At 28.9% G+C, this 57,671-nt stretch carries 47 protein-coding genes and 1 riboswitch (1 of these 48 only partly in view); of the genes, 8 read left to right on the top strand and 39 right to left on the bottom strand.

The window, feature by feature from the left end; all coding sequences use genetic code 11:
• From rapZ to uvrA, 7 genes are all read right to left on the bottom strand, one after another.
• Positions 1-789 carry the 5' portion of an RNase adapter RapZ gene (rapZ, locus tag ACYUCG_RS11005; RefSeq protein WP_060796201.1) on the bottom strand. It extends 96 nt beyond the left edge of the window, so only the first 789 of its 885 coding nucleotides appear in the window; it begins with the start codon at positions 787-789; its stop codon lies beyond the left edge, outside the window.
• 239 nt (positions 790-1,028) lie between these two features.
• On the bottom strand, positions 1,029-1,943 hold the full coding sequence (murB, locus tag ACYUCG_RS11000) for a UDP-N-acetylmuramate dehydrogenase (RefSeq protein WP_060796202.1): 915 nt from the start codon (positions 1,941-1,943) through the stop codon (positions 1,029-1,031).
• A gap of 149 nt (positions 1,944-2,092) precedes the next feature.
• On the bottom strand, positions 2,093-3,955 hold the full coding sequence (gene uvrC, locus ACYUCG_RS10995; protein ID WP_460268645.1) for an excinuclease ABC subunit UvrC: 1,863 nt from the start codon (positions 3,953-3,955) through the stop codon (positions 2,093-2,095).
• Positions 3,956-4,111: 156 nt separating this feature from the next.
• Positions 4,112-5,575, bottom strand: a complete 1,464-nt coding sequence (locus ACYUCG_RS10990; protein WP_139932689.1) for a peptidoglycan D,D-transpeptidase FtsI family protein — start codon at positions 5,573-5,575, stop codon at positions 4,112-4,114.
• A complete protein-coding gene (locus ACYUCG_RS10985) occupies positions 5,576-6,805 on the bottom strand; it encodes an FtsW/RodA/SpoVE family cell cycle protein (RefSeq protein WP_283703892.1) in 1,230 nt (409 codons plus the stop codon). It lies immediately after the preceding gene.
• A gap of 13 nt (positions 6,806-6,818) precedes the next feature.
• The gene (locus ACYUCG_RS10980) at positions 6,819-7,253 is read right to left on the bottom strand and encodes an FHA domain-containing protein (protein ID WP_003473867.1); all 435 of its coding nucleotides are present in this window, start codon (positions 7,251-7,253) and stop codon (positions 6,819-6,821) included.
• A gap of 352 nt (positions 7,254-7,605) precedes the next feature.
• Positions 7,606-10,425, bottom strand: a complete 2,820-nt coding sequence (gene uvrA, locus ACYUCG_RS10975; RefSeq protein ID WP_460268620.1) for an excinuclease ABC subunit UvrA — start codon at positions 10,423-10,425, stop codon at positions 7,606-7,608.
• 747 nt (positions 10,426-11,172) lie between these two features.
• Between uvrA and ACYUCG_RS10970 the strand changes: the two genes are divergently transcribed.
• Positions 11,173-11,568 carry a hypothetical protein gene (locus ACYUCG_RS10970; protein WP_283680464.1) on the top strand — a complete coding sequence of 132 codons (396 nt, stop codon included), beginning with the start codon at positions 11,173-11,175 and terminating at the stop codon, positions 11,566-11,568.
• Positions 11,569-11,765: 197 nt separating this feature from the next.
• Entirely contained in the window at positions 11,766-12,437 is a 672-nt protein-coding gene (locus ACYUCG_RS10965) for a cyclic nucleotide-binding domain-containing protein (protein WP_460268619.1), read from the top strand.
• A gap of 75 nt (positions 12,438-12,512) precedes the next feature.
• Here ACYUCG_RS10965 and ACYUCG_RS10960 read toward each other — a convergent pair whose 3' ends face one another.
• From ACYUCG_RS10960 to ACYUCG_RS10925, 8 genes are all read right to left on the bottom strand, one after another.
• Positions 12,513-12,884 (bottom strand): phage holin family protein, encoded by a 372-nt coding sequence (locus tag ACYUCG_RS10960; protein WP_333959878.1) that lies wholly within the window; start codon positions 12,882-12,884, stop codon positions 12,513-12,515.
• 8 nt (positions 12,885-12,892) lie between these two features.
• Complete coding sequence (locus ACYUCG_RS10955; RefSeq protein ID WP_139932683.1) at positions 12,893-13,177, bottom strand: hypothetical protein; 285 nt, start codon at positions 13,175-13,177, stop codon at positions 12,893-12,895.
• The gene (locus tag ACYUCG_RS10950; RefSeq protein WP_003458015.1) at positions 13,167-13,571 is read right to left on the bottom strand and encodes an SHOCT-like domain-containing protein; all 405 of its coding nucleotides are present in this window, start codon (positions 13,569-13,571) and stop codon (positions 13,167-13,169) included. The genes ACYUCG_RS10955 and ACYUCG_RS10950 overlap by 11 nt, the downstream gene beginning before the upstream one ends.
• A 15-nt stretch (positions 13,572-13,586) precedes the next feature.
• Positions 13,587-13,973: a DUF2089 domain-containing protein gene (locus tag ACYUCG_RS10945; RefSeq protein ID WP_003458031.1), complete on the bottom strand. Its 387-nt coding sequence runs from the start codon at positions 13,971-13,973 to the stop codon at positions 13,587-13,589.
• 144 nt (positions 13,974-14,117) lie between these two features.
• Positions 14,118-14,867, bottom strand: a complete 750-nt coding sequence (locus ACYUCG_RS10940) for a MerR family transcriptional regulator (RefSeq protein ID WP_460268618.1) — start codon at positions 14,865-14,867, stop codon at positions 14,118-14,120.
• Positions 14,868-15,032: 165 nt separating this feature from the next.
• The gene (locus ACYUCG_RS10935) at positions 15,033-16,490 is read right to left on the bottom strand and encodes an MATE family efflux transporter (RefSeq protein WP_460268617.1); all 1,458 of its coding nucleotides are present in this window, start codon (positions 16,488-16,490) and stop codon (positions 15,033-15,035) included.
• Between the two features lie 129 nt (positions 16,491-16,619).
• Positions 16,620-17,417 carry a dimethylarginine dimethylaminohydrolase family protein gene (locus ACYUCG_RS10930; protein WP_460268616.1) on the bottom strand — a complete coding sequence of 266 codons (798 nt, stop codon included), beginning with the start codon at positions 17,415-17,417 and terminating at the stop codon, positions 16,620-16,622.
• 138 nt (positions 17,418-17,555) lie between these two features.
• Complete coding sequence (locus tag ACYUCG_RS10925) at positions 17,556-18,500, bottom strand: DMT family transporter (protein ID WP_460268615.1); 945 nt, start codon at positions 18,498-18,500, stop codon at positions 17,556-17,558.
• Positions 18,501-18,646: 146 nt separating this feature from the next.
• Between ACYUCG_RS10925 and ACYUCG_RS10920 the strand changes: the two genes are divergently transcribed.
• On the top strand, positions 18,647-19,201 hold the full coding sequence (locus ACYUCG_RS10920) for a helix-turn-helix domain-containing protein (protein ID WP_060796213.1): 555 nt from the start codon (positions 18,647-18,649) through the stop codon (positions 19,199-19,201).
• Positions 19,202-19,253: 52 nt separating this feature from the next.
• Here the strand turns inward: ACYUCG_RS10920 and recQ are convergent, their stop codons facing one another.
• The 5 genes from recQ to ACYUCG_RS10895 form a co-directional block, all read right to left on the bottom strand.
• Positions 19,254-21,428, bottom strand: a complete 2,175-nt coding sequence (gene recQ, locus ACYUCG_RS10915) for a DNA helicase RecQ (RefSeq protein ID WP_460268614.1) — start codon at positions 21,426-21,428, stop codon at positions 19,254-19,256.
• A gap of 48 nt (positions 21,429-21,476) precedes the next feature.
• Entirely contained in the window at positions 21,477-21,953 is a 477-nt protein-coding gene (locus ACYUCG_RS10910) for a methylated-DNA--[protein]-cysteine S-methyltransferase (RefSeq protein ID WP_460268613.1), read from the bottom strand.
• A 318-nt stretch (positions 21,954-22,271) separates the two neighbouring features.
• Positions 22,272-23,858, bottom strand: coding sequence for a bifunctional aspartate transaminase/aspartate 4-decarboxylase (locus ACYUCG_RS10905; RefSeq protein ID WP_460268612.1), 1,587 nt, complete (start codon positions 23,856-23,858; stop codon positions 22,272-22,274).
• Between the two features lie 310 nt (positions 23,859-24,168).
• The gene (locus tag ACYUCG_RS10900; RefSeq protein WP_460268611.1) at positions 24,169-25,518 is read right to left on the bottom strand and encodes a TldD/PmbA family protein; all 1,350 of its coding nucleotides are present in this window, start codon (positions 25,516-25,518) and stop codon (positions 24,169-24,171) included.
• Positions 25,519-25,533: 15 nt separating this feature from the next.
• Positions 25,534-26,919, bottom strand: coding sequence for a TldD/PmbA family protein (locus ACYUCG_RS10895; RefSeq protein ID WP_460268610.1), 1,386 nt, complete (start codon positions 26,917-26,919; stop codon positions 25,534-25,536).
• 271 nt (positions 26,920-27,190) lie between these two features.
• Here ACYUCG_RS10895 and ACYUCG_RS10890 point away from each other — a divergent pair, with 271 nt between their 5' ends.
• A complete protein-coding gene (locus tag ACYUCG_RS10890) occupies positions 27,191-28,495 on the top strand; it encodes a TIGR00341 family protein (RefSeq protein ID WP_415319474.1) in 1,305 nt (434 codons plus the stop codon).
• Positions 28,496-28,843: 348 nt separating this feature from the next.
• On the opposite strand, the gene ACYUCG_RS10885 is transcribed toward ACYUCG_RS10890, so the two are convergent.
• From ACYUCG_RS10885 to ACYUCG_RS10870, 4 genes are all read right to left on the bottom strand, one after another.
• Positions 28,844-30,226: an APC family permease gene (locus ACYUCG_RS10885; protein ID WP_460268609.1), complete on the bottom strand. Its 1,383-nt coding sequence runs from the start codon at positions 30,224-30,226 to the stop codon at positions 28,844-28,846.
• Positions 30,227-30,407: 181 nt separating this feature from the next.
• Positions 30,408-31,349: a DMT family transporter gene (locus ACYUCG_RS10880; protein ID WP_060796221.1), complete on the bottom strand. Its 942-nt coding sequence runs from the start codon at positions 31,347-31,349 to the stop codon at positions 30,408-30,410.
• A gap of 485 nt (positions 31,350-31,834) precedes the next feature.
• Positions 31,835-32,407, bottom strand: a complete 573-nt coding sequence (locus tag ACYUCG_RS10875; RefSeq protein WP_003458080.1) for a xanthine phosphoribosyltransferase — start codon at positions 32,405-32,407, stop codon at positions 31,835-31,837.
• 237 nt (positions 32,408-32,644) lie between these two features.
• A riboswitch (purine riboswitch) is annotated at positions 32,645-32,746 on the bottom strand.
• Between the two features lie 204 nt (positions 32,747-32,950).
• Entirely contained in the window at positions 32,951-33,748 is a 798-nt protein-coding gene (locus ACYUCG_RS10870) for a TIGR00266 family protein (protein WP_460268608.1), read from the bottom strand.
• A 532-nt stretch (positions 33,749-34,280) separates the two neighbouring features.
• On the opposite strand from ACYUCG_RS10870, the gene ACYUCG_RS10865 reads away from it, so the two are divergent.
• Both ACYUCG_RS10865 and ACYUCG_RS10860 read left to right on the top strand, forming a co-directional pair.
• Positions 34,281-36,938 carry a calcium-translocating P-type ATPase, PMCA-type gene (locus ACYUCG_RS10865; protein WP_139932669.1) on the top strand — a complete coding sequence of 886 codons (2,658 nt, stop codon included), beginning with the start codon at positions 34,281-34,283 and terminating at the stop codon, positions 36,936-36,938.
• A gap of 96 nt (positions 36,939-37,034) precedes the next feature.
• Positions 37,035-37,658 (top strand): DedA family protein, encoded by a 624-nt coding sequence (locus tag ACYUCG_RS10860; protein ID WP_208375782.1) that lies wholly within the window; start codon positions 37,035-37,037, stop codon positions 37,656-37,658.
• A gap of 192 nt (positions 37,659-37,850) precedes the next feature.
• On the opposite strand, the gene ACYUCG_RS10855 is transcribed toward ACYUCG_RS10860, so the two are convergent.
• Positions 37,851-38,525 carry a DUF975 family protein gene (locus tag ACYUCG_RS10855; protein WP_060794811.1) on the bottom strand — a complete coding sequence of 225 codons (675 nt, stop codon included), beginning with the start codon at positions 38,523-38,525 and terminating at the stop codon, positions 37,851-37,853.
• A gap of 317 nt (positions 38,526-38,842) precedes the next feature.
• Here ACYUCG_RS10855 and ACYUCG_RS10850 point away from each other — a divergent pair, with 317 nt between their 5' ends.
• Entirely contained in the window at positions 38,843-39,223 is a 381-nt protein-coding gene (locus ACYUCG_RS10850; RefSeq protein WP_283680342.1) for a ribosomal maturation YjgA family protein, read from the top strand.
• A 114-nt stretch (positions 39,224-39,337) separates the two neighbouring features.
• Here the strand turns inward: ACYUCG_RS10850 and ACYUCG_RS10845 are convergent, their stop codons facing one another.
• Positions 39,338-41,437, bottom strand: a complete 2,100-nt coding sequence (locus ACYUCG_RS10845; RefSeq protein ID WP_415342164.1) for a sodium-translocating pyrophosphatase — start codon at positions 41,435-41,437, stop codon at positions 39,338-39,340.
• A gap of 379 nt (positions 41,438-41,816) precedes the next feature.
• On the opposite strand from ACYUCG_RS10845, the gene ACYUCG_RS10840 reads away from it, so the two are divergent.
• Positions 41,817-42,788: a phosphotransferase gene (locus ACYUCG_RS10840; protein ID WP_460268607.1), complete on the top strand. Its 972-nt coding sequence runs from the start codon at positions 41,817-41,819 to the stop codon at positions 42,786-42,788.
• A 203-nt stretch (positions 42,789-42,991) separates the two neighbouring features.
• Here ACYUCG_RS10840 and ACYUCG_RS10835 read toward each other — a convergent pair whose 3' ends face one another.
• From ACYUCG_RS10835 to ACYUCG_RS10775, 13 genes are all read right to left on the bottom strand, one after another.
• Positions 42,992-45,379, bottom strand: coding sequence for a glycoside hydrolase family 98 domain-containing protein (locus tag ACYUCG_RS10835; RefSeq protein ID WP_460268606.1), 2,388 nt, complete (start codon positions 45,377-45,379; stop codon positions 42,992-42,994).
• A gap of 238 nt (positions 45,380-45,617) precedes the next feature.
• Complete coding sequence (locus tag ACYUCG_RS10830) at positions 45,618-46,550, bottom strand: tagatose-6-phosphate kinase (protein ID WP_415319481.1); 933 nt, start codon at positions 46,548-46,550, stop codon at positions 45,618-45,620.
• A 16-nt stretch (positions 46,551-46,566) separates the two neighbouring features.
• A complete protein-coding gene (gene lacB / locus ACYUCG_RS10825; RefSeq protein ID WP_415319482.1) occupies positions 46,567-47,082 on the bottom strand; it encodes a galactose-6-phosphate isomerase subunit LacB in 516 nt (171 codons plus the stop codon).
• A gap of 35 nt (positions 47,083-47,117) precedes the next feature.
• Complete coding sequence (gene lacA / locus ACYUCG_RS10820; protein ID WP_415319483.1) at positions 47,118-47,546, bottom strand: galactose-6-phosphate isomerase subunit LacA; 429 nt, start codon at positions 47,544-47,546, stop codon at positions 47,118-47,120.
• A 252-nt stretch (positions 47,547-47,798) separates the two neighbouring features.
• On the bottom strand, positions 47,799-49,688 hold the full coding sequence (locus ACYUCG_RS10815; RefSeq protein WP_460268605.1) for an alpha-amylase family protein: 1,890 nt from the start codon (positions 49,686-49,688) through the stop codon (positions 47,799-47,801).
• A 17-nt stretch (positions 49,689-49,705) separates the two neighbouring features.
• Complete coding sequence (locus ACYUCG_RS10810) at positions 49,706-51,022, bottom strand: alpha-L-fucosidase (protein WP_415319485.1); 1,317 nt, start codon at positions 51,020-51,022, stop codon at positions 49,706-49,708.
• 137 nt (positions 51,023-51,159) lie between these two features.
• Positions 51,160-51,963 (bottom strand): PTS system mannose/fructose/sorbose family transporter subunit IID, encoded by an 804-nt coding sequence (locus ACYUCG_RS10805; RefSeq protein ID WP_011009739.1) that lies wholly within the window; start codon positions 51,961-51,963, stop codon positions 51,160-51,162.
• The gene (locus tag ACYUCG_RS10800) at positions 51,960-52,736 is read right to left on the bottom strand and encodes a PTS mannose/fructose/sorbose/N-acetylgalactosamine transporter subunit IIC (RefSeq protein ID WP_460268604.1); all 777 of its coding nucleotides are present in this window, start codon (positions 52,734-52,736) and stop codon (positions 51,960-51,962) included. Before ACYUCG_RS10800 ends, ACYUCG_RS10805 begins: the two co-directional genes overlap by 4 nt.
• A 16-nt stretch (positions 52,737-52,752) precedes the next feature.
• Positions 52,753-53,226, bottom strand: a complete 474-nt coding sequence (locus tag ACYUCG_RS10795) for a PTS sugar transporter subunit IIB (RefSeq protein WP_415319487.1) — start codon at positions 53,224-53,226, stop codon at positions 52,753-52,755.
• Positions 53,217-53,654, bottom strand: a complete 438-nt coding sequence (locus ACYUCG_RS10790; RefSeq protein WP_415319488.1) for a PTS sugar transporter subunit IIA — start codon at positions 53,652-53,654, stop codon at positions 53,217-53,219. The genes ACYUCG_RS10795 and ACYUCG_RS10790 overlap by 10 nt, the downstream gene beginning before the upstream one ends.
• A gap of 4 nt (positions 53,655-53,658) precedes the next feature.
• Positions 53,659-54,315, bottom strand: a complete 657-nt coding sequence (locus tag ACYUCG_RS10785; RefSeq protein WP_415319489.1) for an L-fuculose-phosphate aldolase — start codon at positions 54,313-54,315, stop codon at positions 53,659-53,661.
• Between the two features lie 29 nt (positions 54,316-54,344).
• Positions 54,345-56,174 (bottom strand): L-fucose isomerase, encoded by a 1,830-nt coding sequence (locus tag ACYUCG_RS10780; protein WP_460268603.1) that lies wholly within the window; start codon positions 56,172-56,174, stop codon positions 54,345-54,347.
• Between the two features lie 34 nt (positions 56,175-56,208).
• Positions 56,209-57,612, bottom strand: a complete 1,404-nt coding sequence (locus ACYUCG_RS10775; protein ID WP_460268602.1) for a rhamnulokinase — start codon at positions 57,610-57,612, stop codon at positions 56,209-56,211.
• Positions 57,613-57,671: the final 59 nt, after the last annotated feature.

Genomic DNA, 57,671 nt, shown 5'->3' with positions numbered 1-57,671 from the left:
GTTAGCTATAGCTACTGATCTATGTCTTCCCCCTGTACATCCAATAGAGATAATAAGTTGTCTCTTTCCTTCTTTTATATAATTAGGGATTAAGAATTCTGCCATATCTGAAAGTCTTGATAAAAATCCTTTTGTTTCTTCTTGAGCAAGAACATAATTTTTAACTGGTTCATCTTCACCTGAAAATGGCTTTAACTCTGGAATATAAAATGGATTTGGTATAAATCTAACATCAAAAACTAAATCTGAATCTGATGGAATACCATACTTAAATCCGAAAGATAAAACAGTTATTGAAAGATTTTGCTCAACTGGCTTACCATCTCCATATAAAAGATTTATTTTTTCTCTTAAATTTCTTATAGGATAATTTGAAGTGTCTATTATATTATCAGCTCTATCCTTAAGTTCTCTAAGTCTCATTCTTTCTTCACTTATACCAGTTATTATTCTTCCATCTGGTGAAAGCGGATGACTTCTTCTTGTTTCTTTGAATCTCTTAACTAAAACCTCATCAGAAGCCTCTAAGAATAAAATTTCGTAATTAAAATTATTAGCCTTTAAATACTCTATGCTTTCAAATAAATCATCAAAGAATATTCCGCCTCTTATATCTATTACTAATGCTATTTTATCTATTTTACCTTCACTTTGAACACAGGCCTCTGCAAACTTAGGTATTAACTTTGGAGGTAAGTTATCTACGCAAAAGTATCCTAAATCTTCTAAACTTCTTGTTGCTTCTGTTTTTCCAGCCCCTGAAAGTCCAGTAACTATTACAAATCTCATATTATCATCTCCTATAAATCTATAATCTGTTTAATAACTTCAAAACATAAGAAATGCTTTAATCACTTAGTAATTAAAGCAAACAAACTAATTTCTTAAATAGATTATAACATAAAATAAGTCAATTATTACTTATTTTATAAACCTCTAATTTTATATATTTTTCTATTTTTTAAGTAAAGAATTTTTATATTATTATACGGCTAAAAAAAGAGTATGCATATGCATACTCCTTCTTACTAATCTCTACCAATTATTCTAACTTCAGTATGAAGTTCAACATCAAAATTTTCTTTAACTGTTTTTTGAACATGAGCTATAACATCTAAGACATCCTTAGCTGTAGCTCCACCTTTGTTTATTACAAAACCTGAATGCTTTTCTGAAACAGCTGCTCCTCCAATTGAGAAACCTTTTAATCCTGAATCTTGAATAAGTTTTCCAGCAAAATATCCTTCTGGTCTCTTAAATGTACTACCAGCTGATGGATATTCTAAAGGTTGTTTACTCTCTCTTTTATTTGTAAGATCATCAATCTTATCTTTTATACTAGCATACTCTCCGCTTTCTAGTTCAACTGTAGCCTCTATAACTACATATCCCTTTTTCATAACTATTGAACTTCTGTAACCAAGTTCTAATTCCTCTTTAGTTAAATTTTTAATATTACAATTTTCATCAATTACTCTAGCTGATTTTATTACATGTGCCATTTCTCCATCATAAGCTCCAGCATTCATAAATACTGCGCCTCCAATGCTTCCTGGTATTCCACATGCAAATTCAAAGCCTCTTAAGTTATTTTCTAAAGCAGCCTTTGATACATCTTTTAATAAAGCTCCACTCTGAGCTGTTACGCAATTTCCCTCTGTTGTAATCTTGTTTAACTTGTTAAATTTAATTACAACTCCAGAAATGCCTCCATCTTTAACTAAAATATTAGAACCGTTACCTAATATAAAATAAGGTACATTATATTCCCTACAAAGTTTTAAAGTATTAACTACTTGTTCTTCATTAACAGGAGTTACTAGTATATCTGCTGGTCCTCCTACTCTAAAATAAATATGTTCGCTCATTGGAGAATCCACAGTAATATCTTCTTCATTATAAAATTCACCTAATAATTTATAAAACTCCATGTATTGATTCATACCCAAACTCCTCAATTTTAAATTTAATATCCTAATTTAATAGTATAAATTAATTCTTGACATATTTTCAATATTTAGTACAAAATTTTTTTATTTTCCTATGCCATAATATTATATATATTATTCTAAGTCAATTTCTGTTAATAAAATTAACTTGAAAAATATTGTTTTATACTTTCTGCTGCTTTTCTGTCTATCCCTGGTGTATCTAATAACTCTTCCATAGATGCCTTTTTAATGTTATCTATACTTCCAAACTTCATAAGAAGATTTCTTCTTCTCTTTTCACCAATTCTAGGTATATCTTCTAATATGGAATGTAATGTTCTTTTATCCCTTAAACTCCTGTGATATGTTATGGCATATCTATGAACCTCATCCTGAACTCTAGTTATTAGATTCATAAGCCCTGATCCTCTTCTAATAAGGATTTCCTCGTTATTAAATATAATTCCTCTAGTTCTATGCTTATCGTCTTTGACAAGGCCACAGACAGGAATTTCTATACCAAAGTCCTTTAGAACCTCTAGGGCTATATTCACTTGCCCTTTTCCACCATCTATCATTATCAAATCTGGAAAAATACAAAACTTACCCTTTGAGTATTCCAAATTTCTCTCTTTTATTTTATTTACTTCCTCTAATCCATGTGCAAATCTTCTACTTAATATTTCTCTCATACTTTCATAATCATTAGGCCCTTTAACACTTTTTATCTTAAATCTCCTATAATCTGAATTTTTTGCTTTTCCATTTTCAAAGACTACCATGGTCCCTACTGAGTCTACACCCTGTATATTGGATATATCATAAGCCTCTATTCTAGCCGGCAAAGAATTTAATCCTAAAACATCTGCCAGTTCAGTTAAGGCAGACTTATTTAACTCTTTTTCCTCAACCATTTTTTCTTTAAATTGGTCAAGCATTATCTTAGCATTATTTCTAACCATATCTAAAAGATTCTTTTTATCCCCCTTCTTAGGGACTTTTATCCAAACCTTAGATCCTCTTTTTTCTGTAAGAAACTTTTCTATTAATTCTTGATCCTCTATTTCCTCTGGCACATAGATAGTCTTAGGTATTTGTGCAGTTCCTCCATAAAAGGATGCTATGAACGAACTTATTACCTCTTTAACTGGATCATCACTAATATTTTCAATCATAAAGTGCTCTCTCCCTGTAACTTTTCCCTCTCTAACAAAGAAAACTTGAGCACATCCATCCTTTTCGTCAGTATATAAGTCTATAAAGTCTTCGTCTCCTTCTTTTGCAGTGAACATTTTTTGTTTTTCGCTAATCAATTCTATGGCCAAAATTCTATCTCTAATTTTAGCTGCTTTTTCAAACTCTAATTCTTCTGCAGCTTTTTCCATCTCTAGTTTTAACTTTTTTATTATGGATGTGTCTGTACCATTTAAAATGTTTATAATTTCATCTATCATTTCCCAGTACTCAGCCTTAGATATATAGCCAGCACAAGGAGCTTTACAAAGGTTAATATGATAATTTAAACATGCTCTCGTAGGCTCTCCACCTTCCACAATGGCCTTTTTACAGGTTCTTAAGGGGAATAACTTTTTAATAAGCCCCATAACCTCATAAACAGCTGTACCATTAGTATATGGTCCAAAATATCTATTTCCATCCTTAGCAAAATTCCTTGTAACATAAACCCTTGGAAAATCCTCATTAGTGGTTATTTTTATAAAGGGATAAAACTTATCATCCTTTAAGGCTATATTATATCTTGGACTGTATTTCTTAATAAGATTACATTCTAAAATTAATGCTTCCATTTCAGAATCAGTAACTATGTACTCAAATTCAGCTATATTCTTAACCATAGCTCTAACTTTTTCAGAGTGATTCTTAGAGTTTTGAAAATATTGCCTTACTCTATTTTTTAATATCTTTGCTTTTCCTACATAAATAACTTCTCCAAGAGAATTTTTCATTATATAAACTCCTGGTTTATCAGGCAATATCTTCAATTGGTGTTGAAAATCAAACATCATTATCACCTCGCATCTTTTATTATAAAACTTATTTTTATAAATTAAATAACATTTATGTAAAATCACTATAAATTAATACGCCCTAACATACTATTTTTTATAGTAATATTAGGGCGATTATTTTTTTATTAATTATTTAGTTATCTTCTATAATTATTTATTAAAATATGCTTGCATTACTCTAGCTGTAACAGGGGCTGCCACCTTTGAACCTGAACCACCATTTTCAACTATTGTTGCAACAGCTATTTTAGGGTCATCCGCTGGAGCAAAAGCTATTAACCATGCATGAGAATTTCCATCAGGAACCTGTGCTGTACCAGTCTTAGCTGCTACATTCATTCCTTTAAAATATCCCCAGTTATCATTTATTCTATCTTTTGCAACACCTTGCATATATTCATTTATTATTTGAGCTTGTTCTTTGCTCATAACTGTATCTTTTTTAGTTGAGTTAAACTCTTTTACAGTATCCCCATCTTTATCAACGACTTTACTAACTATATAAGGTTCCATTCTAACTCCATTATTAGCCACTGTTGCCGCAACCATAGCCATTTCAATTGGACTTGCTAAAACTTCCCCTTGACCTATAGCATCATAAGCTATCAGACCTTTATCAACTGTTTTTCTATTAGGGAAACTTCCTGAATAAGCTTTAAGATTTCCTAAATATAAATCTTTATTAAATCCATATTTTTCTGCTGTCTCTCTTAGATTTTTATTTCCAAGTTCTTCTCCAAGAATTCCTCCAAATACTACGTTACTTGAAACTGATAAAGCTTTTCTTAAACTTATGTTTCCATAAGCAGTTCCATTTTCATTTGGTAAATCTTTTGTACCAACATTTATAGAACCAGTATCATTGAAAGTTCTTTGAGTTATACCTGAAAGATTTTCTAAAGCAGATGTTAAAGTTACAACCTTAAATGTAGACCCTGGAGGATATTGACCATTTAAAGCTCTATCAACTAATATGGCATCCTTAGAATTTCCATTAGGATTGTTAGCAATTTCATATGTTTCTTTCATATTGTTAGGATTAAATCCTGGCTTTGAAACGCTTGCTAACACCGCTCCAGTCTTAGGGTCTAATGCAACTACAGCTCCTCTATTAGCTCCTAAAGCCGCGTATGCTGCCTTCTGTAAATCAGTATCTAAAGTTGTTACAATACTATTTCCTACCTTTTTATCACTTTCATTTCTTTCTTTAAAATCTTTTTTGAAATTAAATGATTTTAAGAAAGATTTTAATGATACATTTTCATAAGTAGTTAACTCTTTTGAATATGCTCCTTCTAAACCTGCATTTCCATATATTCCACTAGCATATCCAATTGGATGAGAATATATTTCTCCATAAGGATATTCTCTTTTTTGAGTTAAATCACCACTTTTAGTACTTTTAGCTAGAACATTTCCATTTCTATCTTTTATCTCTCCTCTTATAACCTCATTTTGAGCGGCCATAACAGCAGAGTTACTATCCATCTCAGCTATCTTTGGAACTTTTATTAATTGGAAGTAAGCTATGTAACTTATAAGACCTACTAATAGCACTAAATAGACTAACATAACTTTTTTTATACTTCCTGATAAATCTTTTTTCTTTGCCATCTATCTTAGTCCCTCCTCTGAAATTTTCTGAAGTATTCCTAAGGCAACGAACACTGTAAGCATAGATGTTCCACCATAACTAACTAAAGGTAAAGTTATACCTGTTAATGGAATTACTGCAAATACTCCTCCTATAATTACTAAAACTTGAGCAACTATAAGTGTACTAAATCCAACAGCATTTAATTGTGAAAATGGATCATCTGTATTTAGTGCCGCTCTTATTCCTCTATAGAATAATAGGAAATATAATAATAATAATCCTATACCAAAAACAAGACCTAACTCTTGTGCTATTAAGGTAAATATAAAGTCAGTGGATCTAAATGGTACTAATTTAGGATAACCATTATAAAGTCCAACTCCAAACATACCCCCTAAAGACATAGCATAAAACCCTTGAACTATCTGATAACTCTCCTTATTAGCATACTTCCAAACATCTTTCCAAATCTTTATTCTGTTTCTGACATGGCCAAACAAGAAATAACTTACTGTTCCTCCTATTGCAAACAAGCCTAGTCCAGTAGTAACATACTTCCAGTTACAAGTAGCTATGTACAGCATAGTTATAGATACAAAGAAGAACATTAAAGCTGAGCCTAAGTCTTTTTGTAAAACCATAAATCCTAAAGAGTACATTACAACTAATGCAGGCTCTAGAAGCTGTTTAAACTCATATTTTATATTATCTTTCTTTTCATAATTCATTAAAGCAGATGCTAAGTAAAGTATTAAAAATATTTTACCTATTTCAGAAGGTTGGAAACCAAAACTACCTATGTAAACCCAGTTTTTTGCTCCATTTATAGTCTTACCAATAACCATAGCCATAGCCATAAAAACTAAAGTACCACCCATATAAATATACTTATACTTAGCAAAACTTTTTAAATCTGGCATAACTATTACAATACCCATATAAAGGGCTATTCCTAAACTAAACCAAACTAATTGCTTAATTGCTAATTTAGGATCTAGTCTATAAAGAACCGCTATTCCAACTACAGCTAAAACCGATGCAAAGATAAGCATATATTTATCTCCATCTGGATAGAATTTTCTTATTATAAAATGTGAAAAACCAATAATAATTATTAATATACCCGCTATTATAAAAGCCATTTTGTCTATAGGAGTCTGCTTAACAGCTATATTAGTAAATAAGGCTAAGCATAAAAGATAGACTAATAGCAACATCCTTTTTTCATACTTTAAAGTAGTATTCATATTCTCACCTCTTCTATCCTATAACCTTAAATACTGTACTTCCCATTCTTATTTGATCATTTACTTTTAATCTCACTCTTCCCTCTACTTTTGAGTCATTTATAAATGTACCATTTGTACTTGCTAAATCTTCTAAATAAAAATCATTGTTTTTAACATAAATTTTAGCATGATATGATGATACAAACTGATCATTTAGCACAATTGAATTATCTTCTCTTCTCCCAATAGATATAGTGCTCGTCACTGGTATAACCGAGCCAATGCCTAGAGTTCCATTAGAGATTGTCTTTAAGACTTCTAATCCATGTGCTTTCTTTCCAGGGGCTTTCTTCTTTTTCCCGCCTTTAACATCTTTATACATTATCTTTAATGCATAATAAATTATGGAATATAGTATTACTATAAATATTATTCCAAAAACCCATGTCATTAGTTTCGAAAACATCACTTCACCTCTACATATTTTATATTTCTTTTATATTTTACTTTATTTAATAACTTGATTATACAATAAAAGATTACAATTTCATAATCATAATTAAAATCCCTAATTATTATATCATCTAAAAAAGGGAAATTTATGATATTTATATTTTTATTTTACTTCCTTTTATATTTTTCTAACATTATTTTAATTTTATAACCATTTAACTTACTAACTTAATATAATATCTATCAATAAAAGATAGCTATCAATAAAAGATAGCTATCAGAATTTATAGCCATAAATTCTGGTAGCTACTTAAAATAATCTATTCTTAAATAATATATTTACTTTTTAAAATTATATTCCTTTATTAAAGATATTTCTTTAAATATTTACCTGTATAGGATTCTTCAACCCCAGCTATTTTCTCAGGAGTTCCTGTGGCAACAATAGTTCCACCTTTATCTCCGCCTTCTGGCCCTAAATCAACTATATAATCTGCACATTTAATCATATCTAAATTATGCTCTATTACTATTACTGTATTTCCTCCATCAACTAATCTTTGAAGTATTTTTACAAGTCTATTTACGTCGTGTATATGAAGGCCTGTTGTAGGTTCATCTAAGATATATAATGTTTTTCCTGTACTTCTCTTAGATAATTCATAGGCTAATTTAATTCTTTGAGCTTCTCCACCTGATAATTGAGTTGAAGGTTGACCTAATCTTATATATCCTAAGCCAACATCCATTAAGGTTTGAAGCTTATTTTTTATTCTTGGAATATTTTCAAAAAACTCTAAAGCCTCCTCAACAGTCATGTTTAATACATCAGCTATATTTTTCCCTTTGTACTTAACTTCTAAGGTCTCTCTATTATATCTTTTTCCCTTACAAACTTCACATGGAACATAAACATCAGATAAAAACTGCATTTCTATCTTTATTATTCCATCTCCGCTACAAGCTTCACATCTTCCACCTTTTACATTGAAAGAAAATCTTCCTGGTTTATATCCTCTCATTTTAGCTTCTTGAGTTTGTGAGAACAGCTCTCTTATTATATCAAAGGTTCCAGTATATGTAGCTGGGTTACTTCTTGGAGTTCTTCCTATTGGACTTTGATCTATATCAATAATCTTATCAATATTTTCATATCCTGTTATTTCTTTAAACTTTCCTGGTAAATCCTTAGCTTTATTTACGATTTTATTTAATCCCTTATAAAGAATTTCATTAACTAAGGTACTCTTTCCAGATCCTGAGACTCCAGTAACCATAGTTAGAGTTCCTAAAGGAAATTTAGCAGTAACATTTTTTAAGTTATTTTCCTTAGCACCCTTAACTGTTATGAAATTTCCATTGCCTTTTCTTCTTTCCTCTGGAAGCTCAACCTTTTTAGCGCCAGTTAAATACTTACCAGTTAAGGAATTTTCATTTGACATTATTTCATCTAAAGTTCCTGAGGCAACTATCTCTCCGCCATGTTCTCCTGCTCCTGGCCCTATATCAACTATGTAATCTGCTTCTCTCATAGTATCTTCATCATGTTCTACTACTATAAGGGTATTTCCCACATCTCTAAGTTGTTTTAACGTAGATATAAGTCTATCATTATCCCTTTGATGTAATCCTATTGAAGGCTCATCTAATATATATAATACTCCCATAAGTTGAGATCCTATTTGAGTAGCCAGTCTTATTCTCTGAGCTTCTCCCCCAGATAAAGTTCCTGCTTTTCTAGCTAAGTCTAAGTAATCTAAGCCAACATTTATTAAGAAACTTAATCTAGATTGAATTTCCTTTATAATTTGACTACTTATTATCTTATCTTTTTCTGAGAAATTTATTGAGTTTATAAAATCCAACTCTTCTCTTATAGCCATGCTTGTGAATTCAAATATATTTTTTCCTCCCACTGTAACTGCTAAAGCTTCTGGTTTAAGCCTTGCACCCTTACATTTAGGACAAGGATTATCACTCATATATTTTTCTATTTCAGCCTTCATGGTATCTGAGTTAGTTTCCATATATCTTCTTCTTAAATTGTTTATTTCTCCCTCAAAGGAATGATTATATACAGCTGTTACATTTTCTTTTGTATATGTAACCTTTAATTTTTCTGGATCTCCATACATTAAAACCTCTTGAACCTTCTTAGGTAAATCCTTATATGGAGTATCTAAATCAAAGTTATATTTTTCCATTAAAGCTTTAAGGACACAATAAGTCCAAGATTCTTCCTTCATTCTTGAGTCTCCCCAAGTAGAAATAGCTCCTCCTCTTATGCTTAAATCCTTATTAGGAACCACTAAATCCTCATCAATTTCCATTAAAGTTCCTAATCCATCACATCTTTCACATTTTCCAAAGGGTGAGTTAAAGGAGAACATTCTTGGTGCAAGTTCATCTATACTTATACCACAGTCAGCACAAGCAAAATGCTCACTATAAAGTCTATCTTCCTCCCCTATTATATTAACTAAAACTAACCCTTCAGCCATTTTAAGAGATGTTTCTATAGAATCCGTTAATCTTCCTTCTATTCCGTCCTTAACAATTATTCTGTCAACTACAGCTTCTATATTATGCTTTATATTCTTTTCAAGTTTTATCTCATCTTCTGTTAAATCATAAATTTCTCCATCTATTCTAGCTCTAACAAAACCTTGCTTCTTTATATTTTCAAGAACTTTTTCATGAGTTCCTTTTCTTCCTCTTATTATTGGAGCCAAGATCATTATTTTACTTCTCTCTGGCAATTCCATAATTTGATCTACTATTTGATCCACAGATTGCTGAGTGATTTCTTTTCCACACTTAGGACAATGTGGCACTCCCACTCTTGCATATAATAATCTTAAATAATCATATATTTCCGTTACTGTACCTACAGTGGATCTTGGATTCCTAGAAGTTGTCTTTTGGTCAATAGATATAGCAGGTGAAAGTCCTTCTATTGACTCAACATCTGGTTTATCCATCTGTCCTAAGAATTGTCTTGCATAAGATGATAAAGATTCTACATATCTTCTTTGTCCTTCTGCATAGATTGTATCGAAAGCTAGAGAACTTTTACCTGAACCTGAAAGTCCTGTAAAAACAATAAGCTTATCTCTAGGAATTTCTAAACTTACATTTTTTAAATTATGTACTTTTGCACCTTTTACTATTATCTTATCCTTCATAAAACTCTGCTACTCAAAATATGACCCAAAATATCCATATTGAAAAATCATTTTCTCTATAATAAATTGTTATATTAATTAATCTTTCATAAAAAGTTTGTCTTTTCACTACTTCCTTTTGAATATTTTGACTAGTAGCTTCTCCCTTCTATTTTATTTTTAAATTTCATATTTCCTTGAAAGTTTGTCTATTGTATTTAATATCAATCTGCCCTTTGGTTTAATGTGTCACCTATAAATATTGAGTTTTAAATCTGTTTGAATAATTCATCATTTTTTCCAACTGTCTATACCGCTTATAAATGTTCAGTTTATAGTAATAAGATTACGCAAATCTAACTAACTTCATATATTATTATGCCTATAAAATTAGTGTATTATCTAAGAAAGTACACTTAACTTTTCCCTTAAAGTTATTTAAGTGATTTCACTGTATTATTACCATATTAGCCTCTTTTAAACCAAACATAAGTTCGCATAATAATATTTTAATTCTCTCTCATTTATATGTCAAATTCTTTTTTTATAATAATTATTATCCTTAAATTATTTTCTAAATTTTCAGATAATTCAAAATATTTTTCTGTATTTTTTCATATTATATAGTAATAAAACCTTTAAAAGCCATCTCATTTAGGCATTAATATTAAATTTTATTTTGTTTTAATAAGATACTCCTCCAAAACAAAAAGTATTAATGCCTAAATTAATATGAAACCACTTATATATCTTTGTAGGAGGATTATTATGAGGAAATCTGGTGAATGTATGATTAAGGTTTGTACAATAAATGATGATTTTTTAAGTTGTAATTCTATAAAATCTAATATACCTTTTAATATAAGTGAAAAATTGATTGAACTTTATTTAGATTGGAATTGCAAGAAAGAATCTCTTTATTACTTTCTTAAAAATCAATGTGACTTATATCCTTTTATTACTCCTTATGTTGAGAATTATTTTGAAGATATAATAGAATTGTTTAAAATCAAGAATATTCAAACTCCTACGAACATCTATTATGATTTTTTAGACAACCCTAGCTCTAAAATTCCATGTGAAAATATTGTTGATATAGCTGAATGGAATACTTCATATTATTCATATATTTTTAAGGAAGATGATGATTTATTTTTGAAATAAGTACTATAAAAAACAAAGAGTGGTGAGCAAATTTATGCTAACCACTCTTTTATAGAATTTAAAGTATTAAGGCAATTTTATTGTTAATTCAGTAAACATTTTACTTACACCTATTAACAAATTTATTTTATCATGTATACTATATGTATAGTTATGACATATGTCTTATAATATTTGCTTTTATAGGAGGTAGTCCATTGATATTGGTAAAAAATCAAGGAAAGCTACTTGAATTAATAAATAAATACAAACTTAACTCTATATTTTCACAAGAAATTATGCCCTTTTTAGAACTTCATATGTTTAAAAAAAATGAGCATATATGCTTTATGAATGAAGAACTTAACTACCTTTACTTTTTTGTTGATGGCAAAGCAAAAGTATACAAAACCTTACCTAACGGGAAGTCTTTACTTTTGGAATTTTATGAACCTGTCCAATTAATAGGTGATTTAGAATTAATATCTAAGATAAAGGCAAACTGTAATGTTAAAGCATTAAAATCTAGTCTTTGTATAGCTATTCCTATACAAGCTGTAAATTCAATAGCTCTTAAAGACCTTAATTTTCTTATGTACATAACTAAAAACCTTTCAAACAAACTTGCAAAATGCTCTGTAACAAGCTCCATAACTATTACTTACCCACTTGAAACCAAACTTGCTAGTTATCTTTTAGCAATGAATAGTAATAATATAATTATGATTGATAATTATTCAAACTTGGCTGATTTGTTGGGTACAAGCTATCGTCATCTAAATAGAGTTTTAAATAAATTAGTTGAAAAAGGAATAATAATAAAAGATAAAAATGAAATAAAAATTCTTAATAAGGAAGAGTTAGAAAATATTTGCGTAGACTTAAATTAACTATAATAAAATCAAAAGAACCCATTTATATTTTGATAATAACTATTTATCAAAATATAAATGGGTTCTTCTTTTTTATACTGTTTTATTAATTTTTTCAATTTTAATTTTTAATCTATACTTATTAACCATAAAACTTACTATAAATAATACTATTGACACTATTAGATTATTTAAAAATCCACATATATTAAATCCAATAGTAAATATATCGGCTATATATACTATAAATGCATTTACTAGAAAAAGAAATATTCCAAAAGTAAGAACTGTAATTGGCAAAGATATAATTTGAAGAATTGGTCTTAAAGTAAACCCTAGTATAGTAAAAATCGCTGAAAATATAACTATATTTAGCACACTTTTTGCTTCTCCAAGATTAAAAAGGTAAATTAATATCAATACCACCACTAGATTAATAAAAAAATTACTAATTATCCTCTTCATTTTTCCTCCTATACTAGTTTAATCTTTATACTTATATTTTCTTTTCCTAAACTTAAATCAAGAATTTCACTTTCTTCACACTCTCTAAATTCCTTTAATGCTTCTAAACCACCATATAGATAATTAATATAATTTTCTAATTTTCTTAATCTAAAGATCCACTTTAGAAAACTTAATAAATCTATAATATCATTTAAGATAAGATTAATCACAGCAATAGGAAGGCTAATTCTTAACCAGTTAATACTAGGTAAAGTTATTTTTATATAAACAAAATTTTTCTTAGTCAACATAAATTTTTACTATAACTTTTCCATCATCTTTATTGTTTATATCAACATCACAGATAGTTGGATCATCTAATTCACCATTTTCAATTTCTTCAATTACTTTTTTAAAGTCAATATCCTTTAAATTAACTCCACCTTTTTCAATATTATTCATAGCATCTTCTGGTATAAATTTAGTAAATCCACTAGCAACCTTTATTAAACTTAGAGGAATACTTAAATTAACTTTTACTTCCTCATTTTCAACTTCAACTTTAACTTTAAGTGTTTTGTATATCTTTTTCTTTATAACAAACTCTTCTTTATTTTCCCCTAAGGCATTTAATAATTTCATTCCCTCTTCTGGACTAATCTTACCTTCACTTATCATCTCTAATATTTTTTTCTTTTCATCCATAAAAATTCTCCCCTTTTATTTTAATTTCTCTAATTCCTTTAAAGCTTCACTAGATGTTATTTCTCCTCTATCTAGCTTTCCAAGTATAATCTCTCTCTCCCTTTTTTTATCCTTTTTTTCATCTTCTAATTCTTTATCTTCAAACCCTAAGGCTGTTATTAATTGATTTAATCTACTCTTTACAGTTGGATAGGATATATCTAGTTCTTTTTCTATTTCTTTTATACTTCCTTTGCACTTAACAAATATCTTTAGAAAATATTGCTCTTCTGGAGTTAAATTACAAAAATCACAGCCCTTAAATTCACCTTCAATTTTAGTTTTACATTTTTCACATTCTAATTTAACTATTTTTAGTTCACTATTACACACTGGACATTTGCTTGGTCTTACGTATCTCAAAAAAGCACCTCCTTTTATATACATTATACTATCTTAAATTAATAAAAATCAATATATAAATTAATTTTATTAATTTATATATTGATTTATTTAATATAAATATTAATTATTTTAAGTTTTGTTTTTGTTTGTTTAAAATAAACATTAATTTTCATTGCAATAATAATTCATTGCCTCACTTAAAAAGTTAGTAAATCCTTCTCCATATTTATCTATATTCTTAGTAAACCTTTCATCATAAATATACATATCTGCAAGCCCTTTAAATATCTCAATACTACATTGGTAGAAATTTTTACTTATAAGCATTCTCCACTGATGAACTAAGCTCTGAACCTCTTCATCTGAAACATCTCTATCCATGAGTTCTGCTAAATTTTTATATAAATCATCTATTTCTCCCATTATATTATTCCAGTCTTCTTTTGAATATTTGCTTGTTTTTTTCTTTGACTCCTTATAAGCATCACTTTTTCCATACTTATTTTCTACTTCTTCCTCATAAAGTTTATTGTGTTTTTCTATATCAAATCCTTCAAACATACCTTTTTTGTTCATTATAAATTCCCCTTCCATATCTTTAATTGTGTTTTCTATGGTCTCAACTATTTTATTTAATCTATTTCTCTTATCTATTATCAATTGTTTTTGTGTTCTTAAAGTTTCCTTTAAGTCTAAATTTTCATTACTTAAAATCTCTTTTATTTCTTTTAAAGAAAAATCCAATTCACGGTAAATTAATATCTGTTGAATAAGCTTTAGATCATTGTCATTATATAATCTATATCCAGATTCACTTATAGCTGTAGGTCTTAAAAGTCCTATTTTATCATAATGATGTAGCATTCTAACTGATATTCCTGTTAATTCTGAAACTTCCTTAACTCTATACATATAACCACCTCCTGGAATTTATATTACTCCCTAACACAATGTTAGAGTCAAGGAGAAAATATTAATATTACTAATAAATATATCCTAAAATAAAAAGGTTACACTCACTTAATATGAATGTAACCTCTTAACTAAATTAATATACTTTCTATTTTTTAAATATTATTACCCACTTATTTCTATGTCTTTAGTTAAATTAACTACCCAAACCTTTGATAGAACTCTAGGCAATCCAAAGATGGCTTTAACTATTTCTTCTGAATAAGTAAATAATACTAACATATATATTGAAAAGCCATTTATTGCTCCAAAGAATGTTAATGGTATTGATACAAGCCACATACAGCCAAATTCTAGTGCAAAGGCATACTTTGTATCGCCTCCACTTCTTAATATTCCTACAATGACAAGAATATTAAATGATTTTAAGCCCATTAGAACTCCCATTATTACAAAAATTTTGCTTAAATCTCCAGCCATAGTTGAAGATGTACTATAAACTTTAAGTAATATTGGAATACTTAATATTAACATTCCTCCTAAAATACTTCCCACAACAAAAACTATCTTAGAAAACTTATTAGCATAATCTATAGCTCTATCAGTATTATCTGCACCAAGCTCATTTCCAAGCATAATAGCTGCTCCAGTAGCTATACACATAGCTAACATTATAAATAGATTAGCTGTGCTAGTTGCAATCTGACTTGCTGCTATTGCTGATGTACCAACCATTGCATAGGCTACAGAATATGAAACTGATCCAATAGCCCAAGCGAAGTCATTTATAAATATAGGCATTCCCTTAGACATATAAACTTTGAAAAAGTCTTTATTTATTCCTTTAATATCATTTATATTAAACTTAATTATATAATCTTTATCTTTTAAAATAACATATCCAACTAATAATAAACATTCTATTATTCTGGCAAATACAGTAGATATAGCTGCTCCCTTAACACCTAACTCTGGGAATATACCTATTCCAAATATTAAGCAATAATTAAATATAATATTTATAATAAGAGAAGCTCCACTACAAAACATTCCTAGTTTAGGATTTCTCACAGCCCTAGCCCCTGCACTTATTACCATACTCAATGCTGTTAAAGGATATGAAATAGCAATAACAACTAAATAACTCTTACAAAGTTCAACTACTTTTGGGTCAGTAGAAAAGATTCCTATTATAAGTTCTGGAAAGAAAAATGCTAAAACAAAGAATATAAAACTAAATCCTAAACATAGGATAGTACTTAGTCCCATAACTTTCTTTATACTTTTTCTATCATTGCTCCCATAAAATTGAGATATAAAAAGTCCTGTAGCTCCTGTTAATCCTATTAATCCCATATTAAATAAGAAAAACACCTGATTAGCCACACCAACAGCTGCTATAGATTCCTCACCTAAACTACTTATCATAACTGTATCAATTACATTTACAGAAGTTGATATAAAGTTTTGAACTATTATTGGAATACATAAAACTAATAATACCTTATAAAATTCTCTATCTTTACCCACTAGCTTCTTTTTTATAAATAAAGTTACTCCTAATATAATCAAAGCTGTCACAAAGAAATAGACTCCAAAATACATTGGTGAAAGTCCAAACAAAAAATCTCCCCCTAATTCATATATTTTATTTTAAAAATTTATCTAATGACTAAAGAAATCATTAGATATAAACACTATTTAATAATAACATCATTTTTAATAAGAAATAAGTCTTAATAAATATAAAAATTATTCAATATAAAAATATAAAGTGCTACATGTAAACCCTCCACCAGCTTTTAAAATCTCTGAATAATCTAAGTAAAACACTTCAAAATCAGCCTTTTTTAACATATCAACCACTGTTTTATTTGAAGTGACTATTCTCCCTTCACCTAAGGCTACTATATTAGCTCCTAGTTCTTCAGATGTCTTTTTATCAATGTTATAACAAGTTTTTATTCTCTTTTTAATTTTATCTTTATCATATAAATAATCACTAATTATGCATTGATCCTTACCTAATATATTAAAAACACAATCTAGATGAAGCATCTTTTCCTTATTAAAATTTACTTCTATAATTTCATATCCCATATTATATTCATTTATATATTCTTTTAGTTCCTTAATTGCTTCTAAGCTAGTTCTTTCGCTTAATCCTACAAAGATGTAATTTTCATATACTACTACATCTCCACCTTCTATTTTATTCTCCATTCTATATACTTTTAAGTTATGATTTTTTATGTACTTTTCTAAAGCTTTAGTTTCTTCTATTCTCTCTTTATTACTCATCTTAGAAATAAACAGTGTATCCCCCATAACAAAGCCTACATCCCTTGTGAAAACTTGATTTTCTCCATATATAGGTTCTAAAAGTTGAACTTTAACCCCTTCTCTGCTAATTAAATTTATAAAGTTATTGTATTGCTCATACATTAAGGGATAATTTATTTTCATCTTCCCTTTAACTTTAAAACTACAAGGATAACATACTATTACAGTTTTAAGTTTTCCATATCCCTTATTATTTCTTATTTCCATACTTTCACCTCATTTTATACAAAATACTTATTACTTATTATTTGAAAATTATTATTCATATATCCTAATAATTTATCTTTTGTTTATTAAATATTTTGTAATAAATCTAGGTTAGTATATTTCTGTAATAGTTTATATTTAATTAGAGTTTTCTCTACTAAGACTGTTTAAAATCATTCCAAAAACAACTAATAATATTCCAATTACTCCAAACACCCCTGGTACTCTATCATTAAGTATAAAAATCCCACCTAAGGCCGTAAATATTACTTCTCCAGACTGAGTTGATTCTATTACTGCAAGTTTATGTGCATCTTTGCTTACAATATCAGTTGCCTTAAAAAATAATATTGTAGCAATAACCCCTGAAAAAATAGCTACTAAAAATGTTTGAAAAATTTGTTGTGTACTAGGAAAACCAACTGATGATATTCCATATATGGATAATATAATCCAAAAAGGCATACTACATAAAGTCATTCCAAAAACTCTTTGAATAGTATTAAGATTCTCACTACAAAATTCCATCATTTTACGATTTCCAAGTGGATAAGAAAATGCTGCTATAATGACAGGTATTATTACTAAAAAACTTTGTAAGAAAGAAATATGTTTTGCTTCTCCAAAAAGCATTAGAAATATTCCTATTAAAATTATTGAAGATATTATTAAAGTTTTTTTGGGGATTTTATTTCTTACTTTAACTATTCCACTTTCAGTTTTTATGTATTTAAAAAATAACGGAGACATAAGTGCTCCTGCAATTATAGTTATTTGCCAAGTTCCTGCGACAAGCCAAGAGGCACCATATTCTGATGCAAAACTTAATGGTGCATAAAATAATCCAAATCCTACTGTGCTCCAAAGAATCCATTTAATAGGACTATTTATTATACTTTTTAAAACATCAATTAATTGATTCTTTGTAAGTACAATAAAGAATAAAATAGGCAACATAAAAATATAACGTAAAGATGAACTCCAAATCCAGCTCCCTCCTGAAATATTCATACTTCTATTTAATATAAAAGTGAATGAAAAAAAGAACGCCGATCCTATTCCATATGTAAGTGCTTTTTTCAAAATTACTCCTCCTAACAAAATATTGTACAATATAACATATATAATATGCTATATTGTACACTGTATAATTTACAAAAGCAACATAATATTATAGAATTATATATATTAATGAAAGATATAAGCCTTAAAATACAAGGAGTTTTGTAATGGAAGATTTGAATTTAATTATAGGAAATAGGCTAAAAACTATAAGAAATAATAGAAATTTAAGTTTAAGTGAAGTTTCTGAAATAACAGGTGTTAGTAAGGCCATGTTAGGTCAAATAGAGAGAGGGCAATCAAACCCAACAGTTTCAACCTTATGGAAAATTGCTAATGGATTAAAAGTATCTTTTTCAATGTTTATTGACGAAAATAAAGAAGATTTAAAAGTAATATATCAGAGAGATATTACTCCAATAATAGAAGATGATAATAAAATGAAATTATATCCTATTTTCCCCTTTGATCCTAAAGAAGGATTTGAAGTCTTTACTATAGAACTAGAACCTGGATGTAACCACATATCAAAACCTCATAATGATGGTGTTGAAGAATATATCATAGTTACAGAAGGAGAAATTGAAATAGAAATAGATACTGAGACTTTTGTTCTTAAAAATGAACATTCAATTAGATTTATGGCTAATAAAAACCATGTCTATAAAAATACAAGTAAAAACAAAGCTGTGTTTCAAAATATAATACTTTATAATAAATAAGGAACTATAAAAAATATATAGTTCCTCTTAATTTTGCTTAATCCTATTAACACTATTCTTTCCTTAAATTATTTATAGTTAATTTAGTCACTATAAATCTTATTTTTTCATAGGAAACATCCTCTTCTAGATTTTCCTTAATAGGCTTTAACTTGCTATACCCAACCTTCTCTATGGCATCTAAAACCAATTGTTCTTCCCTTTTTGAAAATAAGGAATCAAAATCTATTTCAAAGTCTATCTTATTTCCCTCTTCTAAATATTGCTGAATATGAAAAAGCACTGTAGTAATAGAAAGTTCTCTTTCCTTTTCAATAGTATGGAACTTCTCCCCTTCTCTAAGCATATCTATAGTAATTTCAAAGGACTTTTTCTTTCCATCTTTACCATTACCTTTTTTAAACTTTTCTTCTAGCTCATCCTTATTAATTTTTAATCCAGATTCCCATTGAACCTCAATATTGTTCACTTTAACATATTCCTTTATTACATTTAAGAACTGCTCTCCATACTTAAGTATTTTCTTTTCACCAACACCACTTATTTCTGAAAGTTGGCTCTCATTTATTGGTATCCTTACACTCATCTCTTTAAGTGTATTATCACCAAATACTATATATGGAGGTACCCCTTCTTCTGAAGCAATTTCTCTTCTTAAACTTCTTAATAAATCAAATAATTCATTATTTTTAGATACTCTATGTGCTTTTCTCTTTTCCTTAAACATAACTTTTTCATTACCCTTAAGAATATCTATTGAACTTTGATTAAGTCTAACTACAGGATACTCCCCTATATAATCTATATATCTATGTGAAATTAGAGTGTTTATAAAGTCCTTAAGCCCTTCTTTAGAATAATCCTTCATTATTCCATAGGTACTTAACTGATCTAAGCCTAATTCAATTATCTTTTTGTTTTTTGAGGCTCTTAAAACATCTATTATTACTCCTATTCCAAAGGGTCTTTTCATCCTATAAACACAGGAAATAACTTTTTGAGCATCTATTGTTTTATCAACTAATTCCCCTTCCATTTCACAATTGCTACAATTATGACAATCTTCCTCTAAGTCTTCTCCAAAATAATTAAGTATAAATCTTCTATAACACCCATTAGAATAAACTAAATCCATCATTGTTTGTAGCTTACTTAATTCATTTATCTTTCTTTCAGGATTTAAGGCTCCAGTTTCTATTATATATTTCTGTGTCTGAACATCTCCTGGTGAAAAAATAAGGATACACTCTGATTTCTCTCCATCTCTTCCCGCTCTTCCTATTTCCTGATAATATCCTTCTATATTTTTAGGCATATTATTGTGAATTACATATCTTATATTTGGCTTATCTATACCCATTCCAAAGGCATTAGTAGCAACCATTACATTGACCTTATCGAAAACAAAATCCTCTTGATTTTTCTTTCTTTCATCATCTGAAAGTCCAGCATGATATTTTGTGCACCCTATTCCTCTTGAATTTATAAGCTCACATAAGGAATCTACCTCTTTTCTAGTAGCACAATAAATAATTCCTGAAACATCCTTATTTTCTTTTAAATAATCTAATATATAGTGAGCCTTGTTAACTCCCTTTTCTATTATTATTTTTAGATTATCCCTATCAAATCCAGAAACAAAAACCTTTGGATTATTAAGCTCAAGTAATTTTACAATATCTTTTCTAACTTCCTCTGTTGCAGTTGCTGTAAAGGCTGAAACTACAGGTCTTTTTCTTAAAAGATTTATAAACCTTCCAATAAATTTATAACTACTTCTAAAATCATGTCCCCATTGAGAAGCACAGTGTGCCTCATCAACAGCCACTTGTGAAATATCTATATTGGAAACTAAATTTAAAAACTCCATAGATTCAAGTCTTTCAGGTGCTACATATAATATTTTTATATGTCCATCTTTAACACTTTGAAATATATTATTTATCTCTTCATTACTAAGAGTTGAATTTATATATGCTGACTCTATTCCCATACTATTTATGGCATCAACTTGGTCTTTCATAAGAGAAATAAGTGGTGAAATTACAACTGTAACCCCTTCTAAAATCAATGCAGGAATTTGATAACAAATTGATTTTCCTCCACCAGTTGGCATTATAGCTACAACATCGTTTCCACTTATAATCTCATTTATTATATTTTCTTGCCCTTTTCTAAACTCACTATATCCGTAAAAACTTTTTAAAATCTCTTTCGCTCTATTCAATATTTCTCTCCTTCCAATTTATAAACCAACAAAATTATTTACTAAACACTACTTATTTTCATGCTCTAAATTAAGTAAACATTCCTTTTTACTTAATCCACCACCATATCCTGTTAATGATCCATCTTTTCCTATAACTCTATGACAAGGAATTATTATAGGAATAGGATTTTTGTTATTTGCTCCTCCTACAGCCCTAACAGCCTTTGGATTTCCTATTTTCTCAGCTATTTCTTTATATGAAACTGTCTCTCCATAGGGAATATCTCTTAAAGCATTCCATACCTTTTTTTGAAATTCAGTTCCCTTTGCTAAATCAACCTTTACTGAAAACTCACTTCTTCTACCATTAAAATACTCTTCTAATTCTATTTTACACTTTGCTATCTCTTCACTAATAACCTCTTCTAAACACTTATCATCTTCTACAAAGTTAATCTCTACTATATATCCACCTGACTCTATTATCTCTAAAATTCCTATAGGAGAATTGTAATATCCCTTTTTTATTAAACTTTCCTTCATAAACATCATCTCCTTTTTAATTATTTACACATATTACACTAAAATTAACATTATCAATATTTAAACATGCATTTATTATCTCTAGATCAATAGTATTTGACTAAATACATAAATTAATTATACTATATATTTTTCATATAAAATTTTATATATTCTACTAATAATAATTGTTATAAACATAACTCTAATTGCTTTTAACTAAAACTTCTAAAATATAAAAATAAGGCAAATAATATCTAATATTACTTACCTTACTTTTATTATTTACCTACTATTAATTTTTAAGCTTGTCTTTTTTTCTATATAACTTATTCTATACTAATTTTGTGATTTATATTGATTATAATATTCAGATAACAATTCTAAAACTTGTTTTCCTATTTTCTTATATGCCTCATCTGGCAAGTTAGCTTCAGAAACACGCAATATTCCTGGTGCTGCTCCAAAGCCTACTCCCTCCATTAAGACTACTCCATTTATCTCTGCTAAACGTAATAAGAAATCAATAGGTTCAAAATTTTCCTTTAGATATTCCTTAAACTTATCATCATACAAATCTCCAGCTAACTCGTAAATATCTATTAATGAATAGTATTTAGCATTTTCTCTACTATCATCTTCTTTAATTCCTAGGGTATGACATAAATCATGATATCTCTCTCTCACTAATTTTTTAGAGCTTTCTATATATGGATCTCTGCCCTTAGTAATCAATGAAGTTAAAGCAAATAAAGCCATTTGAATTTGTTGAGGTGTTGATAAGCCTGAAGTGTGATAAAGGCCAACTGAACGGCTATCTGCAACAATCCTCTCAATAAATTTAAACTTTCTTGGTTCAAAAGTTACAAGGCCATATCTTTTATCTAAATCCTGTAATTTTTCCTCTGGTACTTTACTTATTAACTCATCAAAAACATTGTTTTCATTAGCAGCTATTAATCCTAATCTCCACCCTGTTACACCATATAATTTAGAGAATGAATAAACTAATAAGGTATTATGAGGTGCTACGGAATATATAGTCTTAAAGTTTTCAACAAAGGTTCCATAAACATCATCAGTTATTATCATTAAATCCTTACGTTCTTTAACTATATCAGCTATGTGATTTAAAGCCTCTTCACTTAAAGCCTTAGAAGCTGGATTTGAAGGATTTACAAAAAATAAGGCTTTAATCTCCTTATCTCTTAACTTGTCTAATTCTGAATCCTCTATAACCCAATTATTTTCTTCCTTTGAAATTAAATCTACTTCAACCATCTCATAATCTTTTAATTCTGGTATTTGTAAGTAAGGTGTAAATATTGGAGTGTTTATAGCAATCTTATCTCCAGCTTTTATTAGTCCATTTTCTTTTAATGAATTAAATATATAGCATATAGCTGCTGTTCCCCCTTCTGTTGGGAATACATTGGTTTCCTTAGCTAATTTTACTCCTCCAAAAAGTTCTTTTTCTAAATACAATTTTAAAATTTTTTCTGTATTCACCAAGCATCTATTTGGAACTGGATAATCATTTCCAATTGCTCCATCTACAAATTCCTTAACTAATTCATCTTTATTAACACTTAAAGTTTTAATGCTATAATCTATGGCATCACGTAAAAATTTATCTACTTCATGACCACCATCTAAGAAATCCATTAATCTTTCATATATACCATCTAAATTGGTATATCCAGCTAAATTTCCATCATGTATAGTTCTTCTTGATTCAAAAACACCAAATTCCACTATTCTACTTAAGGCTAGTCTTCCTTCAGTATTTATCCAGTTAGGATTTCCTCTTCCTGCATTCAAAAATTTATTGTGCTTTTCATTGTTTTTAGCTAACTTTAACATCTTGCTACTGATTTCAAAAGCTCCTAATCCTTCTAGCTTTTTTTCAAGATCTTTTGTTATCATGAATAACCACTCCTTATAGTAAATTATCCCCAAATAGTTTATACCTTTATTTTAACACTTTGTTAACTTTTATGGTTAAATTCCCACATTATTTAAGCATAATTTTCCTATAAAGATACAAAGGCAGACCCCTTTAATAATTACTATATTCCACTAAGATTTTAGAATTATTACTCTAAACATCCTTATGAAAATTATATAGATATTCTCTTTATACTATTTGTAAGTTTTATAAAAAGTTATTTTGATACACGCCCTTACCCTTTATTTTTGATATAGTCCATATAGTACAAACTATTAATAAAAAATATTATTCTCCAGCTACAGAAAGTTCCTTAATAAGAATACTTGGACTACCGTATCCAGAAGTTACTCCACTTTCCTCTAAATCATTTCCTACCTCTTCAATATTATTTAGTAAATCAAAGAAGTTTCCTGCAATAGTTATATGTTTTATTGCCCCTTTTAAAACTCCATTTTCTATTTTTATCCCCTCAGCAGCTAAGGAAAAGTCTCCTGTTACTGCATTTGCTCCTGAATGAAGACCTGCTAAGTCTATTATATAAATTCCATTTTCCACAGAACTTAAAAGCTCCTCTAAGGATTTATCTCCCTCTTTTATATAAAGATTAGTAGGACTTGCTTTTACTGTAGATTTAAATCCTGCTTTAAACCCATTCCCAGTTGGATTAACCTTTGACTTCTTCGCAGTTTTTAAACTGTGTAAAAATCCTTTAAAAACTCCATTTTCAATTATATTTTTAACTCTTGTAGGTACCCCCTCATCATCAAAGGAACAAGTTGAAATTCCCCCCTCTAAGAAAGGATCATCCACAAGAGTAACTTTATTAGACGCAACCTTCTCTCCAATTTTATCCTTTAAAAGTGTTTTATTTTCTTGAGCTATATGACCTAAGAAATTATCTTCCATAGTTCTTATTAAGGAAGCCATAACTTCTCCATCTATAATAACTTTATATTTACCTGATTTTATGGAAGTAGCTCCTTTTTTTCTTAAAGTATTATTTATTGCTTTCTTCATTAATTCATCTATATTAACATCATTTAACTTAGTTGAAACCCTAGAAACTCCATCTACAATCATATTTTCTCCATCTTTAGCTATAGGAGAAATTGTAGCTTGCACAATAGTTTTTTCTTCTTTTAAATCAATTTCCTCTGAATTAACTATTACTCTCTCTAACTTAGCTGTATTAAATTTAGTGTACTCACTTTTTATTATTTCAGAATTTATCTTTGATGGCTCAGTACTTAACTTTAAAGCCTTTTCTATTTGCTCCTTTGGAGTTAAGCTAATAATATTTTCATCATAGGAATTCACTTCTACATACTTAGCTTTATCCCCAAATATAAACTCCTCATCTTCGCTTTCTACAAGTTCAGCACATTCCATTGCTTTTAAAAGTAAGATTTCTATTGATTCCTCATCTAATTTCTCTGTATATGAGTATCCCATTTTTCCACTATATATACCTCTAAAAGAAACTCCTATAGATGTACTTAAACCGTATCTTTCAACCTCTCCATTAGATGAAGTAATATTTAAAGCTTCACTTTTACCATAATATAATTCATATTTTTCAAAATTAAGTTCCTTAGCTCTATTAAATAATCTTTCTTTAAAATCCTTAAATTCCATAATAACAAATACCTCCTATCTTCCCCCAACTGTGATTTCTTTAACTCTTAAAAGTGGCTGACCTACGTTAGTTGGTACTGCTCCACTTAAGGAACCACAAACTCCTTGCCCATGATCTAAGTTTTTTCCAACCATATCTATGTTCATTAAGATATCAGCACCATTTCCTATTAAACTAGCTCCTCTTACAGCTCTATCAATCACTCCATTTTTAACTAGGTATCCTTCAAGAACGTTAAAATTAAAATCACCAGTTATAGGATTTACTGATCCTCCACCCATTTGCTTAGCATATAATCCATTTTCTATAGATTTTATTATTTCCTCATTATCATCTTCACCATTTGCTATAAAGGTATTTGTCATTCTTGAAGTAGGAGCATATTTATAAGATTCTCTTCTTCCACTTCCTGTAGAAGGCATACCCATTCTTCTTTCATTAAACTTATCAATCATATATGACTTAAGTATTCCATTTTCTATTAAAACTTTTCTTCTAGTTGGTTCTCCCTCATCATCTATATTTAATGATCCCCATGCATTAGCTATAGTTCCATCATCTATTGCAGTAACCTTTTTAGAAGCTATTTGCATGCCAAGTTTATCACAGAATATAGAATTTCCTTTAGCAACAGCAGTTGCCTCAAGAGAATGACCACAAGCTTCATGGAATATAACCCCACCAAAGGAATTTTCAATAGCTACAGTCATCTTACCTGCTGGACAATAATCTGCATGAAGCATTGTTATTGCTGACTTAGAGGCTTCTTTTCCTAGATTGCTTAAATCTATGGTATTAAAAAATTCAAATCCCATAGATGCCCCTGGAGATCTTGTTCCAGCTTGATTATCTACTCCATTTGAAGCTATGGAACTTATGGCTATTCTTGATCTTATTCTTCTATCTTCAGTAAATAATCCTTCACTATTAGCAATTAAAACCCTTTGATCCTCATCCTTCATAGTAACTGTAACTTGAGCTATCTCATCACTATATCCCTTTGCTCCCTTGTAAGCTTCCTTCATTTTCTCAATTTTCTTATCTGAACTTATAGATGAAGGAACATATAAAATAGGATGAATGTTGGTATTTATTCTTTCAACTAAATTTAAATTAACTGTATGTCCATCTATAACATCCCCTAAAGCTAAAGCAGCCTTTTTAGCAGTATTAACTAAACTCATAAGGTAATCATCATTGGTATATGCATATATGCACTTTAGTCCTTTAAAAATTCTTATACCAATTCCATAATCTTTTCCTGAAATAATATCCTTAACCGCCCCTGAAGTTAATACAATATTATTATTTAACTTTTCTTCTACAAAAACTTCTGCAAAATCTCCTCCTGTACTAAGAGCTACAGAAAGTACTTTTTTAATAGTATCTTTACTTAACATAAAATCACTCCCCAAATTAATAAACAATTATCTTTAATAAGATTATGCCTTGTTTTAAATATTTAATTCTATTTTAATTGTATAAACATGAAAATTATATAATTAAAAGAAATATTATCATTATAAAAAATTTTAGATTAATTAGCTTTTTCAATCCATCTTAAAGTTATCATCTATTTACATAAGATTTGAAAAGTGACATACTATGCTAATTAGCTTAAAATATAGGTTATTGAACTTATTTTTAAATTAAAGGAAAAGAGGAATTAATGTGAGTATTACTAAGGAAAGATTCTTTAATGAATTTAAGAAAGATCAAGCTACATATGATGAAATTCATGAAAATATATTAGATGGGGTTAATATAGGTGGGGCTAATTTTATCATATTAATGTGTGCCATAATAATAGCCTCTGTTGGTTTAAATATGAATGCTACTGCTGTTATTATAGGTGCAATGCTTATTTCTCCACTTATGGGGCCAATAATAGCCATAGGATATTCCGTAGGAATTTATAATTTAAAACTTTTAAAAAAATCTGCAATTATACTAATAATAGAAATATTCATAAGTATAACTACTGCCACTATTTATTTTTCTTTAAGTCCAATATCCAGTGCAGGAAGTGAGATTTTATCTAGAACCTCCCCTAATATATGGGATGTAATAATAGCTTTTACTGGAGGAATTGCAGGAATAATAGGTATAACTCGTAAAAAATCAGGAAACATTTTACCTGGAGTTGCCATAGCAACTGCCTTAATGCCTCCACTTTGTACAAGCGGTTATGGTTTAGCCACTAAAAACATTCATATATTCTTAGGTGCAGGTTACTTATTTTTTATAAACTCATTTTTCATAGCACTTTCAACTTTACTTGTTGTGAAATTTATGAAAATACCAACTAGAAATACTTTGTCAGAAGTAAAACAAAAGAAACTAAAAAAAATGATCATAGTTTCAACTATTTTAGTTACTATACCAAGTTTAATGTCAGCAGCAACTATGGTTAATAGCTTCTTAAATAATACTAATCTTAGTAACTTTATTGAAAATGAAATGCCTTCTGAATATATTCTTAACAAGGAAATAAACACAAAGAATAAAACAATAGACTTAGTTATAATAGGTAACACCATAGATAATTCAGAGGAAGAAAAATTACAAGACACATTAAAATATTATAATTTCAGTGGATATAAACTTATAATTCAACAATCAACTGATAATTTCCCTGAATTAAAAATGTATTTAGATAAAATCAAAGAGCAAGATTCTGGTTTTATAGGTGATTTAGAAATAAATAAAGGAAAAAATAACTCTAATAGCAATAATAATGTTACATCAGCATTAAACTCAGTTACTTCCTCCTTACCAGGAAAGTTTGATGACATAACTAAAGTTTACAGTGGAGTTTTAGATAATGAATTGCCTGTGTTTATTATAAATCACTCTAAAGATTACATTGATAAAGATGCTATTAATGCTTATATTCTATCTAATCCTGAATTAAAAAATGCTAAGATTTACTTTGAAAAAGAAGATCCAAATAAGGAAAATACAAAACCTCAATAGCTTTTACATTAAGAAACTTCTAAAAAGTAAATTTTAAAAAAGCAATTTAAAAAAAATGATTCTAAAAGAAAATAGGAAATTTTAAACTTCATAATATAAAATACAAATAAAGAGCTACAAAAGATTTTAAAATAATTTATGAGTTCTAATGGTTTATAATACCCTTTAAAAAACTTATAAATTTAAAAAATAACTTTTATAGCTCTTTTTATTTATATAACTTAAAAGACTTTATTTCATTTTAAATATAATCAAACTACAGAATAATTTAAAACATACTTTTAATATAATAACTTTATAAATTTATAACTCTATTAATTTAATTAATTCTAAAATAAAATCCCTATATTAATTATCATTGTTTTTATTGATTAATGAATGCTTTCTTCCATAAATTAAGTAACTTGTGATTAATAAAACTAAAACCACAATAAATATTTTCCATGTTTCTTCTGATAAATTGCCCATTAAAAATAAGCAACTAAATGCCCCTAGTAAAGGAATAAATGGCACCAATGGAGTTTTAAATCCTCTTTTTACATGAGGATATTTTTTTCTAAAGGCTATTAAAGATATACAAACTAAAGTATATGTTAATAAAAAGGCTATATTAGCAAAGTTAGCTAACTGTCCTAGATTAAAAAATCCTGCTAATAAGGCACCTATTATACCAACAGTCCATAATGCTGTATATGGTACATCTTTTTTATCAACTTTACTAAAGAATTTTGGTAATAATCCATCTCTACTCATAGCTAAAAGTATGTGTGATGTTGTAAAGTTACCTGCAAATATTACGGCAAGGATTCCTATTACAGTTCCTAAGGATACTACAAAGGCAACTCCCCTTTGTCCTACTAATTTTAAAGCATAGGATAATGCATCACCAACATTTAAATTAGTATATGAGGTTACTCCCGTTAAGACTAAGGAAACAGCTATGTATATAATTGTGCATATTACTAAAGAACTTATAAGACCTAATGGTAAAGATTTTTGTGGATTTTTAACCTCTTCAGCAGCAGAGGCCGTTGCATCAAATCCACAATAAGCAAAGAATAAAGAAGCTGTTCCAGTAACTATGCCCTTAACTCCAAAGGGAGCAAATGGATGCCAATTACTAGTATTTACATGAAAAGCTCCAACTCCTATGAATAAAGCAATAACTGCAATCTTTATAAATACCATAATATCATTAACCTTCTTACTCTCTTTAGTACCTAAAGATATTACAAAAACTATAAATAAAATTGATATCACTGCTGGTAAATTTACTATTCCCCCTTCACTTGGAATAGCTGTAAATGTCTTTGGTAATTTTATTCCTAGAATATCTAAAAGACTTAAAAGATAAGATCCCCATCCCGATGCTACTGTGGCTGTAGATAAGGTATATCCAATAACAATGCATAATCCTGATATATATGCAATAATCTCACCTAAGGAGACATAAGTAAATGAATAAGACCCTCCAGCACTTGGAATACTTGAACTAAATTCTGCATAGCATAAAACTATTATAGCCGCCGCAATTCCTCCTCCAATAAATGCTATGGAGGTAGCTGGTCCAGACTGTTTAGCTGCAACAATCCCAGTTAAAACCATAACTCCAGTACCAATTACTGACCCAACACTCATTAGTGTTAAATCCAAAGCACTTAGGGTTCTTTCCTTATTTTCATTTGCTTCGCTAAGTATTCTTTTTAAGCTTTGCTTTTTAAAAATCTCCATAAATTAATCACCCTTTTAAATTTAGTAAATTTCGCTTTATAAATTATATGTTAACACTTTATTCATCATTAAGAAATATTTTATTACATAAAAAAGACTGCATCCAAATGGATACAGCCCAATCAATAATTTATAATATTCATTTTAAGTCAGGGAATTTTAAAATTTATATTATAACTTATTAGCTAATTAATTTTGATTTTATAAATTTCAACTTAAATACATTGTTTATTCTTTCTTTATCTAATTTCAACTCTAATATTATGGCAGCTATAATTATTAATATAGCACCTACTATCTGCTTACCATTTAATACTTCTCCAAAAATAAAAAAAGCAAATATACTTGATAGTACTGGTTCCATAGAAGCTAATATACTAGTAACACTAGCCTCTATGTATTCAGTTGATTTTATATAGAATGTATTAGATATAAATGTACTTAAAATACCTATAGATAATATATTTAATATGACCATCCCAATATTAGATGCATTTGCAATTATATTAAATGACTCTTTAAAGTCTGTAAATAAACCTATAAATATACTTGCAAATATATAGCCATAAATAAGCAATGTGTCTTTCCTATAATCACTAAAAAATTTAGGAAATATTATTTGAAAAGCGAATAAAAATCCTGTTCCTAATCCAGCAGCTATTCCTATTGCGCTCATATTAAAGTGTCCTAAAGACATATTTGAAACCATTATACATCCTACTAAAGTTAATAGGATAACAGATCCCTTTTTCATATTGAACTTTTCACCAAAGAATAATACCCCAAAGATTGTTACCCATATTGAGTTAGTAAACATCAATACTGTGGCTACAGATATAGGTATATATTCTACGGACAAGTTATATCCAATAAAACATAAGGCAAAAGTTCCTATTCCATATAATGCTGAAATAGCTAAACCTCTTGGATCTATCTTTAAAATTTTTCTATCAGTTATCATTATCCAAATAAAAAAGCAAATAGAAGATAAAAAACTTCTACTAAAAGCTATAAACATTGTACTTAATCCCGCTTCATATAGGATTCTACTGCTTATGCCCATTATGCCCCAAAAAACTGTCGCTATTAAAACTAGACTTATTCCCTTCTGCTTATTGTTCATTATAATTCCTCTTTTTCTAAGTTTTTAACACAAATTCTATTATATACTTATTAAGAAAATTTAAAAGCTCCAAAAATGACATTTTACTTTTATTAACTTTCATTTTCTGCCCTATTATATAATTTTAATTGTTATATCTTAAAATTGCTCAAATTAGCTTATAATGTGGTTTTGGATTACAATTAAAAACTTTTTACTCTCTTGAAAGTTGTCAGTTTTATATTGTTTTTGAAAGAAAATCTTAATAATTATTCAATACTAAGTTTATAAAATTAATTTTTTTAACACTTTCATAAAAAAAATTAAATCCCTATATTTTTATAAACAAAAAGAAGCTGCATCAAAACTAACAAATAAAACTTATGAATATATAAAACTTCATATTATTTTTAAGCTTTATTTACATGTTATTTTGATACAACCTCTTTAAACAATATCTTTATATTTATTATGTAACTAACTTATATACTAAAAGTTTCTATAAATTATTTAAAGTAAACTTTATTATCTTCTAATTTATCTATTATTGCAAGAGATTCAACTCTTACTCCTAAATCTTCTAAAACTTTTCTTCCATCTTGAAATCCTTTTTCTATAACTATTCCTATTCCCACTAACTCAGCACCAGCTTGCTCAACTAAGTCTATCATTCCTTTAGTTGCACATCCTTGAGCTAAGAAGTCATCAATTATTAAAACTCTTTCACCTTTATTTAAGAATTGCTTTCCAACTCTAACTTTGTAATCTTTTTTCTTTGTGAATGAATGTACATTTGATTCATAAACATCTTTATCTAAATTTAAACTTTCAGTCTTTTTAGCAAAAACTACTGGAACATAATCAAAGTATTGAGATGCGATCCCTGCAATAGCTATTCCTGAAGCTTCTATTGTAAGTATTTTATCTACCTTTTCACCTTCAAATCTTTTTCTAAACTCCTTACCAACTTCATTAAGGAATTTTATATCCATTTGGTGATTTAAGAAACAATCAACTTTAAGTATGTTTCCCTCTCTAACTTTTCCTTCTTTTAAGATCTTTTCTTTTAATGCTTCCATCTTCCTTTTCCCCCTGCTATAAAAATTATTTCATTATAATAAATAACTCTGTTTATAATTTTCTTATTGAATTTATTAAAGCTCTATGCAGAGACCTACTTTACTACAAAGATAATTTCTATAAAGCATGTTAAAAAGAAAGCTTAATTAAAGCTTTTACATAATAATTTTATATAAATCAAAAAAATTCCTAAGCCTAAAGGCCTAGGAATATATAATAATCTCACAAAAAAATATAGAAATCACCTATATATTCGTAGTTAGGATGTTTACGGCCTCCTAGTAGAAACACTCAACCCATATCGTCGAGCATATACGATATACTTATATAAGTACATATTAAGTTATTAAGTAGTATTATAACTACTTATTCTTTCAATGTAAAGTTTTATCACTAAAAAAATTTTAATGAACCTATAAAAGGTCAAAACCTATTAAGTTTATGCTAACTTTGAAATTAAAGATCACCAAACTTACATTTTCTAACAACGAAAACTTTAAAACTCACTATGATAATTGTAAAATAAGTATATTATCTAAAATCTAATCTTGGAATAATCGTCCAAACTCTCCTAATACGCTACCTTCGCCAACGTCTCTAGATCCTGGCACTTGTGGTGCAGACGAAACAACCTTAGATGCAAGTCTACTAAATGGTAAACTTTGAATCCAAACTTCTCCTGGTCCTACTAAACTTGCAAAGAAAATCCCTTCTCCTCCAAAGACAGCATTCTTTATTCCCTTAACATACTCTATATCATAATTTACATCCTTTGTCATAGCAACTAAGCATCCTGTATCCACTTTTAATTTTTGTCCTGGTAGAAGTCTCTTTCTAACAATAGTACCACCAGCATGAATAAAAGCCATACCATCCCCCTCAAGTTTTTGAAGTATAAATCCTTCTCCCCCAAAGAACCCAGTTCCTAATTTCCTTCTAAAATCAATTCCTATGCTTACTCCCTTAGCTGCACATAAAAAGGCATCCTTTTGGCATATAAGTTTACCTCCATAATTTCTTAAATCTACTGGGATTATCTTTCCTGGATATGGTGAAGCAAAGGCAACCTTTTCTCTTCCTACTCCCATATTGGTAAATGCAGTCATGAATAAGCTTTCTCCTGTTAAAACCCTTTTAGCAGCTCCTCCTAACTTTCCAAAAAAGCCACCTGAGCCACTATTACTTCCATCACCAAAAATAGTTTCCATTCCTATGCTGCTATCCATCATCATCATTGCTCCAGCCTCAGCAACAACAGTTTCTCTTGGATCTAATTCAATCTCTACAAATTGCATATCATCTCCAAAAAGTTCAAAGTCAATTTCATGTGAATTCATCATATACACATCCTCCAATAAATCTATTCCAATACTAACTCATAATTTTATTTTACATACTATCATAGAATATATAACTTCTACAATAAAAATATTCCAAAAAATAAAGCTCTTATTATTCTTTTCGTAATTACTAAAGCTTTTATTCACACATCTTTATATAAGCTCATAGTATTTATTAAGAGGGTTTTCAAAATCTTAATAAAATCATAGTATTTTCGTAATAAAAACTTATTGACAGACAACTCAAAGAGATATAATATGATATTAAACTTAATAATATTTAATATCTATTGTGTTAAGAGGGAGTAGTTGCAAGCTATAATATCAACATCGCGGTTAACGAAAAGTTACCTGGTATTATACACCAATTTGGTTACAAGACTTTTAATATAATCTAAGGAATTTAAGGTATTTTATGTACTATTCCTTAGATTATATTAGGAGTCTTATTTTTTTGCCTCCTATACATAGATATTATTTGTTAGAAATTATCCTTAATCAATAATTTATATTAAAGAAAGGAGACAATAATATGAAGAAAGTTTATTCAAAATCAAAAGAAGAACTTTTTAAAGAACTCGGTGTAAACAAGGACGGTTTAAATGACACTGAAGTTAAAAGCATGGAAGAAAAATATGGTAAAAATGAATTAGTTGAAGGTAAGAAAAAATCTACTTTCCAAGTATTTCTTGATCAATTTAAGGACATGCTAATAATAATTCTTATATGTGCTGCCGCTATTTCAATGTTTTTAGGAGATATTGAAAGTGCCGCTGTTATCATATTCGTATTAATAGTAAATGCTACTCTTGGAACTATTCAGCATCTTAAAGCTGAACAATCTTTAAGTAGCTTAAAGGCTCTCTCCTCACCTTCTACTAAGGTGCTTAGAAATGGTGAAAGAATAGAAATAGACTCAAAGGATGTAGTTGTTGGAGATATTATCTTTCTTGAAGCTGGAGACTATGTTCCTGCTGATGGTAGAATTCTTGAAAACTATAGCTTACAAGTTAATGAAAGCTCATTAACTGGAGAATCTGAAAGCATAGTTAAAATGTCTGAAATAATAAAAGGAGAAGAAATTCCTATTGGTGATAGAAAAAATATGGTCTTCTCTGGAAGCTTAGTAACTTATGGTAGAGCTACTATTTTAGCAACAGCCGTTGGTATGAATACTGAAATAGGTAAAATAGCTCAGTTATTAAATGACACTAAAGAAAAGAAAACTCCTCTTCAAGCTAACTTAGATAACTTTGGTAAAAAGCTTGCAATTGGAATACTTGTTATCTGTGCAATAGTATTTGCTCTTAGTCTTTATAGGGGTGAAGCTATTATAGATGCATTCATGTTTGCAGTTGCCTTAGCCGTAGCTGCTATCCCAGAAGCTTTAAGTTCTATAGTAACAATAGTTCTTTCTTTAGGAACTCAAAAAATGGCTAAAGAAAATGCCATCATAAGAAAATTACAAGCAGTTGAAGGTTTAGGTAGTGTATCTATTATATGTTCAGATAAGACTGGTACATTAACTCAAAATAAAATGACTGTTAAAAAGATTTTTGTTGATGGAAAAGTAATAGATTCAAATGAATTAAACTTAGAAAAGAAAATAGATAATGATTTATTAACTATGAGTTTACTTTGTAATGATGCAATTACAGATTGTGAAAAAGAAATAGGCGATCCAACTGAGGTTGCCCTTGTAAACTTAGGTGATTTATACGGAGTAGATGAACTTGTTCAAAGGGATAAATTTAAGAGACTTGGTGAAATTCCTTTTGATTCAGATAGAAAACTTATGAGTGTTGTTTATAACATTCATGGTGAAAATATTATAGCTACTAAGGGAGCTGTTGATGTTCTTCTTAAGAGATCTACTAAGATTGAAACTTCTGAAGGGGTTAGACCTATAACTAAAGAAGATATAGCTAAAATAGAAGAAATTAACCAAGAATTCTCAAAAACAGGTCTTAGAGTTTTATCTTTTGCATATAGAAATATTGAAAGTAGAACAGATATAAAACTTGATGATGAAAATGACTTAACCTTCATAGGTCTTATATCAATGATGGATCCACCAAGAGAAGAATCTGCTGAAGCCGTAAGAGCTTGTATAGAAGCTGGAATTAAACCTGTAATGATAACTGGTGACCATAAAATAACAGCTTCTGCCATAGCAAAACAAATAGGTATATTAAAAGATGAAAGTGAAGCTATTGAAGGTTCTGCTTTAGATAAAGTTAGTGACGAAGAACTTAAGAATATGGTAGAACACATTTCAGTATATGCTAGGGTTTCTCCAGAGCATAAAATAAGAATAGTTAGAGCATGGCAAGAAAAAGGCAATGTAGTTGCCATGACTGGTGATGGTGTCAATGACGCCCCTGCTTTAAAACAAGCTGATATAGGTGTTGCAATGGGTATTACAGGATCTGAAGTTGCTAAAGATGCCGCTTCTATGGTCTTAACAGATGATAACTTTGCAACCATAGTAAAAGCTATTGAAAATGGTAGAAATATTTACTCAAATATAAAGAATGCTATTAAATTCTTATTATCTGGTAATACTGCTGGTATATTATCAGTATTATATGCTTCCATATTAGCATTACCAGTTCCATTTGCTGCGGTACACTTATTATTTATAAACCTTTTAACTGATAGTTTACCTGCAATTGCTTTAGGTCTTGAACCTCATAAAAAAGAAGTTATGAAGGAAAAACCAAGAAAAGCTAATGCTTCTATATTGACAAAAGACTTCATTACAGATGTATTATTTGAAGGTGTAGTTATTACTATTGTTACTATGCTAGCCTTCCATATTGGACTAAACCAAGGTGGCCCTCTATTAGCAAGTACAATGGCCTTTGCTACTTTATGTTTATCAAGACTTGTTCATGGATTTAACAGTAAATCTAAAAAACACGTATTATCAAAAGAATTATTCTCTAATAAATATTTGTGGGCTGCTTTTGGTATAGGATTTGTACTATTAAACATTGTTCTTTTAGTACCTATATTTGAAGGATTATTCCAAGTTGCTCCACTTACACTTAATAACTTATTAACTATATATGGATTATCATTATGTACTTTCATAGTTGTTCAAGTTGTTAAATTTATAAGAGAAAAACTTACTGAAAATAAAATAAACACTGCTCAAGAGTCAAATAAAGAAAATAGAGCAGCTTAATTGTAAATTTCTATAGACCATGCCAATGGTATATTAGCATGGTCTATATTTATATCTAATAATACCAATTAAGAATATACAGGAGGATTATTTTGCATGGAGTTTTTAGGATCTCTATTAACATTTTTAATTGATATTGTAGGTTCCTTTGGATACTTTGGAATCTTATTAATAGTTGGGTTAGAATATGCTTGTTTCCCACTACCTAGTGAAGTTGTTTTAACCTTCTTTGGTCTTAGTGCATCTCAAGGAGAATTTTCACTTATTGGAGTTATAGTATTTAGTATTATAGGTGGATTATTAGGTTCATTAATCTGTTACGCCATTGGCTATTATGGTGGTGTCCCTCTTCAAGAATGGTTAGGACGTAAATTTCCAAGCAGTCAAAAAAGTATGCTAGCATTAAATAAATGGTTTAAAAAATATGGAAAACCTGCTGTATTGCTAGCTAGGATAGTTCCACTTACTCGTACATATGTATCTTTATTAGCTGGCGCTGAGAAATTCAGCTTAAAATATTTCATCTTATACTCTTCTTTAGGTATAAGTATTTGGAACATTTTTTTAGTTTCATTAGGATATTTTATAGGTGATAATTTACCTCTTATAAATTCAATAATGGAGAAATACACCTTTGTCACTTTAGCTATTTTAATTATTGCTGTGATTATTTTCATTTATCTTAAATTTTTCAAAAAAGAAAAAAACACATCAAAATAATTATAATTAAAAAGACTATGCTAAAATCTTATTTCTTAGTTTTAGCACAGTCTTTTTTTAATTAAATAACAATCTCAACTTTTATTCTAAATTATCTATTTCACTATTTATTATTCATTTAATCTTTCTTTAATTAAATAATAGTTTTATCAATTGTGATAAAATTTATTTTTATTCCTTTATATATTTTTATTAAATAGTAGTGTTAGCACTTCTTATTCCTTTATAGAAAAGATAGTAAGTTAACATCATATATGGTTGTAACCAAAGCATACCTATTCCAAAAGTAAGGAAAGATAATATCATCCATCCTATAAAGCTTAAGTTCATAACTATATACTTCCATCTATATCCCTTAGTTATATTAAAGCTCATTTCTATAGCTTCCATTACTCCAACGCCCTCATCTTCTGTTAATATCATAGGTACAGGGAATAATATTGCCTCTATAAAAAATCCTAAAGCAACTAAAATAATAAGAGCTACAATAATTACTACTATGCTTTGACTAGCTATAGAAGCAACTGAAAATATCATTGTAAATATAACCCCACCTATTCCTACAACTAATCCAATTAAAATATCGCACAATAAAATTTTAAGAGTAGTCTTAAAACTTATTAAACATTCTAAGTATTTTACTTTTCCCTCTGTTTCATTTAGCTTAATACAATACTTTATAAAGCTTCCAGTTAAAAATGAAGAAATCAGTGCAATTATAATCCACCCGAATATAGGTATTGGCGATAATAAAAAACTTAATAAAAATGTTGAAACAAAAAATAACAAACATGCTCCTACAGCATTTTCCCATCTTCCTCTTAACAATTCTTTAGCTTTTAGCTTACATTCTACTCTATCAGTCACTAGATAGCGCCTCCTAAAAATTGATCACTTAGTTAAATACATCTAATTACTTTTATATTATTCATATCCTTTAAGAATTAACACAAAAATTTAAGGAATATATTAAAATATAAATTTCATTTTATTATCTGATATAATTTAAACAATAGGATTCATATTTAACTATGATTTAAGTAATAAATCTTTTAAATCTATGACTAATTATAAAGTTTACCTATTTATTAAACCATGATTTAAAAGAACTTAATTAAACTAATATTAATAAAAATTTCTATAAAATTTTTATTAAAATATAATTTAATGAAAGGTATAAATTTATGAGAAAAAAATATTTTATATTAACTATTTTAACTATGATTCTTGGACTTTTATCTAGAAAGTTCATGTCCTATATGCCTAGTTTAATATCACCCTATTTAGGAGATATACTTTGGGCAACTATGGTTTATTTTGGCTTTAGATTTCTATTTCCAAAACTAAATACTAATACTTCTTTTTTAATCGCTATTATTTTCTCCTTTGGAATAGAATTTAGCCAAATATATCAAGCTCAGTGGATTAATAATATTAGAGCTACAACTCTTGGCGGCTTAGTTCTTGGACATGGCTTCCTTTGGAGTGATTTACTTTGTTACACAATAGGGATATTAATTGGATCTTTTATAGACAAACTTGCTTTTATTAAAAAAAAGCTCTAAGGTAAGCAAAAACCTTAGAGCGCAGAAGAGGTATCTACAATAGCAACCACTATGTGATAAATAGCTTTAAGTTTCTATCTTTAAGCTATTTATTATCTTATATTCAAATTTTTCTTAAAATATTCCTATTGCAAGTATTAATGATGCAAATACAATAGAAATCATAGACATTAATTTTATTAATATATCAATGGATGGACCTGTAGTATCTTTAAATGGATCTCCTACAGTATCTCCAACTACAGCTGCCTTATGACAATCTGAGCCTTTTCCGCCTAATACTCCACCTTCAATATATTTCTTAGCATTATCCCAAGCTCCACCTGAATTAGCCATCATTATAGCTAATACAAAACCAGTTACAGTAGAACCTGCTAAAAGTCCAGCTACTCCATTTGGCCCTAGTAATAAACCAGTAATTATAGGAGTTAAAATAGCTACTAAGGCTATAGGAATTAATTCTCTTTGAGATGATTTTGTACATATATCTACACACTTTTCAAAATCAGCCTCTGCCTTTCCTTCCATTAATCCCTTTATTTCTTTAAATTGTCTCCTAACCTCAACAACTATTTGAGAAGCTGCTCTTCCCACAGCATCCATTGTTAGAGCTGAAAATACAAACGTAACCATTCCTCCAATAAATAATCCTATTAAAACTTGAGGATTTATTATAGAAAGATTAAATGTAAAATCTAACCCTTGTGATTTAACTATATTCTCTACAGAATCCTTATATGCAGCTATAAATGCTAATGCAGTTAAAGCAGCTGAGCCTATAGCAAAGCCTTTTCCTGTAGCTGCCGTAGTATTTCCCAGGGAATCTAAGGCATCAGTTCTCTTTCTAACTTCTGGATCTTGTTCCGTCATCTCAGCTATTCCACCAGCATTGTCTGCCACTGGCCCATAGGCATCTGTAGCAAGTGTTATTCCTAATGTTGAAAGCATTCCTACCGCTGAGATAGCAATACCATAAAGGCCAAGACTAAAATCCTTTGAACCCCCTGATACTAAAAAGCTAATTATTATAGATATAGAAATTATAATTACTGGAATGGCAGTGGAAATCATACCTAAGGACAATCCACCTATTATTGTTGTAGCTGAACCAGTCTTAGTCATATCAGCTAAATTTCTAGTAGGTTTATAATTATCACTTGTATAGTACTCAGTAAAATATCCAATTAAAATACCAGCAATTAATCCAGATAAAATACTAAAATATATTCCTAAATTATTTTCTCCAAGTACTAATCTAACTATAAAAAAAGCTGAAATAGCTACTAGTACTGAAGCTATATATGTCCCTCTTCTTAAAGCTCCAAGAAGTGCCTTTTGACTTGCATCTTCCTTTGCTTTTACAAAAAATGTTCCTATTATACATGCAATTGCTCCTACAGAGGCAATAGTTAATGGAAGCATAACCCCATCTAATCCTAATCCTGCTGATACTGCTAAAGCACAAGCTGAAACTAATGACCCAACATATGATTCATATAAATCTGCTCCAAGTCCTGCTACATCTCCCACATTATCACCAACATTGTCTGCTATAACTGCCGGGTTCCTATGATCATCCTCTGGAATACCAGCCTCAACTTTTCCTACCAAATCTGCCCCTACATCAGCTGCCTTTGTAAAAATCCCTCCTCCTACTCTAGCAAAAAGAGCCATAGATGAAGCTCCCATACCAAAGGTAAGCATTGCAGAAGTTATTTGTCCTATTTTTTCAACTTCTGGCAAAGCTGCGTAATACCAATCTAAAATATAATACCAAACTCCTAAATGAAGAAGTGCTAATCCAACAACTACTAATCCCATTATTGCTCCACTAGAAAAAGCTATTCTTAAAGCTCCATTTAAACTTTTTTTAGCCGCCGTAGTTGTCCTTGAATTTGCATTTGTAGCAGTCTTCATTCCAAGATAGCCACTTAAACCAGAGAATAACCCTCCAGTAATAAAGGCAAAAGGAACAAAGATAGATAAGTATCCCCTAAGACTTAGAATCATTAAGATAATAAATATACCTAAAAAGAATAAAGAAACTCCTTTATATTGTCTAATTAAAAATGCATTTGATCCTCTCTTGATTTTCTCTGCAACAGCCTTTATCTCGCTATCACCCTCATCACATTTCATTATTTTTCTTCCTAAGTAAGCAGCAAATAGAAGTGCTATGATTGAACATATTGGTACTAAAAGCATAAGGTCCATTTTTTTCTCCCCCTATTTTATTTATCTTTTATCAATAAGCTTATTAAATTAATAAATGCTAATTTATAGAGATTACTAAACAAAATTTAAATGAAAAACATCTTACCTAAGTCTAAATATATTTTTAAAAGTCTAATATTCACTTATTTTTTAGCCTTTTATATCTCATAAAAACCTATTTTATTAGAGTTTAATAATTTTGACTCTATTTTTAATATATTTATTTAATTTATGAAATGTTACAAGTTAATCTTAAATAAATACTCTATCTACAACTTATTATTAATATTAAAATCTAATCATAAATTCTATTATCTTATATGTTTTAAACACTTTTTAAAACACAATCTAATATTTTTATTATTGAGAGGATTAATTAATGAATAAAGATTCAAACCTTTTTAAAGAGTTAACAGACTTTGAGCTTAGAAAAATAATTACAAATCATTTTGGTGATAATACTAAATTCAAAGCAAACCTAATAAATGGTGGGTTGTTCAATACAACATACCTTATTAAATTATTAAATACTAAAGAAAAATTCATACTAAGGGTTGGTCCTGTAAACACTAACCTACTTCTACCATTTGAACTTAATCTAATGAAAGGAGAAGAATATGTATATTCTCTTTGTGAAGATAGAAATATTCCTAGTTCAAAAGTTTTAAAATGTGATGTAAGTAAAAACTTAATTTCTAGAGATTATATGATCATTGAATATATAGATAGCAAACCACTTTGTGAATTAAAACTTGATAAAGAAATTGAAAATTCTCTATACAAAGAAACTGGTAAATATACTGGTAAGTTACATCAGATAACAGCTAATCAATTTGGAAAAGTTTATGATGTTTTAAATGGCAATGGATTCAATTCATGGAGCGAATTCATGCTTAATGAATTTCAAAAGATAAGGATTAAACTTCATGAATATAAAGTTTTCACTACAGAAGAACTAAATTGTTTTGAATCCATAATAAGTGATAACTCTCAAGTATTGGATGAAATTAAAGAAGCTCATCTTGTTCATTGTGATTTATGGACAGGCAATATATTAGTTAAAGATTATAATTCAAAAAATCCTAAGGTGGCAGCAATAATTGATATAGATAGAGCCTTATTTGGTGATATAGATTTTGATTTTGCAAACCCTTGGATTATAAATGAATCCTTTTTAAAAGGATATGGTATTGAATTAAAAGATTCTCCTGAAAAGATTATTAGAAAAAATATTTATAGATTAATATATCACTTAATTGAATCTTATGTATGGAAAGTTCAATATAATAATCCTGATATATCAGACAAAGAAAAAATTAAGGCTTTAAAATTAATTAGATATTTTAAATAGCTAAATAAAACTTTATAGTATTCTAATTCAAATTCATAAACAAAATATAATAACTAATTTAGTTTTTATAAAACTATTTAACCTTAACAAAAAACAAGGAATTAGTCTCTTATATAAGTGAAAACTAATTCCTTGTTTTATAAATTTTTATTTTAAATAAAAATATTAGATTTTTAAAAACAAATTAATCAAAAGCATTTAAATTACTTAATTACAATATCAAAGGCAATATTTCCATTGTTTTTAATTGTAATTTCTGCAATTCTTGTTTCACTATTATATTTTACTGTTGGAATATCATAACTTCCTTCTATTCCATTAACATTTGTAATAGTTGGAGCTTTATCAATATTCATCAATTTAATTATGCTAGTTCTCTTTTCACCATTATTAGTATTTTTTATATAACTATCATATACCCAATTAAGTGCATCTACCTTGCTCATTCCTGGTAATTTTTTAGCTTCATCAGCATTTTTAGCACCTTCCCAAAGAGAATCTTTATTGGTTCTATAGTTATTTAATTTAATATTAATTGATTGATTATTATCTTCCATAATTAAATAAGTATGAGGTTCTAATGTAACTTCTGATTTAATATTAGCAATATCAAATGATCCTTTTTGATTAATATTTTCATTATACTTATAGTTATAAATAAACCAACGATTATCTAATTTTTGAACAAATATATTACCATTATATTCTTCTTTATATAATTTATTAAAATATTCTTTTCTATTTGTAATATTAGATAGTTCTGATGAATTCATATCTATTAATTTAATCTGACTTCCAGATAAACGACTCTCTATTTTATTGCGTTCAATAGAAGATGGAACTGCTGGAATATTTCCATAACGTCCAGTTGTATACGCAGGAGATTGACTCATCTCTGTATTAAGCCCTACGAAATAATTACCGTTTCCGTTTTGTGTGAAATTACCATATAATAAAGATTTAGTTTTTGCACGCATTTCATTTTTTGAAGGACTAGGATTCTTAATAACATATCTGAAAAACTCTTTAATCACATTTGAGAACAATGGTGATTCTTCATTTCTAACTCCATAGGTATATGCTGGATGTTCAAAATTATATACACATCCTCCATTTAAATAAATATTCATTGCTTCAATACCTAATAAAGCTTCTGGTTCAGTAAGCCATTGTCTATTTCCTTGAGTTTTACCTATATTTCCACTTTCAAACAACTTCCACTTGCCAGTTTCATACCATTTCCATGTATCCATTAATCCTCCCCACTGATATGCATAGTCAGTAAGCCAAAGACCAGTCATATAACTACTTGTTGGCGCATCATTTCCTTCAGCTTGTGGAGTATTCTTATACATAAATATAAAGTTTTCCCAATACTTTTCTACAGCTTCCTTAAATACAGTTTTTCCATTAGATCCAAATGCTTTTTCTATAGATCCTCCATTATTTTGCTCTGACCAAATAAAATAACCACCATATTTTGCAGAAAGTTTTAAGTATTCTGCTGCGTTACTTTCTACATTATCTGTCCAAACCCAATAATTTTCTGTACTAAATACCCCTTGTAAAGCGCTGTACTTTGAATACATCTCTTCTATCCACTCAGTTGTTAACCAATGAGCAGCTGTATATCCTGGAACATTTCCTGCTGTATAAACTGTTAATACAATAGGTATTGGCTCATTCTTATTTGTTTTTGGATTAACATAACTTTGTGCCTCATTAAGCATATGTTCATAAAAATCTGCTGCTACTCCATCTCTTTTTGGTAAATCATCTGGATGTAATTGTATTACTGTATACGGTTTCAAATCATCTGGAACCTCTTTCCACTTCCCAACTAATGTGTCATCACCCCAAAAAGCATAATCTCCTTTTTCATATTTAGATCCATTAGCATATAATGGCATCATTAGCAATGGCTTCTCATTTGAAATTTCTCTTCTTTTTTCAGCAGGAATCCAATCATTTGGATTCACAAAATCACCCTTAGCTGTAAATTTAGCATCTGCATAAACTACTTCATCTCCCCAAGTTTTTTCTCCAGCATAGCTCTTCAGTTGAAGTCTTTTTGCATTTTCAGGGATATTAAGCTCTACCTTAATAGCAGGTGTTTCATATGTTAATCCATTTGGAAACTGATTAATTGTAGAATATATTACCTTACCATCTACAACAACTTCTATTTTATCAACCTTTGCATACTGCTCATTAATAGGATTTGCACTTCTATCTATTCCTAGATAAGAAACGAATTTAGTTACTCCAGCACCTGAAATATCATATGTTATAGTAGAAGGACTTCCTGCAATAGTTCCTAAACCTTTTTCAAATTCACGAATACTTCCATCCTCCATTTTTAAAGAAATTTTTGTTGATTGATTATTATTACCAGGAGTGAAAGGATGATTTTTTTGTACAATTTTACTTTTTGTATCATCTCCATGGGTAGCATTTAACCAATCTAAATCAGATAAATAAACATCTCTGCTTTCTTCCAAAGCATAAACTTCCATACCATTTACCCCTACAAAAAATACTAATATTACACTTAAAATATATTTGATATATTTTTTCAGATTATTTTTCATAGTTACTCCTCCCATTTATCATTAATATATTAAGTTTAATAAATTTTCCCCCTTAAAATTTTAAATTCCCCCTCTCATTTCTATTATTAAATTTATAATTATATTATAAAAAACATTGCTTTATTCAAAGCTTAAGAAGATAATGAGATTGCTAAGAACATTAAGTCCTTAAAAATAGAAGAAAGCAATGATTAAAACTGCATTTAGAAAACCTATTATTTATTAATCTTAATTAAATTTAAACTTCCACAACTTTAATTTTTTCAAATAAGTTTTTATAATTATCCATATTTACATAACCTGTTATATGCTCTTGTGCATTAAGCATTCCTAAAGTATTAGCGATTTTCAAAACATTTTCATCTGTTTCTCCATCATTTAATCCCTTAGTTAATCCTGCAATTGTTGAATCTCCAGATCCAACGGGATTAACAACTTGTATTTTAGGTATTATCACCCTATAAAATTTATCATTATGCTTAGCAAATGAACCTTTCGCTCCCATAGATATAACTACCCATTCTATGCCATTAAACATAGGGGTATTTAATATAAATTTTAGATCCTCTATACTATCTTTTACTTTTACACATAATAAATCTGATAATTCATCTATATTAGGCTTTATTGCAAATGGCTTTGAATCATTTTTTAATACTTGTCTTAATTCTTCTCCAGAACAATCTAAAACAACTCTTTTCTTTTTTTTATTACAAATTGAAAGCATTTTAACATAAAAGTCTTTAGGTATTCCCAAAGGCAAACTACCTGAAATAGATATAATATTTGCTTTATCTACTAAAAGTTCAAAGTGCTTTAAAAAGTTATTTGCTTCTTTCTCAGAAATATTTGGACCTGATTCAAGTATTTCTGTTTGATTCCCCTCATGAAGAATAGCAATACAATTACGAGTCTCACCACTTATATCTGAAAAAGAATGTTTTATAGCATTAATATTTAAATCATTTTTTATAAAACCACCAAAAAAACCACCTAATAAACCACTTGCCAAAACATCAGCATCTAACTGCTTTAATACCCTAGTAACATTTAACCCCTTACCTCCAGCAGTTTTTGTTACCTTAGTCACACGATTTACTGAATCTAAATTTAAAACATCCAATGGATAGCTAATATCAATTGAAGGATTCATTGTAATTGTTAAAATCATTTTTTCCCTCCCATAACTAATCTTTATATTCTCCACGATTCCACCTCTCTAAAAATTCATCAAAGAAATGTATGTCATTTTGTTCAGGTTTATTCTCTTCAAGACTATTAATTTTATTGATTATTTTTTTATTTTCTTCATTTTCTATATAATCAGCCTTAATAAAAGCTTCTATAATATCACACATTAAAAATTCTCCTGTTATTTTTCCACCAAATCCAATAACATTAGCATTTAACTGTTCTTTAGCATAAATAGCAGTTGTCATATCACGAACAAGAGCACTTCTAATTCCAGGAACTTTATTCACTGCATTGTTAATTCCTACTCCTGTTCCACAAATACAAACTCCTAAATCAGCCTCTCCATTAGCTACAGCTTCCCCAACCTTTTTACCAAAAATAGGGTAATGAGTTCTGGTAAAATCGTATGTTCCTAAATCAAGAACTTCATATCCTTTTGCCTTTAAAAAATCAGATACTGCAATTTTTGTATCAGTAACAATATGATCACAACCTATAGCAATTTTCATTAATTAATCCTCCCTAATAATTGAACCTAAATAATTTAAGCCATTTTATTCAACATATCTACACGGATTTGATGTCTTCCACCATCATAAGAAGCTTCTAAAAATTCTTTAACAATATTTAAAGCTAATTCACTACCAACAATTTTTGCTCCTATAGTAATTATGCTAGAATTGTTGTGTTCTCTTGTCATATAAGCTGACCTCTCATCAGATACTTCTGCTGCTATAATTCCTTTAATCTTTGTGGCAACCATAAAACTACCTGCCCCATATCCATCAAAGGCAATCCCTAAACTTCCTTTGTTATCTAAAACATCTTTAGCAATAGCAACTGTTGATTCAACAAAATCTTCAGATTCCTTCTCACTTTTATCAATTACCTCAAAATTATTTTCTAAAAGATAACATTTAATCATATTTTTTAATTCCATTCCTTCTTTGTCAGATCCAATTACTACCCTCATAGTTCAATCCTTCCTTCTACTTTAGAAATATCTTTATTTGGTATAAATAAAACCACCCGATTTGCGGGTGATTTTAGATAATATTTAATTTATATCTTAAATTAACTTTAAGCCTAACTTTCTTATAATCTTAATTAGAAAATTTATTATTTCTCACATATTAAATCCTTAATTTCTATAAAAGTTTTAATCTAATGCCCTAAATTCTATTAACATTTTCTAATTATATTTACATATAAATTAGAAAGTCTTTTATTTACTCTTAAGTATAATAATTTCTTTAGGATTTAATTTAACTTCAACGGAACCATCTTCAAAAACTTTATAATTTTTATTACCTAGAACTACTTCATATTCCTTTGGTTCTATATTCTCAAGTTTATAAGATTTAATTTCATCTGATGGATTTCTAAATGAAATAATTGATTGTGAACCAGAATCTGATTGACAATAGTATCCATATACCCCCATAAGGCTAGGCTTTGCTCCAAAGAAAGTACTATTTTTTAATATTGGATAATTCTCCTCAATCCACTTAATTGCTTTTGCATTTACTTCCCAACGTTCATCATCAAACATGGAATAAGAATAATAAAACTCCCAAAAAGCATTTCCACGAGTAGCAATAAACATTAAATACTCTTTAAAATCTTCTATAGAACAATAAATTTGATGATCTAAATACCACATACTTGCAGACTCTGCATAAATCGGTTCATGATTATATAAGCTACATAATGGAAGCTGAATATCTCTTTCAATCAAGAACTCATAATATTGAGAATCACGATATGTCATCATTTGCTGAATATCATTTCCTCCATTTGGAGTAAAGCCAACATCTTGTGAAGTCTGAATCCAAAGACTATTTACCCATTGTAAAAACCAAGGGCTAGGATTCACATAAGATGTAAGATTAATCCAAAAACTCTTTTCTCCTCGTTCTTCTCTTAACTCATTAAATAGACTAATCATAAATTCATATACTGCTGTCATAGTATGCATACCATATGGTCCACTTTCATCCTCAGTATCCGGCTTCAATAACATTCCATCAATTTTCCAATAAGAGATATCATATTTGCTTTGATACTCTAACATTTTTTCTTTCATCTTTCTAAGATAGTTAAAGTCTCCGACATTTACATCATTAGAAATTTTATTTTTAGATCCTATGTTTAAATTCTTATTTTTTTCCAGCCAATCACTCATAGTAACTTGAGTTCCATTATATCCACCACGTGGACCAATCCATAGTCCTAAAGTTGAACCAAGATTTTTTACACATTCTGATATATCTTTTAATTCATTAGGAAACTTACCATTAAATTCCCAAACACTTTCATAATTAGCCCAACCATCATCAACTACAAAGGCATCCAAAGTAATCCCATAGTTTTTAAAACCTCTATTTATTTCTAAGAAACTTTTTATTATGCTATCATTAGTAATGTTTAGCATATGATCATACCAAGAATTATACTGTTTTCTAAAGCTAGCTGGCAGAGATATAGCTTTAATATAATCAAAAAATGAAGCTTGAATTTTTTCTTTTGATTTTTCTGGAGCGGCTCCAATAATTACTGAATGTATATCTAATCTTTTTTCTACACTTTTTCCATAATAATACCTTGAAAAATACGTTTTTTCTTGGATACGATTTTCTCCCATAGGAAATTCCATTCCCATGAATAAAGATTTTGCATAAATAGGTTGCCCTAATTCTACATAATATCCGTTAAAATTCCCCATTTCTTTTATATTATTCTGTTTTTTAGGATAATAGATATTATTAGTATCCTCAAATTCAAAAGTATCACAGTCAATATAATTAATACGTTTACAACAATTAAAAACTTTTAGCTTTTTATTTATAACCTTATTTTCAACAAAATAATTAACTTCAACAGATAAATTGTCTTTACTAAAGTTCACCACTAAAAGTTGTTCACTTTGCTTCTTAATCTCCACATTCATCTCAGAAGAAGGTAATGTTTCTCCATCTACAAAATAGATAATAAATTCATTTTGTGTATGAACTAATATTTCTTCATTTAGAATAGGATTTAAAAATGATGTGGTATAAAAACTTTTTCCATCATAATAAAAATTTCTTTGAATATAATTTCCTAATACTTTCATCAACAGTTACCTCTCAATTATTTTAACTCTATTTTTATAACTGTATCGATTGGATCAGCTAATGGATATGTGAAATGAGCAACCTCTCCAAATTGTACAAATAATATAGAATCATATGCTCTTGTAGTCCAACTTTTAGAAATTCTAACTTCACTTCCATCATGCAATAAAGTCATAGCTTTTACATCTTTTTCATTAATACCAATCAATGCTAAAGGTCCAATTGGTTGTTCAAAAACATGTGCATAAATAACATTGCCTTTTTTAGTATAATAACCCCAATCTGGTTTTGGTAATTCACTAGCACTTCCACATCCATAAATAGATTCTCCATTAGCACTCATCCATTTAGCAAATTCATTTAAAATATCTAAGCTAGGTTGATTAATTACACCCTTTGCTGTAGGTCCAACATTTAAAAGCATATTTCCATTTTTACTAACACACTCAACTAACTTACGAATTAAAACACTACCAGGCTTATATAAATTGTCTGTTGGATTATAGCCCCAATTGTTATTCATTGTTAAACATAATTCCCATGGAACAATATCACCTTTATAATTTCTAATTCCTTCATGAGGTACAATCTGTTCTGGACTAACAAAATCACCACAATATGGACTAGGATTTTCTGTAACAATACTTCCAAATCCCCCTCCAGATGTTTCTAATCTATTGTCAATAATAACATCTGGTTGGTGTTTTCTAACCATATCAATCAATTCTTTAGCCTTCCAAACTTCTCCAAACATTTTGCCGTAAGAAAAATCAAACCATAAGATATCTAATTTTCCATAGTTAGTTACTAACTCTTCAACTTGAGAATGCATATAACTTAAGTAATTATCGAAATTAACTTCTTCATTTACAAATTTTTCATTTCCTCTCATAGGATGATATAAATCATTATACTTAGGGTAATCTTTATGACGCCAATCAATAAGACTATAGTATAATCCTACTTTTAACCCTTCTTCCCTTGCAGCCTCTATAAACTCTCTTACAAGATCTTTTTTTATCTTTGTATTTGTAGATTTAAAATCTGTATATTTACTATCAAACAAGCAAAATCCATCATGATGTTTAGCAGTTAAAATCATATATTTCATTCCTGCCTCTTTTGCTGCTTTTGCCCATTTATGAGGATCAAATCTTTCAGGATTAAATTGTTCTAAATAAAAATCATAATCTTCACTTGAAATTCTTTCGGCACTTCTAACCCATTCGCCTCTACCTAATATAGAGTATAGGCCCCAATGAATAAACATTCCAAAACGACTTTCTCTAAACCATTCTGTTCGCTTCATAATACTATCTAATTCATTTTTCATCACTATTTTCTCCCTTATTATAACTTTAATTTTAATAATATTTATTTTTATTCATCTATAAAACTACATATAATTTTTTAATATAGATTCACCTTATTATCTATATGAATAATAAAAGAAAATTTTAAAACAGTTTATTATTTTAAAATATTCAACCAAACTAATAAAACAGATACAATCATTACTCCAAAAATTATTACAACAGGATTCTTTCCTTTTTTAACCAACTTATAAAGACCTAATGTTAAAAGTAATGGTACTACACCTGGAATAATCTTATTTAAAGTTTCTTGTAATGATACAACTAAATCTCCTTGGATATATTCAAATGCAAAATTAACACCAACCCATTGAGGAATTAATCCTCCTATTAAAATTAAACCTAATGCCATTGACATATTAGTAATATTCTCTAAATTAGATTTAGTTTTTTGACTTTGAATAAAGTTTGCACCTTTTTCATATCCAAATTTTAAACCAAAATATTTAAGTGGAATATTGATAGCATTAATTAAAAATAAAGCTAAAAATATACCTAGTGGATTACCTGCCTTTGCATAGGAAGCACCAACACTAAAAATAATTGGTAATAAAGTTAACCCAATGATACTATCACCAAGACCAGCTAAAGGCCCCATTAAACCAACCTTTATACCTCTAATACTTTGATCTCCTTCATTTTTTTCTTGCTCCTCTAATGCAGATGTAATTCCTAAAATAAATGGAGCTGCTGTTGGATGTGTATTAAAGAACTCTAAATGTCTTGACATAGCAACACTCATATCTTCTTTTTTATCTTTATAAATCTTTTTTAAAGTAGGTAGTATAGTATATAAGAATCCTAAGTTCTGCATACGTTCATAGTTCCAAGAGGCACCATACATGAAACTTCTCCAGAAGACTTTATTTATTGTTTTTTTCTCTAAACCATTTTTATTCATAGATCTAAAACCTCCTCTTCTTCAACTTTACACGTATCATTAGGTATTTGAACTGAATTTGATTTCATTGAAAGTAAGAATACGATTGCAACACCTAATAAAGCTATACCAATTGTTGATAAATTTAAGAATGCTGAAAATACAAAACCAACTATTAAATATGGCCACATATTTTTTTTAAGCATCATATTTAATAACATAGCAAAACCAATTGCAGGTAACATACCTCCAGCAACATTTAAGCCAGTCATAATTACTGGTGGAATTTTATCAAATAAATCTTTAATATAGTTTCCACCTAATACTAATGCTGCAAAAATAGGTACAACTTTAAATAAAACAATTAATACTAAGCTTGAATAATGATATAATCCAATTTTACTTGGATCTCCTTTTTGAGCTGCTTCATCAGCCTTTTTTACAAAATAAATATCTACAGTTTTAGCTAATACATCCAATTGTTGAGTTACAACTGCAACTGGAACTGCAATTGCAACACCAGCAGTAACTCCATGTCCTGATAAAATTCCTAATGCTGTTCCTACAATAGCTCCTGAAATTGTATCTGGTGGAGTATATCCTCCAACAGCTGTAACACCTAACCACATAAGTTCAAGAGTTGCACCGATTATCATACCTTGTTGAAAATCTCCTAATACTAATCCAACTAACGAACCTGCAATAAGAGGTCTATATAACATTAAAACTGGTCCATTATAATCAATTGTTGCTATAACAGCAACAGCTGTTACTAAAAGCATTTGTATTATCATTTAATACACTCCCTCCTCAATCAATATAATTTTTCATATCTTCACTCTTATCATTTGGAACCATTTGAATCTCAACTTTTACACCACTATTTATAATATTCTTAAAATACTTTCTATCTTCATCTGTAACAGCAACTCCTGCTGTGATTTTCTCATTTAAACTTGTCTTACTCATGTTTCCAACATTTAAATAATCAAATTTAACTTTTCCCTCTAAACATTCAAATACTTCTTTTGGATTTGTGAAAAGTAGCATTGTTCTACGCTTAATAGGAACTTTATGATATGCAGAAATAAATTTTTCAGGGTTAAAAAATACTACTTTAATTCCTGCTGGTGCTGCTGTTTTTAAAATTGTTTGTCTAAGCTTATCATTGTACACATCCTCACTAACAATAATTGCTTGCTCAATTTCATATTTTTTAATCCAGGTTGTTACAACTTGTCCATGTAATAAACGATCATCTATTCTCAAAAATTCTATAGCCATTCTTCCTCTTCCTCCTCTTCTACAACAATAGTATTAAAATTCAATAAAAAATCTCTTCCACTTTTAATCAAGTTATCATTATCTATTTCATTATCAATATTAGAGAAAATCTCAATTAACACCATTAAGTTATATCCTGTTATAACATAAACTCTCTCATTTTCTATTGCTATTTTTAAAGCTGTATTATTTGGTGTGCCACCTAATAAATCCGTTAATATAATAACTTTTTCATTATTCACCAATAAATTTTCAACTAAATCATTCATTGTTTCATAGAATAAATCTACATTTGCTCCCACATCTAATGTTAATGTTTCTAATCTTTCATCAGATATTTTTCCAAAAATCATTTCTGCCGAACTTACAATTGCAGAAGCTAATGGACCATGACTAACTACTAATATTCCATTTTTATATTTACTCATATTTCTATGCCTCCTTAGATTTACGCTGGCCATAAGAAGTAAATTTTTTATCCATTAATTCCATCTCATCATCTGGCAATATAAATGGCTCTCCAATACTTTTAGAAATACAGTATATCTTTGAACAATATTCAACTTCTTCTATAATATTAAAAGCATTCAACAAATCATTTGATCCAGCTAAAATTCCATGGTTAGCTAATAATACAGCTTTTCTTTCTTCCATAGCTTTTGCTGCATTTTCTGCTAATTCTTCTGTTCCATAAGTAGCATAATTTGCAACTCTTACATTTTTACCAGCTACTGCAATCATATAATGTGTTGCTGGCAATTCTTCATGTAAACATGCTAAAACTGTAGAATAAAGTGTATGGGCATGAATTACAGCATCAATATCCTCTCTAGTTTTATATAATTTTAAATGCATTTGCCATTCACTAGAAGGAAGATTCTCCCCTTCTACTACATTCCCATTTAAATCTAAAATCACAATATCCTTATCTTTCATTTCAAAAAAATCAATTCCAGAAGGAGTAATAGCAATATAACCTAAATTTCTATCAAAAACACTTAGGTTTCCACCTGTTCCTTTTGTTAACTTTTCAACAACTAATTTTTTACCATATTCTATTAATTTCTTTCTTTCTTTTTCCATTATCATGTTTTGTCACTCCCTTCATAGCCATAAGTCTATTTTTTATAAAGTGGCCCTAATAATCTACATGTTTCAAAGTCAGCAGTTTCTAAAGCTTTTGTTCCCGCTCCTTCAAAAATATTTGGCCTAAAAATTCTTTCACGTGGTACATTATGAAGTGTAACTGGAATTCTTAACATACTTGCTAAAGTAATTAAATCAGATCCTATATGACCATGGACAAATGCTCCATGATTTGCTCCCCAATGATTCATTACATCATAAACAGTTTCAAAACCACATTCCCCTAAATTAGGAGCAAACCAAGTAGTAGGCCAAGTCTTATCTGTTCTTTCATCTAAAATTTGATGTATATCTTCATCAATTACACAAGTATATCCTTCAGCAATTTGTAATGTAGGTCCAATACCTTTAATCAAATTTACTCTTATTAATGTAACTGGTAATTCTGCCTCTGTTTTAAAATGTGATGAGAATCCACCTCCACGGAAATATTCATAATTAGCTCTACACCAATCTGTTGCTTTTAAACATGACTTAACATCTTCATTTGTCATATTCCAAAACTCTTTCATTGTTCTATTTCCATCTTTATCTTTTGCAGCTGCAGTTCCATCTAAAGCAGATGCCCCTGAATTAATAAGATGTATAATTCCATTTTTAGCTTTCCCAGTTAATTCTTTTCCTGTTACCCTCTTAACAGACTCTGGACTCCAATAAGTTCTAACATCAGAGAAAATAGGTGCTTTGTTAGTAAGTAATGTTCCTAATAACATGGAAACACCATTTAATGTATCATTTTCAGTAGCAAAAGCTGTTACCTGTCTAGGTCCATTCCAATCAAAGGTAGAAGCCATAATCGCTTCAGTAAAATCCCCATTAGGTAACCAATCAGTCCACTGTCTTTGTCCTTGAAATCCTCCTGCTATAGCATTTCTACCTCTTGCCTCTTCTTCCCAACCTAAATCTCCTAACTTTTCATTACCATATAAAATATCTCGAATAATAATAGCTTGTTTTGCAATAAACTCCCAATCCTTATCCGCTGGAATAACTTTTGATTTTTTCACAATATCAGGTAAATCTTTTCCTTCATTTATATCTATGCCTTCACGACAATTAGCCTTAATCCAATTTAAAGCTTTATCATATTCTATTGGATCAAAAATTTCTAAATGAATACGGCGTAAAATCTCTGTCATATCAACAAACTCAACTAGCATTCCTAAATAGTCTTCAAAAAAACTTATATCTACTTGTGAACCTGCAATTCCCATAGATGAAGCCCCAATATTCACATAAGACTTACCTTTCATCTGACCAACAGCAATAGCCCCTCTTGCAAATGAAAGTATTTTTTCTTGAACATCTACAGGAATTGTATCATCATCTAACTCCTGAACATCATGGCCATAAATTTTAAAAGCAGGAATTCCTTTTTGAGCATATCCACTCATTGCAGCTGCCAAATAAACTGCACCTGGTCTTTCTGTTCCATTAAATCCCCATATAGCTTTAATTGTATTTGGGTCAAAATCCATTGTTTCTGTTCCATAACACCAACTAGGAGTTACGGATAATGTGGCTACTATATTTTTTCCTGTAAACTCTTGTTGAACAATTCCAGCATCTCCACTACCTCCAATTGTTCTACTTGCTAATACACATTGAACTGGAGTTCCATCAGCATAATAAAGAGAATTCTCTATTAATTTTTTTGCTGCCTGAGCCATTTTCATAGCTTTTTCTTCTAATGATTCACGAACTCCACCTTGACGTCCATCTATTGTTGGACGAATACCTATTCTTGGATACGTTTTCACCTTACACACTCCTTTGCATAGAAATAATTTAATAATATCCATTTACTCCTATTAATTAAAAAAATAATAACCTTATTTATTTCACATCTGGAATATAATTAGTTAAGTTAAAGGAATTAGAAATTATTTTCCTAGCTTCTGAAACATCTTTAATTTCTTTTAATGCAATTAATTGAATTACAATATTTCCAATTGCAGTAGACTCTCCTGGTCCAGCTATTACTTTTTTTCCTGTTATATTTGAAACTAATTGACAAAAAAATGTTGCTTTAGCACCACCACCAACTATATAGATTTCTTCAAACTTTTTATTTGTAATCATCTCAATTTCTTTAATTGTTTCTTTATATTTATAAGCTAGACTTTCATAAGCACACCTAAAGAATTCTTTTGGTTCCTTTGGTTCTTTTTGATTTGTTTTTTTAGCATATGATATTATTCTTTCTCTCATGTCACCTGGTTCTAGAAAACTTTCATCATCGGTATCAATTATACATTCATTACATGAAACTAAACTAGCCATATTAGCTATTTCTTCGTAAGAATAGTTAATCCCCTCTTCTTCATAATTCCTTTTTAATTCCTGTATTACCCAAAGGCCTGTACAATTTTTTAACAATCTAGTTGTTCCACTATGTCCACTTTCATTAGTCAGATTAAACTTAATTGCCTGCTCATTGAGTATAGGTTCATTCAACTCAGTACCAATCAAAGACCATGTGCCACATGAAACAAATAAAAAGTTTTTTTCAGAAGGAACACTTACAACAGCACTAGCAGTATCATGTTGGCAAACATTTATAACTTTTATACTTCCTAATCCTAGTTCTGATTTAGTTGTCCCAAGAAAATTTCCCTCGTTAACTATTTCAGGAAACATTTGACTAGATAATTCAAAACTATCTAAAACTTCTTTTGACCATTTTTTTGTATGAGGATCAGTAAGTTGAGTTGTTGATGCTATACTACATTCTGTAGCTATTTTACCAGTCAATAGATAATTAAATAAATCTGGAATCAATAAAACAGTTTTAGCTTGATAAAATAATTCTGGATTCTTTTCTCTTAATGCTAATAATTGAAATAATGTATTTATCTCCATTATTTGATTTCCTGTAATCTTATAAAGCTCTTTTAAAGAAAATAGACTAGCAACCCTTTTTAAAATGCCTTTTGTTCTACTATCTCTATAATTAGCAGGAAAGGTAATTAAATTTCCATATTCATCTAACAAACCAAAATCTACACCCCAAGTATCAACTCCAATACTTTCAACTTCTGCAACTTTTTTTGCTTCCATGATACTTTTTTTAATCTCAGAAAATAAATAATCTGTATTCCAACTTAGAATCCCTCTTTTATAAATTGGCTTATTGGGAAATCTATTTACTTCTTTTAAGGCTATCTTTCCATCTTTTAATTCACCTAAAATTGCCCTTCCTGAAGAAGCTCCCAAATCAACTGCTAACACACTCCCCATGCCACTTCTCCTTATTAATAATTTTTTCCAATTTGTTTTACAAGATTATTATACTAAGC

It is taken from the genome of Clostridium sp. CTA-17 (assembly GCF_054767895.1).
The sequence above is the reverse complement of the archived record's forward strand: the minus strand, read 5'-3'. Positions and strand labels throughout refer to the sequence as shown.

What these genes read in the sequence shown, in the direction of transcription:
- murB (WP_060796202.1), bottom strand. Translation starts at nt 1,943, where the DNA reads ATGAATCAATACATGGAGTTTTATAAATTATTAGGTGAATTTTATAAT.
- uvrC (WP_460268645.1), bottom strand. Translation starts at nt 3,955, where the DNA reads ATGTTTGATTTTCAACACCAATTGAAGATATTGCCTGATAAACCAGGA.
- ACYUCG_RS10990 (WP_139932689.1), bottom strand. Translation starts at nt 5,575, where the DNA reads ATGGCAAAGAAAAAAGATTTATCAGGAAGTATAAAAAAAGTTATGTTA.
- ACYUCG_RS10985 (WP_283703892.1), bottom strand. Translation starts at nt 6,805, where the DNA reads ATGAATACTACTTTAAAGTATGAAAAAAGGATGTTGCTATTAGTCTAT.
- ACYUCG_RS10980 (WP_003473867.1), bottom strand. Translation starts at nt 7,253, where the DNA reads ATGTTTTCGAAACTAATGACATGGGTTTTTGGAATAATATTTATAGTA.
- uvrA (WP_460268620.1), bottom strand. Translation starts at nt 10,425, where the DNA reads ATGAAGGATAAGATAATAGTAAAAGGTGCAAAAGTACATAATTTAAAA.
- ACYUCG_RS10970 (WP_283680464.1), top strand. Translation starts at nt 11,173, where the DNA reads ATGAGGAAATCTGGTGAATGTATGATTAAGGTTTGTACAATAAATGAT.
- ACYUCG_RS10960 (WP_333959878.1), bottom strand. Translation starts at nt 12,884, where the DNA reads ATGAAGAGGATAATTAGTAATTTTTTTATTAATCTAGTGGTGGTATTG.
- ACYUCG_RS10955 (WP_139932683.1), bottom strand. Translation starts at nt 13,177, where the DNA reads ATGTTGACTAAGAAAAATTTTGTTTATATAAAAATAACTTTACCTAGT.
- ACYUCG_RS10950 (WP_003458015.1), bottom strand. Translation starts at nt 13,571, where the DNA reads ATGGATGAAAAGAAAAAAATATTAGAGATGATAAGTGAAGGTAAGATT.
- ACYUCG_RS10940 (WP_460268618.1), bottom strand. Translation starts at nt 14,867, where the DNA reads ATGTATAGAGTTAAGGAAGTTTCAGAATTAACAGGAATATCAGTTAGA.
- ACYUCG_RS10930 (WP_460268616.1), bottom strand. Translation starts at nt 17,417, where the DNA reads ATGGAAATAAGAAATAATAAGGGATATGGAAAACTTAAAACTGTAATA.
- ACYUCG_RS10920 (WP_060796213.1), top strand. Translation starts at nt 18,647, where the DNA reads ATGGAAGATTTGAATTTAATTATAGGAAATAGGCTAAAAACTATAAGA.
- ACYUCG_RS10910 (WP_460268613.1), bottom strand. Translation starts at nt 21,953, where the DNA reads ATGAAGGAAAGTTTAATAAAAAAGGGATATTACAATTCTCCTATAGGA.
- ACYUCG_RS10905 (WP_460268612.1), bottom strand. Translation starts at nt 23,858, where the DNA reads ATGATAACAAAAGATCTTGAAAAAAAGCTAGAAGGATTAGGAGCTTTT.
- ACYUCG_RS10900 (WP_460268611.1), bottom strand. Translation starts at nt 25,518, where the DNA reads ATGGAATTTAAGGATTTTAAAGAAAGATTATTTAATAGAGCTAAGGAA.
- ACYUCG_RS10895 (WP_460268610.1), bottom strand. Translation starts at nt 26,919, where the DNA reads ATGTTAAGTAAAGATACTATTAAAAAAGTACTTTCTGTAGCTCTTAGT.
- ACYUCG_RS10885 (WP_460268609.1), bottom strand. Translation starts at nt 30,226, where the DNA reads ATGGAGATTTTTAAAAAGCAAAGCTTAAAAAGAATACTTAGCGAAGCA.
- ACYUCG_RS10880 (WP_060796221.1), bottom strand. Translation starts at nt 31,349, where the DNA reads ATGAACAATAAGCAGAAGGGAATAAGTCTAGTTTTAATAGCGACAGTT.
- ACYUCG_RS10875 (WP_003458080.1), bottom strand. Translation starts at nt 32,407, where the DNA reads ATGGAAGCATTAAAAGAAAAGATCTTAAAAGAAGGAAAAGTTAGAGAG.
- ACYUCG_RS10870 (WP_460268608.1), bottom strand. Translation starts at nt 33,748, where the DNA reads ATGATGAATTCACATGAAATTGACTTTGAACTTTTTGGAGATGATATG.
- ACYUCG_RS10865 (WP_139932669.1), top strand. Translation starts at nt 34,281, where the DNA reads ATGAAGAAAGTTTATTCAAAATCAAAAGAAGAACTTTTTAAAGAACTC.
- ACYUCG_RS10860 (WP_208375782.1), top strand. Translation starts at nt 37,035, where the DNA reads ATGGAGTTTTTAGGATCTCTATTAACATTTTTAATTGATATTGTAGGT.
- ACYUCG_RS10850 (WP_283680342.1), top strand. Translation starts at nt 38,843, where the DNA reads ATGAGAAAAAAATATTTTATATTAACTATTTTAACTATGATTCTTGGA.
- ACYUCG_RS10845 (WP_415342164.1), bottom strand. Translation starts at nt 41,437, where the DNA reads ATGGACCTTATGCTTTTAGTACCAATATGTTCAATCATAGCACTTCTA.
- ACYUCG_RS10840 (WP_460268607.1), top strand. Translation starts at nt 41,817, where the DNA reads ATGAATAAAGATTCAAACCTTTTTAAAGAGTTAACAGACTTTGAGCTT.
- ACYUCG_RS10835 (WP_460268606.1), bottom strand. Translation starts at nt 45,379, where the DNA reads ATGAAAAATAATCTGAAAAAATATATCAAATATATTTTAAGTGTAATA.
- ACYUCG_RS10830 (WP_415319481.1), bottom strand. Translation starts at nt 46,550, where the DNA reads ATGATTTTAACAATTACAATGAATCCTTCAATTGATATTAGCTATCCA.
- lacB (WP_415319482.1), bottom strand. Translation starts at nt 47,082, where the DNA reads ATGAAAATTGCTATAGGTTGTGATCATATTGTTACTGATACAAAAATT.
- lacA (WP_415319483.1), bottom strand. Translation starts at nt 47,546, where the DNA reads ATGAGGGTAGTAATTGGATCTGACAAAGAAGGAATGGAATTAAAAAAT.
- ACYUCG_RS10815 (WP_460268605.1), bottom strand. Translation starts at nt 49,688, where the DNA reads ATGAAAGTATTAGGAAATTATATTCAAAGAAATTTTTATTATGATGGA.
- ACYUCG_RS10810 (WP_415319485.1), bottom strand. Translation starts at nt 51,022, where the DNA reads ATGAAAAATGAATTAGATAGTATTATGAAGCGAACAGAATGGTTTAGA.
- ACYUCG_RS10805 (WP_011009739.1), bottom strand. Translation starts at nt 51,963, where the DNA reads ATGAATAAAAATGGTTTAGAGAAAAAAACAATAAATAAAGTCTTCTGG.
- ACYUCG_RS10800 (WP_460268604.1), bottom strand. Translation starts at nt 52,736, where the DNA reads ATGATAATACAAATGCTTTTAGTAACAGCTGTTGCTGTTATAGCAACA.
- ACYUCG_RS10795 (WP_415319487.1), bottom strand. Translation starts at nt 53,226, where the DNA reads ATGGCTATAGAATTTTTGAGAATAGATGATCGTTTATTACATGGACAA.
- ACYUCG_RS10790 (WP_415319488.1), bottom strand. Translation starts at nt 53,654, where the DNA reads ATGAGTAAATATAAAAATGGAATATTAGTAGTTAGTCATGGTCCATTA.
- ACYUCG_RS10785 (WP_415319489.1), bottom strand. Translation starts at nt 54,315, where the DNA reads ATGATAATGGAAAAAGAAAGAAAGAAATTAATAGAATATGGTAAAAAA.
- ACYUCG_RS10780 (WP_460268603.1), bottom strand. Translation starts at nt 56,174, where the DNA reads ATGGATATTATTAAATTATTTCTATGCAAAGGAGTGTGTAAGGTGAAA.
- ACYUCG_RS10775 (WP_460268602.1), bottom strand. Translation starts at nt 57,612, where the DNA reads ATGGGGAGTGTGTTAGCAGTTGATTTGGGAGCTTCTTCAGGAAGGGCA.